Here is a 56,553-nt window from a genome sequence, read left to right on the forward strand (position 1 = left end):
TCCCCCCCCCCCCCGCCCCCGGGTTCACTCGGACTCGACCGCGTCCGTCTCGTCCTCGAAGGCCAGGCTCATGTCGAAGCGGCACAGCGCGAGTTGCGGGTCGGCCTGGTCGAAGGGCGCGTCCAGCCACTCCCCCGGCTCGGTCGGCTCGGCCGCGCACACCCACAGCGTGGAGTCGCCCTCCTCCAGGCCGAACTCCTTGTGCCGCTGGGCGATCTCGTCGGGTTCGTACTCGCCGAAGACCGCCGCGACGGCCGCGGTGACCGACTCGCCGGCCTCCGCGTCGCCGTCGGCGGTGCGGCGGGCCTGGGCGAGCAGCCGCTCCGGCTCGACCACGGTGTAGTCGCGGCGGATCAGCACGCTGATCGACTCGGGGTCCTCGGGGCCGGTGTACTCCGGTGCGCCGTCACCCGCGGGCACCTCGAACGGGGTCACCTCGTCGTACGCGTCGTACAGCAGCTCGTCGTACGACTCGGCGGCCGAGGCCAGAGCTTCGAACGCCGCGTAGACGGACGGGTCGTCGTCCCCGGCACGGTTCTCGATGGCGTCGAGGTGGCGGTCGAGCGCGGCTTTGAGCGCTTCCGCCGCGGCACGGACCTCGGCGACGGTGGGCTGTACGTCATCAGACATGGAGCAGACGCTATCCGCAGAGGGGCGTTGCCCGCACAATAGATTGCGATGCCGGAATACGAATTCAGAGAGATGTACGTGCCGCGGGGTACCTCGCGCAAGGAAGCGGCACGTCTGCTGACCGACGAGGCCGAGTACAGGCACTGGGAACTGGACCGGGTGCGGCTCTACCCGGACGGGAGCCGCCGGGTGCGGCTGCGGCGCCGGATCATCCGCCAGATGCGGGCCACCTGGTGATCCACCAGGGGATATCCGCGCTCTGCCGGGAGGGCGCGGCCGGGGCCGGGTGAAGTGCCGCCGGTCGTTGCGCGGGGTGGTCCGCCCGCGCGGCCGGGGCGCCCGGCGGGGCCGGGTATGACCAGGGCATGTGACCAAGACCACGTGGAGTGGAGCGGCTCATCGATACCCGCGGGCCGGATCGGTGGATCGCCGGGGCCCGCGGGTCCGCCTGCCGTCGGCGGTCAGCGCCGTGCGGCGCGCCCGCGGCGGTAGAGCAGGGCGCCGCCGAGCAGCAGCGCGCCCGCGGCACCCGCGATCATCCCCATGTCGTCCGCGCCGGTGTGGGCGAGGGTGGGGGTGGTGGCGCCGGTCGGGGTGATCGTCTGCGCGGCCGGTACGGCGTCGTCGGTGGTGGTGCCGGTGTGGCCGGAGCCGCCCGAGCCGTTGGTGGTGCCGGGGTTGCCGGGGGTGGTCGGCGTACCGGGAGTCGTCGGCGTGCCCGGGGTGCCGGGGGTGGTCGGCGTACCGGGGGTCGTCGGCGTGCCGGGGGTGCCCGGGGCGCCGGGGTTGCCGGGCGTGCCCGGGCTGCTGGGTGTGCCGGGCGTCGTCGTACCGCTGCTGCTGTTGCCGCAGCTGTTGCCGAACGCCGGGTTCAGCAGCGCGAGCACGTCGACGGTGTTGCCGCAGAGGTTCACCGGCACGTGGACCGGCACCTGGACGGTGTTGCCCGACACCACGCCGGGCGAGCCGGTTGCCGCGGCGCCCGCACCGGCGTCCGCGACGGCGAGCCCACCGGTCGCGGCGAGCACACCGCCCGTGGCGACCGCGGTGAGCAGGCCCTTCGTCATGACCTGACGCATGGGTTCGTTTCCCTACCTTCGATTCGACTCTTGACCGGAGCGGGCAGGGGGAACATCCATGCCCCGCACCTCCCCGAAAATGGCGAGCGGCCCCGGAGCGCCGCGAGGGCGTCCGGGGCCGGCCTCACCGCGCCCTCGGGCGCGGAAGGGTTCCCGAGCCGCGGCCTGAGGCGGCCGCGGAAGGTACCAGTGCTGGTGGCCAGGCGGTGCCTAGCTGTTGACGCAGGTGTTCCCGAAGGCGGGGTTGAGCAGCCCGACCACGTTGATCGTGTTGCCGCAGGCATTCACCGGCACGTGCACCGGGATCTGCACGACGTTGCCCGACAGCACGCCCGGGGACTGCACGGCGGCACCCTGGGCGCCGGCGTCCGCGAAAGCCAGGCCCGCGCCCGCGAGCACCAGACCGCCGGTGGCGGCCGCAGTGGCCACGACCTTCTTGATCATTACTTCCTCCTGAATGGGGCCGGTGTGGTCCCCTCAGCAGCGGACCACACCCGGCGTAACGACACGGAGGAAGCAGGGCAACGAAGAGAGTCGATCATTCACCCGTACCGGCGACCCGGGCCGCCGGTACGGGTACAGGAAAGCGAACGGCGTGCTCGGTGGACGCCGGCCGCGGTCAGCAGTTGTCGAGGAACCGGTCCAGCACCCGGACCCCGAACTTCAGGCCCTCGGTGGGCACCCGCTCGTCCACGCCGTGGAACATCCCGGCGAAGTCCAGCTCGGGCGGCAGTTGCAGCGGGGCGAAGCCGAAGCAGCGGATGCCCAGGTCGGAGAAGGACTTGGCGTCGGTGCCGCCGGAGAGCATGTAGGGCACGGTGCGGGAGATCGGGTCCTCGGCCTTGAGCGCGGTGCGCATCGCGTCGACCAGCGCGCCGTCGAAGTCGGTCTCCAGCGCCTTGTCGGAGTGCAGCGACTCGCGCTTCACCCGGGGGCCGAGCACCCGGTCGAGGTCGGCGAGGAACTCCTCCTCGTATCCGGGCAGGAAGCGCCCGTCGACATGGGCGGTGGCCTGGCCGGGGATGACGTTGACCTTGTAGCCGGCGCCGAGCATGGTCGGGGCGGCGGTGTTGCGCAGGGTGGTGCCGATCATGCGGGCGACGCCGCCGAGCCGGACGAGCGTCTCCTCCATGTCCTCCGGGTCCAGCTCGATCCCGAAGGCGTCGGACAGCTCGTCGAGGAAGCCGCGCACCGACTTCGTCAGCCGCACCGGGAACTGGTGCCGCCCGAGCCGGCCGACCGCCTCGCACAGCTCGGTGATCGCGTTGTCGTTGTTGGTCATCGAGCCGTGGCCGGCGGTGCCGTCCACGGTCAGCCGCATCCAGTGCATGCCCTTCTCGGCGGTCTCCACCAGGTACAGCCGCAGGTCCTCGTTGACGGTGAACGAGAAGCCGCCGACCTCGCCGATCGCCTCGTCGACGCCCTCGAACAGGCCCGGGTGGTTGTCGACCAGGTACCGGGCGCCGTAGGTGCCGCCGGCCTCCTCGTCGGCGAGGAAGGCCAGCACGACGTCCCGCGGCGGCTTGCGGCCGCTGCGCACCCGGTCGCGGATGACGGCGAGCGTCATCGCGTCCATGTCCTTCATGTCGACCGCGCCGCGGCCCCACACGCAGCCGTCGGCCACCTCGCCGGCGAAGGGGTGCCGGGTCCAGTCGTCGGCGTTCGCCGGGACCACGTCGGTGTGGCCGTGGATGAGCAGTCCGGGCCGGCTGCGGTCCTCGCCCTCGATCCGCACCACCGTGGACGCCCGGCCCGGGTGGGACTCGAAGATCTCCGGTTCCAGGCCCACTTCGGCGAGCTTCTCCGCCACGTACTCGGCGGCGGCGCGCTCCCCCGGGCCGGAGTGGTCGCCGTAGTTGCTCGTGTCGATCCGGATCAGCTCGGCGCACAGGTCGACGACCTCGTCCTCGCCCGCGACCCTCCCGTTCTCCGCCCTTGCGGGCCCCGACTCACTCACGCTGTCTCCTCGCTCGTTCCCCGCCGCCGCGACCGCGACCGGTGCCTGTTCCCATCCTCCCTCGCCGCCTGTCGTCTTCCCACCCCCGGCCCACCCCCCGGACCGGCCCCGCCGGGCCCCGCCCGGGCCGCTCCCCCGCTCCCGGCGCCCGGCGGCACCCGCCGGCGGAGGTGCTTTCACGGTCTGGATCTTTGCTATGGTTTACCTCGTCGCCCCGGCCACGTCGCCGCGGTGACACACCCGGTCCGGGTGGCGGAATGGCAGACGCGCTAGCTTGAGGTGCTAGTGCCCTTTATCGGGCGTGGGGGTTCAAGTCCCCCCTCGGACACTCACAGTCATCACGGCATCGTCCGGGTCGAAATCCTTCGGCCCGGACTTTTTGCTGTCCGCCCGCCCGCAGGCCACCGCCCGGGCCCCCGGCAGGGTCAACGAGCCCCGCGCACGGCGCCGTTGCGCGTCGGCATCCCCAAACCCCCCGGTGGGCCGCGCACTTGTTCCAGCCGCGGTGCGTCGAGTGGCATCGGCCACAGATTCGCTCGAATCATGTCCAATTCGCCCTAACTTAGGTTATAAATTCCGAAGTGGTCAGCTGCTGTCCGCAATTGATCATCAGCGTGCGAAGTGACGTGTTTCATATACTTCGCAGCGATCCCTGGTACTGCGTCGAAAGGTGTGTCCCGTGGCCGCTTACCTCTCTCCCCCGGCGGTGATCCATGGCGAGCACGCCGTGACGACCGGCCAGATCCTGGCGGAGGTCCGGGCGCGGCACCCGCAGGCGCCGTGGCTGTCGCGGATCGAGGGCATCGCGGGCTCCACCGGGATCGACACCCGCGGCTGGATGCTGCCGCTGGAGGCGGCCGTCGCGCCCGGCGCCGGCAGCGGCCTGCGCACCCCGGACCCCGACCTGGCCCGCGAGGCGCTGGCCCGCGACGGGTTCGGCGAGGAAGAGGTGAAGCGGGCGATCGCCGCCCTGGAGGCGGTGCCGGCGCCGCAGACCGTGCAGGAGCGCACCGCCCCCGCGTGGGAGGCCGTGCAGGCGTACGGCGAGCGCGCGGCCCGCGGCGCCCTCCAGATCGCCGGGCTGGACGCCTCCGACGTCGACTGCCTGATCACCAGCAACTCCACCACCCCCGCGCTGCCCGGCCTGGACGTCTCACTCGCCAACCAGCTGCCGCTGCGCCCCGACGCGCTGCTGCTGCCGGCCGCGCAGTGGGCGTGCATCGCCGGCACCCGCTCCCTCGCGCTGGCCGCCGACCTGGTGGCCGCCGACCCCGACCGGGTGGTGCTGGTCGTCATATCCGAGGCGCTGAGCACCACCTACCAGCCCGCCGACGACACCCTCGAATCCCTCATCGTGCGGCTGCTGTTCGCCGACACCGCGGTGGCCGCGGTGGTCACCGGGCGCCGCCGCCCGGAGTCGGTGCTGCGGCTGGACGCGTCCTGGCACCACACCCTGCCCGGCACCCAGGCCCTGCACCGGCTGGAGACCCGCACCGACGGCACGCACTTCGTGATGGACCGGCACGGCCCGCGCGCGGTGCAGAAGACCGTCGGCGCGATGTGGGAGTGGCTGCGCCGCCGCCACGCCGGCGACGACTCCCCCTGGCACCCCGACCTGCTGCTCGCGCACCCCGGCGGCACCCGCGTGCTGGAGTACATGGAGCAGACCATGCCCGAGGGCTGGCCGACCGACGTTCTCAGCCACAGCCGGGACAGCTACCGCACCGGCAACCGCGGCGGCGCCGCCGTCTTCGACATCCTGCGGCGCGCCCATGACGCCGGGCAGCGGCCCGGCAGCCGCACCGTGCTGTACGCGGCGGCGCCCGGGCTGACGGCCACCGCCGTGGAAGCCGAGTGGCTCTGACCGCCTGACCGGCCCGGCCTTGCCCGGCCGGGCCGCCCCGGCAACCGCCGCGGCTACCAGGCGAGTTCGGCCCACACCACCTTGCCGGTCTCCGTCCAGCGCACCCCCCAGTGCGTGGTGACCTTGTGGACGACGTACAGGCCGCGGCCGCTGTCGTCCAGCAGCCCGGTCCGGCCCTTCCGGGGCCGCCCGTTGCCGGTGTCGCCCACCTCGCACAGCAGCCCACTGACGTCCTTGATCAGCCGTACGGTGATGGGCCCGGTGGCGAAGCGGCCGGCGTTCGTCACCAGCTCGCTGATCAGCAGCAGCGCGTTGTCCCGCGTCTCGTCCCTGGCCTGCCACTGCCGCAGCCGGGTCGCCGCCAGGGCGCGGGCCTGCCCTGCGGCGTCGGCGCGGGCGGGCAGCCGCCAGGTGGCCACGTCGCGCTTGCGGCGGCCGGTCATCCGGGCCAGCAGCAGCGTCATGTCGTCGCGCAGGTGGCTGCGCGCGGTGAGGGTGGTCACCAGCCGCCGCGCGGCCTGCTGGAGGTCGTCCCAGGGGTGCACCCGGCCGACGAGTTCCGCGAGCCGGGCGATGCCCTCGTCTATCGGCACCGCCGGGTCCTCCACCAGGCCGTCGGTGTACAGGGCGAGCAGCGACCCGGGCGGCGCGGCGAAGGTGTGCGTGTCGAACGGCTCGCGCAGCGCGAACTCGGTGCCGAGCCCCGGGTGCGGGGGCGCCGACAGCACCTCGGCGGTGCCGTCGGGCAGCACCAGCACCGGCGGCAGGTGGCCCGCGCTGGACATCACCACCTGGTGGCCGACCGGGTCGTACACCGCGATGCAGCAGGTCGAGCCGAGGGCGCTGTATCCGGCGGCCAGCCCCGCCTCCGCGTCGTCCAGCAGCGTCACGGTCTCGTCCAGGTGCTCCAGCACCTCGTCGGGGGCCAGACCCGCCGACAGCAGCGCGCGGGCCTCCATGCTGAGCTGGCCCATGGCCGCGGCGGCCCCCAGGCCGTGGCCGACCACGTCGCCGACGACCAGCGCGGTGCGCCCGCCCGGCAGCGGGAAGCTGTTCACCCAGTCCCCGCCGACGCCGGCGCTGTCGGGGGTGGTCGGCTGGTAGACGCTGGCGACGTCGATGGTGTCACTGCCGGCCCGCGGCAGCAGCCGCCGTTGGAGCGCGAGCACCTGGGCGTGCTCGCGTTGGTGCTGGCGGGCCAGGTCCACGTGGTGGGCGGTGCGCGCGGTCAGTTCCTGGAGGTCGAGCAGCTCGCTGTCGCGGAAGGGGCGGTCCGGGCGGCGCCAGATCTCCGCCACGCCCAGCACGATCGGCGCGGCGCCGTCCCGCCCCTCGACGACCAGCGGTATGCACGCCAGGCTGACCGGCCGGTCGCCCGGCACCAGGGCCCGGATCAGCAGCGGGTCGCCGCCCAGGGCCCGCTCGATCGACGCCCGGTCGGGGATGACGATGGGGCGGGTGACGCCGTCGCGCTTGACGGCCTCGGCCAGCAGGCGGTTCGCCTCGCCGGGGAGGTTGTCGCCGGGCGTGAGGTAGCCCTCCGGCCAGGCCCGGTCCGGCACCAGGGCCGCGCGGCGCAGCCGGACCCGCCCGGCCGGCTGCTCGGTGACGGCCTCGCCGGTCCACACCGCGTAGTCCAGGTCGATCGCGGCGACGTCGGCCCAGGCCAGCAGGGACTGGGCCAGGGACTGCGCGGTGTCGCCGATGTCCAGGGAGGTGCCGATGGCGGTCTCGGCGGCGTACAGGTGCAGCCGCTTGGCCATCGCGATCAGGGAGACGGTCAGGCCCTCCTGGGGCGGCGCGGCGGGCAGGATGCTCATCGAGACGACCAGCTCGGTGCCGTCGTCCCGCAGCAGCCGCTGGACCCGGGCGACGTGCGGCTCCTTCGTCTCGGCGACCTGCCGCAGCCGGCGGGTGACGGTCGGGATGTCCCCGGGCGGCAGCAGGTCGGCGAAGGGCCGGCCCGCGGCGACGCTCAGCCCCGCGAACGCGGGCGCCTCCAGGTTGCGGCGGGTGATGTTCAGCTCGCGGTCGAGGTCGACGGAGCCGAGGATCTGCTCCTGGCTCTCGGGGTGGTGTCCGGTGCCGCCGCCCGGCACGGCGGCCTCCTGCGCCCGGGCAGCGCCGGCCGCCGGCCCGGTGCCGCCGTGCGGGCCGTAGTTTCCCAGCGCGCGACTGACCTGGTCGGACGGCAACGAAGACGAGGGGGATGGTGTCGAGTCCATACGCTCTCTCAGCTCGCTGGCCGGCCCCGGTGCGTGGCCGGAGGCATGCCCGGTTTCTGCGTGCGAAGAAGCCCCGAGATCCCCTACCGCACACCCATTGAATAACACTCGACGCCGCCGCGCTCGCACGGTCGGCCACGCCTCGAACACACCCGGGCACCCTGCGTTCCCCGGCCCCGTGAATCCCCCGCCACTGCGCTCTGCCGCGGGCCCGAATTCCCGCGGTGCCCTGACCCGGGCGGGCGGAACAGGGGCGGGACGAGGCACGCGCGGGGGTACGGCTGGGCGGCGGGTTGGGGGGGCACGCCGGTGGGGGCGGCGTCGACCCGGGCGGGGTCTACGTCTACAGTGCTGTAGTCATTCGGGTTTCACGCACGTGCGGCCCGGGGCGGCAACGGACCAAGGATGCGGGGCCGAGGCAGGATGTCCTCAGCGTTCACCACGCGCGCCTTCGCCCACCGACGGCTGCGGACGCTCGCGCCGCACGGCGGCGGGGCCCTCGCGGCGGCCGGGGCGTTCACGCTGTGCGCGGCGCTCTTCACGCTCCTGGTGTGGGCGCTCGGCGCGCGCGGCGGCGCACCGCTCGGGCCGGACCGCGCCGTGCACCAGTGGGCCGTCGCCCACCGCTCCGCGGACGTGGTCGCCGCCTCGCGCCTGCTGGACACGACAGGGGCCGGCCCGCTGCCCTACGTCGCGGCGGCGCTGGCCGGGTGGACCGGGTGCGCGCAGCGGACGGCGTCGCGGCGGGAGGTGTCGGCGGCGCTGTGCGGGGTGGCGATCCTGCTGACCGGGCAGGCGCTGCGGCTGGCGGTCGTCTTCGCCCTGGACCGGCCGCGCCCGCCGGTGGCGGACTGGGCGGTGCTCGGCACCGACTGGGCGTTCCCGTCCGGCCACGCCACCACGGCCGCGCTGACCGCGGGGCTGCTGGCCTGGGCGGCGCTGCGCAGTGACGCGCCGCGCGGCGCCGTACGGCTGGACGTGCTGAGCTGCGGCTGCTGGGTGGCGGCGATCAGCGCCACCCGGATCTACCTGGGGGTGCAGTGGCCCACCGACGAGCTGGGCGGCTGGCTGCTCGGTGCGGCGTGGCTGGCCCTGACTCTGCCACTGCTGTCGGCGCTCGCCGGCCGTCCGGCGGCGGCGCGGACCGCTCCGCCCCCGGGCGGGATGCGGCACTGACCGGAGGCGGCGGGAGGGCGGCGCCCCGGAGCCGCTTGCGGGACCTGCCGCGGCTCCGGGATGCCCGCGTGCTTCGGGGCCGTCAGCCCTTGGCGCCCTTGGGCACCGCGTTCATCACGTCGCTGCCGCTGCGCAGCACGTCCTTGCAGTAGGAGACGTAGCCGGTGTTGTCGACGTACTTCGCCGAGACCCAGTTGGAGTTGTCCCGCAGCAGGTACCAGATGTCGTTGCCCTCGATGTTCTGGGCGCGGACCTTGCAGCGCAGGCCGACCTGCTGGCGGTAGGCGAGCGAGCCCTTCACGGAGGAGTCCGTGCTGGGGAACTGGCGCTGGACGACGCCGTTGCCGGCGACGACCGTGCCGTAGGGCTGGGCCGGGGCGGCCGGGGCCGCCTGGGCGGCGGTGGCGCCCAGCAGGGTGGTGCCGAGCGCCGCGGCGGCGGCCAGCGCGCCCGCGGCGGTGACGATGCGGCCTCGGAGGGTAGGAAGAGCAGCGGATGTCGCCAAGGGACTTCTCCTGTTCCTGGGGTGCGGTGAGACGCATGGGGCACCGCAGAAGCTACGCCGCACGCTCCGGGGACAAGGTGGGGAAATCGCCGCGTTCAGCCGAACGTGCGAGCCGCGCTCACCCGTCTGCGGACCCGTCCCCGGCCACCCGGCCGACCGGTCCGGGGTCGGTGCCAGGTCCGGTGCCGCCGCCGGGGCCGCCGCCAGGTACGGGCCCGGCCAGCCAGGGATCGGCGTCGAGCACGTGGTGGAACAGCGCGCGGGCCTCGTCCGCGGACAGATCGTGGTTGCCGCGCACCGCCTCGTCGAGCCAGACCCGGAAGGCGGCGACCGCGCGCGCCACCAGCAGGCGGGTGTGCAGGCCGGGCTCCGCGGCGCCGCCGTGCCGGTTGCGCACCTGCCGGGCGAACCGCTGCTCCTGCTGCGGCAGATGCCAGAACGCGTCGAACCGCCGGTCGGCGGAGCTGGTGATGATCCGCCGGTACAGGCCGAGTTGCCGCCGGTGGGCCAGCGCGTAGTCCGCGAGGTCCAGCATCGCCGAGCGGACCGCCTCGCGTTCGCCGGACCCGGCGGGTGTGGCGGCGAGCGACTGGTCGAGCCGCGCCGTCATCTCCTGGAGCGGCACGTTCAGCAGCTCCTCCTTGGAGGCGAAGTAGCGGAAGAAGGTGCGCCGCCCGATGTCGGCGGCCTCGCAGATGGCGGCCACGGTCACGTCGTCGTATCCGTGCTCGCCGAAGAGCCGGAAGGCGACCTCGATCGTCGCCGCGCGGTTGTCCGCGCGCTTGCGTTCGCGCATCCCGTCGATGTGCGCCTCCTCGGTGTACGGCCGTACGTCAACGATCCGATTGAATCCTATGCACGTTCGTGGCACCGTATGCCACATGGCACCGTGTGCCACAAATTCCGCGCGGGCCGCCGGACGGCCGCGCAGGCCAGGGCACGTCCAGAGCGAGGAGCAACCGTGGTGAAGAACTCGGAGCACGCCCCCGAGGCGTCGGAGGCGGCCGCCGACGGCGACGGCCGGGCCGGCTCGCGGCCCGGCTGGCAACCGGCCGAGATCGCCGCGCTCGCGGTGGTCTCGCTCGCCGGGCTGCTCGCCTCGCTCACCCAGTCGCTGCTGATCCCGGTGCTGCCGAAGATCACCACCGACCTGCACAGCACCACCGGCGACGTGCAGTGGCTGCTGACGTCCACGCTGCTGGTCGCGTCCGTCGCGGTGCCGGTGGCCGGCCGGCTCGGCGACCTGTACGGCAAGAAGGTCACGCTGATCGCGGCGGCGGCCGCGCTCTGCGTGGGCTCGCTGGTCTCCGCGCTGAGCGACGGCCTGGTGCCGATGATCGTCGGCCGCGCGATCGTGGGCGTCTCGATGGCCGTGATCCCGCTGGGCATCAGCCTGTTGAGCTCGATCCTGCCGCGCGAGCGGGCGTCGGCGGGGATCGCCCTGGTCAGCGCGATGCTCGGGATCGGCGGCGCGCTCGGGGTGCCGATGGCCGCGTGGATCGGCGAGCACGCCGACTACCACCTGCTCTTCTGGATCTGCGCGGCCGGCGGCGCGCTGTCGGTGCTCGGCACCTGGCTGCTGCTCAGCGAGCCGCCCGGGCGCTCCACCGGCCGGCTCGACCTGCCGGGCACCGTGGTGCTCGCCGGCGGCCTGGTCTGCCTGCTGCTGCCGCTGAGCCAGGCGTCCAGTTGGGGCTGGTCGTCGCCGACCACGATCGGCCTGCTGGTCGCCGCGGCGGTGCTGCTGGCCGGGTTCGTGGTCTGGGAACGCCGCGCGGCCTCGCCGCTGGTCGACGTCCGGGTCAACGCCGCGCCCGCGCTGCTGCTGACGAACGTCGCGTCCGTCTGCGTCGGCTTCGCGCTGTTCGCCACACTCATCGGCACCGCCTCCTACGTGGAGGCGCCGCGGGTGACCGGCTACGGCTTCGGCTCGTCCGTGGTGGTGGGCGGCCTGTGCCTGCTGCCCAGCGGCGTGGCGATGCTCATCCTGTCGCCGGCCTCGGCGGCGATCACCAACGCGGTCGGGCCGAAGATCACCCTGGCCATCGGCGCGACCATCGTGGCGGCCGGCTTCGTGGTGCGGATCGCGCTCACCGGCCACCTGTGGGAGATCATCCTCGGCACCAGCATCGCCGGGGCCGGCACCGGTATCGCGTACGCGGCCATGCCCGCGCTGATCAACCTCGCCGCGCCGCGCTCGGCCCTCGCGGCCGCCAACGGCCTCAACTCGCTCTTCCGCTCCGTCGGCAGCTCGCTGGCCAGCGCGGTCGGCGGCACCCTGTTCGCCTCGCAGGTGATCGTGCTGGGCGGCCAGGCCATACCCTCCCTGCACGCCTACCGGCTGCTCTTCGGGATCTGCGCGGGCGCGGCCCTGCTCGGCGCCCTGATCGCGCTGACGGTGCCCACCTCGCCGCAGGAGGAGGAAGCCGCGCAGGCGGAACCGGTACCGGCCTGACGTTCCCCGCCTGATGCTCCCCCGGCCGGGTGGAACACCCCGGCCGGGAGCGCCGGGACGGGAAAAGGGGCGGCCCGGCGGCACCCGCGCGATCTATGCTGGCGGGTGCAGCTGGTTCGCCCCTGCCCGCCAGGCAGGCGCGTCGCAAGAGGGAACCCGGTGGGAATCCGGGACTGCCCCGCAGCGGTGAGTGGGAACGACCGCCGTCAGACGCACTGGGTCCGCCTCGGACCTGGGAAGCGACGGCCAGTAGGTGTCTGCCCCCGGCAGGCGTGCCCGCGAGTCCGAAGACCTGCCCGTTGCCCGTACGCGACCGTTCGCGTGCGGAAGTCCCGGTGACCTCGTGGGCGGGTCGGCGTACATGGGCAGGCAGGTGGACGAGCGCGCGCCGTCGTCGGTGCGCCGGGTCCGTACCGGTCCGGTGTGCCGCCTTCGCACCCTCGTCCCGTCGCCGGGATGCCAGGGAGACATCTCGCGAAGGAGAGTTCCGTGTCAGCGAAGTCCGCAGCCGCGGCAGCACGGGCCACCGTGTACGGCTACCCCCGCCAGGGACAGCACCGGGAACTGAAGAAGGCCGTCGAGGGCTACTGGAAGGGCCAAGTCGGCGCCGACGCCCTCCGGCAGACCGCCGCCGGCCTGCGCCGCGCCAACTGGCGGCAGCTCGCCGGGGCCGGCCTCCACGAACTGCCCACCGGCGACTTCTCGTACTACGACCACGTGCTCGACACCAGCGTCATGGTCGGCGCCGTGCCCGAGCGGCACCGCGCGGCCGTCGCCGCCGACCGGCTCGACGGCTACTTCGCGATGGCCCGCGGCACCCAGGACACGGCGCCGCTGGAGATGACGAAGTGGTTCGACACCAACTACCACTACCTGGTGCCCGAGTTGGGTCCGGACACCGTCTTCCGCGCGGACTCCTCCCAGCAGGTCGGCGAGCTGCGCGAGGCCCTCGCGCTCGGGTACGACGCGCGGCCGGTGCTCGTCGGCCCCGTGACCTACCTGCTGCTCGCCAAGGCCGCGCCCGGCGCGCCGGCCGGGTTCGAGCCGCTGTCCCTGCTGGACCGGCTGCTGCCGGTGTACGCGGAGGTGCTCGCCGACCTGCGGGCCGCCGGCGCGGCGTGGGCGCAACTCGACGAGCCCGCCCTCGTGCAGGACCGCACGCCGGCCGAACTGGCCGCGGCCGAGCGCGCGTACCGGTCGCTGGGCGGCGCCGCCGACCGGCCGAAGCTGCTCGTCGCGTCCTACTTCGACCGGCTCGGCGAGGCGCTGCCGGTGCTGGCCGCGGCCCCCGTCGAGGGCCTGGCGCTGGACTTCACCGGCCCGGCCGCCGCCAACCTCGACCACCTCGCCGCCGTCGGCGGGCTGCCCGGCAAGCGCCTGGTCGCCGGTGTCGTCGACGGCCGCAACATCTGGATCAACGACCTCCAGCGGTCGCTGTCCACGCTCGGCACCCTCCTCGGCCTCGCCGACCGCGTCGACGTCGCCGCCTCCTGCTCGCTGCTGCACGTGCCGCTGGACACCGCGCTCGAACGGGACATCGACCCGCAGGTGCGGCGCTGGCTGGCCTTCGCGCGGCAGAAGGCCACCGAGGTCGCCACGCTCGCCAGGGGCCTGGCCGAGGGCACCGGCAGCATCGCGGGCGAACTCGCCGCCTGCCGCGCCGCCCTCGCCTCCCGCGCGGCCTCCCCGATCACCCGCGACCCCGCCGTACGCGCCCGGGCCGCGGCGGTCACCGACGCCGACGCCCACCGCGCCCAGCCGTACCCGGAGCGGGCCGCCGCCCAGCGGGCCCGCCTCGGGCTGCCGCTGCTGCCGACCACCACCATCGGCTCCTTCCCGCAGACCGCCGAGCTGCGTACCGCCCGCGCCGACCTGCGCGCCGGGCGGATCGACCCGGCCGGCTACGAGGAGCGGATCAGGGCCGAGATCGGCGAGGTGATCTCCTTCCAGGAGCGGACGGGCCTGGACGTGCTGGTGCACGGCGAGCCCGAGCGCAACGACATGGTCCAGTACTTTGCCGAGCAGCTCACCGGCTACCTCGCCACGCGGCACGGCTGGGTCCAGTCCTACGGCACCCGGTACGTGCGCCCGCCGATCCTGGCCGGGGACATCTCCCGGCCCGGGCCGATGACCGTGCGCTGGACCTCCTACGCGCAGTCGCTGACCTCGCGGCCGGTCAAGGGCATGCTCACCGGCCCGGTCACCATGCTCGCCTGGTCCTTCGTCCGCGACGACCAGCCGCCCGGCGACACCGCCCGGCAGGTCGCCCTCGCCCTGCGCGACGAGGTGGCCGACCTGGAGGGGGCCGGGACGGCGGTGATCCAGGTCGACGAGCCGGCGCTGCGCGAGACGCTGCCGCTGCGCGCGGCCGACCGCCCCGCCTACCTGGCCTGGGCGACCACGGCCTTCCGGCTCACCACCGCGGCGGCCGGCCCGTCCACCCAGATCCACACCCACATGTGCTACGCCGAGTTCGGGGACATCGTGCAGGCCATCGAGGACCTCGACGCCGACGTCATCAGCCTGGAGGCCGCCCGCTCCCACATGCAGGTCGCCACCGAACTCGCCGGCCGCGGCTACCCGCGGGAGGCGGGTCCGGGCGTCTACGACATCCACTCGCCGCGCGTACCGGACGCGCAGGAGGCGGCGGCCCTGCTGCGCAAGGGACTTGAGGCCATCCCGGCCGAGCGGCTGTGGGTCAACCCGGACTGCGGCCTGAAGACCCGCGGCTGGCCCGAGACCCGGGCGTCCCTGGCCCACCTGGTGGCGGCCGCCCGCACGGTCCGGGCGGAGCTGGCCGCGAACTGACCTGGCCCGGCCGCGGGTCGGGGGGCGAGGGCCCGCCGGTCCGCGGCCGGGCGCCGGGTCACGGCCGGGTGCGGCGCAGCAGGTAGGTGTCCATGATCCAGCCGTGCCGGGCGCGGGCCTGCGCCCGGACCTCCCGGATGCGGTCGGCGACCTCGGCGAGCGGGCCGGCGACCAGGATCTCGTCCGGGGTGCCGAGGTAGGCGCCCCAGTAGATCCAGACGCCGTCGCCCTCGACCTGGGTGAAGGACTCGTGGGCGTCGAGCATCACGACCACGTCGCTGTCCACGCCGCCCTCCTGTCCGGGGAAGATCTCCGGGAGGCGGCGCGCGGGGGTGATGTGGACGGGCCGGCCGACCTGGTTCAGGCCGATCCGGTGCCGGGCGGCCAGCGCGGAGACGCTGCTGATGCCGGGCACCACCTCGACGTCGAAGGCGACGGTGCCGCGGGCGGCGATCTCGTCGAGCATGCTGAGCGTGCCGTCGTAGAGCGCCGGGTCGCCCCAGACGAGGAAGGCGCCCGCCTGGCCGGGCGCCAACTCGTCGCGGATCAGCTGCTCGCAGGCGTCGGCGCGCTTGGTCCGCCAGTCGTGTACGGCGGCGGTGTACGCGCCGCGCCCGGCGGCCGCCCGGTCGCGCGGCGGGTCTTCCGTCTCCACGATCCGGTGCGGCCGATCGGAGTGCTCCTCGATCACGGCCCGCCGGAAGTCCGTCAGGGACGCCTTGACCGGCCCCTTCCCGATCAGGAAGAAGACGTCGGCGCGGCGGATGGCGCGCACCGCGCCAAGCGTCAGGTGGTCGGGGTCGCCGGCTCCGATGCCGATGACGAGGAGGTGGCGCTGCTCCGTGCTCATCTGCGGGCTATCCAGGTGGTCGGTGGAGAAACCGCTGGTCCGCGGCAACCGCGCGCCCGCCGGGGGCGCGCTGCACGAAGCGTACGCTGCGCCGCGCCGCGCCCGTCAGCGGGCCGTGGCGTCCCAGGCCGTGCCGGACACATCCCGCCTGCCCGGCGGGGCCCGGCACGCACGCTCCCCCTGCCTCCGGCGGGAGGCGCCCCCAGCGTTGCCGGTCGTCGGCGCGGCCCGCCGCGCTCTGTTCCCCAGCGCTTCGCCTGGGCTATCCCTTTCCTCCGCCGTGCGATCGGGGGGCCTCACGCCGGAGGCCACGGGGGATGGTGCGTGCCGGGCCCCCGCCCGTGGGGCGGGACGAGACTACGGGTCAGGCACGGTCCGGCCGCCCGTCACCGCCCGGCCGGGGTCTTCTCGCCGGCCTCGATCGGCACCGGCAGGTGGTTCTCGGCCGGCGGCAGCGGGCAGGTGGCCAGGTCGGTGTAGGCGCAGGGGAGGTTGGCGGCCCGGTTGAAGTCGATCAGGACGGTGCCGTCGGCGTCGGGCGCGGCCAGCGACAGGGAGCGGTTGGCGGCGTAGGTGGTGACCCCGGAGGTGGCGTCGGTGAACAGCACCAGCAGGCTGCCGGGGGTGCGGCCGTTGAACGCGGTGAGCCGGTGGGTGGTGCCGTCGAGCTCGAACTCGACCTCGCCGGGGGCGTCGTAGACGTGCTGGAGGCCCTCGACGGCGGCGCCGACGGTCGTCGGGCGCGGGGCGTCGAACGGCAGGTAGCGGCCGGTGCGGGCCCAGCGCGGGTCGGGGGCGTAGGCGGGGGTGCCGGTGAAGTCGCGCAGCAGGGCGTTGTCGGGGTGGCGGGGGCGGAGGATGTCGTGGCCGCCGCGCTTGGCGATCTCGATGACGGCGTCCCCGGCGGTGGGGAAGAGCCCGTCGCGTTCGGCGATCACGCCGAACGCGTGGCGGCCGCGCAGGACCTGGCCGTCGAGGGTCAGCTCCTCGCCGTCGGCGAGGTCGACCACCACGCCGTCCTCGGTGGCCGACCAGGCGCCGGGCGCGTCGGGGAAGCGGGTGGGCGTGGCGTCGAGCCAGCGCAGGCTGGTGACGGCGAGGAAGCCGTGCGGGTCGGCGAGGACCCGTTCGTGCGCGGTGTGCCACTCCTCCCACTGGCGGGTGAAGGTCTCCTGCGCGGTCGCTTCGGCTTGTACGGTCATGGCGCTCCGTTCGGGGGTCGGGCGGGCCCGGGCGAGCCGGGCCGGGGTCGGTTCAGCGGTGGTCGGAGTTCTCGCGGTCGGCGGCCTGTTCGAGGCGGCGGAACCGGCTGGAGTGGAAGACGAGCGGCGTGACCGCGTGGTCGGCGTCCAGCGCGTGCACCCGCAGCAGCACGATGTCGTGGTCGCCGGCCCGGACCAGCTGCTCGACGGAGCAGTCGAACCAGGCGCTGCCGCGGTCCAGCAGCACCGCGCCGTCGGCGGTGGCGTGCCAGTCCAGCCCGGCGAACCGGTCGGCGCCGCGGGCGGCGAGCTGCGCGCAGTCGCGTTCCTGGTCGGCGCCGAGCACGGTGACGCCGAGCCGGGCGCGGCCGGCCAGCGCCGGCCACGTGGTGGAGGTGTGCGCCACGCACACCGACAGCAGCGGCGGGTCGAGGGAGACGGAGGTGAAGGAGTTGGCCGCCATGCCGGTGGGCACCCCGTCGACCAGCGCGGCTATCGCGGTCACGCCGGTGGGGAACGCGCCGAACACCCGGCGCAGTTCGGTGGCGGAGAGCGCCTCCTCCCCGGTGGGCAGCCGGCGCTGCGGCCGGTCGGGGTGCGGCGGCCGGGCGGCGGTGTCGTCGCGGTGCGCGGGGTCGTCGAGGTGGACGGGGTCGTCGCGGTGGACGGCGGCGGGCGGGCGGGCCGACTGGCAGGCGCCGCGCCCGTCGTGCCGCTCGTCCCTGCGCTGCGCCCTGGTCGTCGTCATCGTCGCGTCCACTCCTCGGCCAGCAGCTGGTACGAGCGGACCCGGTCCGCGTGATCGTGGGTGATGGTGGTGATCAGCAGTTCGTCGGCGCCGGTGGCGTCTCGCAGCGTCTCCAGCTGGTCGGCGACCTGCCGCGCCGTCCCGACGAACTGCGTCTCGACCCGGTCGGCGACCAGGTCCCGGTCCTCGTCGCTCCAGGCGAGGGCGCGGGCCTGCTCGGGGGTGGGGAAGCGGATGGCGCCCGCGCCGGTGCGGATGCTGCGCACCCACGGGCCGTAGCCGGTGGCCAGCTCCCGCGCGGTGCCCTCGTCCGCGGCCACCACGACGTCGGCGGACACGCTCACATACGGCCGGTCCAGCTCCGCCGACGGCACGAACGCCGCCCGGTAGCCCTCGGCGGCCTCCAGTACGGTGGCCGGGCTGACGTGGTAGTTCGCCGCGAACCGCAGCCCGTGGGCGCCGGCGGTCTGGGCGCTGATCCCGGCGCTGCTGCCGAGTATCCACACCTGGAGGTCGGCGCCCTCGCCGGGCACGACGTGGGCGGCGGTGCCGTCCTCGGTGGCGTAGTCGCCGCCGAGCAGCGCGAGGATGTCCGCGATCTGCTCGTCGTAGGGCTGCGGCTGGGCTCCGGGCAGGGTCATCAGGCGCTGGTGCAGGGCGAAGCGGGGCGAGGTGAGCAGCTTCTCGGGGGCGAACCGGGCCGGGATGCGCAGGCCGTTCGGGGTGCGGCCGTCGACGACGGGCGTGGTGGCGGTGAGCGCGGGCTGCCGGCCGGCCGCGGGCGGGACCGGCCCGCCGGAGCGGCCCAGGCCCAGGTCGAAGCGGCCGGGGTGCAGCGCGTCGAGCAGCCCGAACTCCTCGACGGTGGACAGCGCGGTGCGGTGTCCGAGCTGCACCGCGCCCGACCCGAGCCGGATGGTGGAGGTGGCGGCCGCGGTCAGGGCGAGCACCACCGCCGGGGAGGTGCCGGCGACCCCGGGGTTGAGGTGGTGCTCGGCGAACCAGTGGCGGGTGTAGCCGAGTTGTTCGGCCTGCCGGGCGAGGTCGATGCTGTTGCGCAGGGCCTGGCCGGCGCTGGAGCCGGTGGAGATCGGCACCAGGTCCAGGACGGCGAGCGGGGTGGGGGCCACGGATGCTCCTTGTCAGGCGGCCGCGGACGGGGCCGCGGCGGGGTCGGACGTCGGCGCGGAGGGGTCGGGCGCGGCCGGGGCGCCGACCGGGCCCCAGGGCCACGGCGGGTCGGGGATGTCCCGGCGCAGGGTCGGCGCGATGTCCGACTGGAACAGCGCGAGCGCGTCGCGGTGCTGGGTGTCGGTGAGGCCGTCCGCGTCGGCGTGCAGGTGGAGCACGCTGTGGCCGAACTGCTCGTGGTAGCGGTGGACCTTGTCGATGATCTGCTGCGGGCTGCCGATCAGCGCCGAGCTGCGCGCGACGAAGTCCTCCAGGGTCGGGAAGACCGGTTCCAGGCCGAGCCGCTTGGAGAACGCGAGCCGGCCCTCGAAGACGGGGCGGTAGGCGGCCAGGGCCTCCTGCGAGGTGCGCGCGGCGTAGTAGCCGGCGCTGCCCGCGCCCACGGTGGCGAGCGCCGGGTCGTGGCCGTAGTGCGCCCACCGCTCCCGGTAGTAGCGCACCAACTCGGCGTAGGGCTCGATGGGGTTGGTGACGTTGGCGGAGAACAGCGGGTCGCCGTAGCGGGCGGCGAGGTCGACCGACTCGCGGCTGGTGGCGCTGCCGTGCCAGACCCGGATCGGCTGCTGGAACGGCCGCGGCCACACCTCGGCCTCCTCCAGGGCGGGCCGGAACCGCGGGCGGGCGGTGGTGCGGTCCTGCCGCCACAGGGTGCGGAACAGCTCGTAGCTCTCGGCGTTGCGGTCCCACTGGTCGTCGGTGGTGACGTGGAACAGCTCGCGCTGGGCGGAGCCGTTGCCCTTGCCGACGATCAGCTCCAGCCGGCCGTCGGAGAGGTGGTCGAGGGTGGCGTAGTCCTCGTAGGCCCGTACCGGGTCGAGCAGGCTGAGCGTGGTGACCGCGGTGAACAGCCGGATGCGGGAGGTGAGGGCGGCGAGGTGGCTGAGCACCACCGGCGGCGCCGAGGAGATGAACGGCCGTTCGTGGCGCTCCCCGACACCGAAGCCGTCGAAACCCAGCTCCTCGGCGAGCAGGGCGTTGTCGACGACTTCCTGGAACCGGGCGCGGGTGGACTTGCGCTCACCGGTGACGGGGTGGGGCGCGTGGACGATCAGGGTGATGGCGAGGAACTTCACGACGCGGCCCTCACCTCACCGGCCGCGGCCGGTGCTCCGGCGCGGGCCGGGCCCGGGCGGTCGGGGTGGGCCAGGCCCAGGTGGTCGCGCAGGGTCTCGCCCTCGTACTCGGTGCGGAAGACGCCGCGCTCCTGGAGCAGCGGCACCACGGTGTCCGCGAACTCGTCGAGGCCGCCCGGGGTGAGGTGGGGCGCGAGGATGAAGCCGTCGCTGGCGTCGGCCTGGACGAACGCGTCGAGCTGAGCGGCGACGTGCTCGGCGGTGCCGACGAAGGACTGCCGCCCGGTCAGTTCGATCACCAGGTCCCGGATGGAGAGCTTGCGTTCCTCGGCGACGGCCCGCCAGCGGGCGGCGGTCTGCGCGCGGTCGTCGCGGTGGGCGTCGGCGCGGCCGCGGCCGATCGGCTCGGCGTCGGTCAGCGGCTCGACGTCCGGCAGCGGGCCCTCCGGGTCGTAGGCGCTCAGGTCGCGGTTCCACAGCCGCTCCAGGAAGGCGGTCGCGGTGGCCCCGCTGACCTGCTGGCGGCGGATCACCCGCGACTTCTCCTCGGCGTCGGCCGCGCTGTCGCCGAGGACGAAGCTCACGCCGGGCAGGATCAGCAGTTCCTCGGCGGTGCGGCCGTACTTCGGGAGGCGGCCCTTGACGTCGGCGTAGAACGCCTTGCCCGCCTCCAGGGTGCCGTGCCGGGTGAAGATCGCGTCGGCGGCGGAGGCGGCGAACTCCCGGCCCTGCTCGGAGTCGCCGGCCTGGAAGACCACCGGGTGGCCCTGCGGGCCGCGCGGCACGTTGAAGTGGCCGCGGATGTCGAACTGGGTGGTGCGGTGGTCGAACCGGCCGGGTCCCGGCGCCCGCAGGAAGGCGCCGCCCGCCCGGTCCGCTATGACCTCGCCGCCCGGCCAGGAGTCCAGCAACTCCCGTACGGCGGTGAGGAACTGGCGGGCCCGCTCGTAGCGGTCGGGCTGGGCGAGGTAGCCGCCGCGGCGGAAGTTCTCGCCGGTGAAGGCGTCCCAGGAGGTGACCACGTTCCAGGCGGCGCGGCCGCCCGAGAGGTGGTCGAGCGACGCGAACTGCCGGGCCACCTCGTAGGGTTCGTTGAAGGTGGAGTTGATGGTGCCGGCCAGGCCCAGCCGGTCGGTGACGGCGGCGAGCGCGGCGAGTACCGTGAAGGTGTCGGGGCGGCCGACGACGTCCAGGTCGTGGATGAGGCCGCCCTGTTCGCGCAGCCGCAGCCCCTCGGCCAGGAACAGGAAGTCGAACTTCGCCCGTTCCGCGGTGCGCGCCAGGTGGACGAAGGAGCTGAAGTCAATCTGGCTGCCGGCGGCCGGGTCGCTCCACACGGTGGTGTTGTTGACGCCGGGGAAGTGCGCGGCGAGGTGGATCTGCTTGCGCGGCTTGCCATTGCTGCCGGGTGTGCCGGTCCGGTCGGTGCTGCTCATGCGGGGTCTGCCTCCTGGGGCTTCGCGCGGGTCGCTCAGGCGGGGGCGTAGCGGTTGGCCGGGCGGGGCAGGCCGAGCAGCCCGCGCAGCGTGTCGGCCTGGTACGACTCGCGGAAGGCGCCGCGGCGCTGGAGTTCGGGCACCAGGTCGCGGCTGACGCGGGCCAGGTCGTAGGGCAGCGTCGCGGGGCGCAGCCGGAAGCCGGTCAGCCCGGTGGCGGCGAACTCCAGCAGCAGGTCAGCGAGTTCGGCGGCGGTGCCGGTGAAGACCAGGGCGTCACTGGCGTAGGGCGCGTCCAGTTCGGCGTCCAGCCGGGCGCGGCGCTCGGCGGCCCGGCCGGGCTCCTCGTCGAGGAAGACCACCAGGTCCGCGAAGACGTGCACGGTCTGGCCGCCCCGCCCGGCCTCCTCCTGCGCCTGGCGGATCTCGCCGACGACCGCGGCCGCCTGCCCGATGCCGTGCGGGGTGGTGAAGCCGAGGTCGGCGGAGGAGGCGACCAGGCGGAAGGGCTCGGTGCGGTGCGCGAGCGCTGCCACCAGCGGCTGGCCCTGCGGCGGGCGCGGGGTGATGGAGGGCCCCTTGACGCTGAAGTGCGGTCCCTCGAAGTCGATGTAGTGCAGCTTGTCGCGGTCGATGAAGCGGCCGGTGGCCACGTCGCGGATCTCCGCGTCGTCCTCCCAGCTGTCCCACAGCCGCCGCACCACCTCGACGTAGTCGGCGGCCTCGCCGAACAGTTCGGCCAGCAGCGCCCTGCCGTCCGGGGTGTCCAGCGCGTCGAGCGACAGCCCGGGCAGGGTGCGGCGGCCGAAGTGCGCGGCCTCGTCGGGCCGGGCGGACACCCGCACCTGGACCCCGGCGCGGCCGGTGCTGACGTAGTCGAGGGTGGCGATCGCCTTCGACAGGTGGAACGGCTCGGTGTGGGTGACCACCGCGACCGGCAGCAGGCCGATGTGCCGGGTCAGCGGTGCGATCCGGGCGGCGGTCAGCACCGCGTCCAGCCGGCCGCGCACCTGGTCGGTCCGCTCGTCGGGGCCGGTGGGCAGGGACGACTGGAGGCCGAGGGAGTCCTCGATGGTGAGCAGGTCCAGCAGGCCGCGTTCGGCCTCGGCGGCCAGGTCGGCCCAGTAGCGCGCGGTGAACAGCTCGGCCGGCCGCGCGTCGGGCTCGCGCCAGGCGGCGGGGTGCCAGCCGGCGCCGTCGAGGGCGACCGCGAGGTGGAGGGGGGTGGTGGATCGGGACATGGACGTACCGCTTCCTGCTCGGACGGGCCGCGGGCGAACGGCCGGGGCATGGAGGTCGGGGTGTGGACGGATCGGGGTGCGTACGGATCGGAGTGCGTACGGGATCGGGTGCCTACGGGGGGCGCCGGGCCGCAGGTCCCCTCCGCACGCGGCGGACCGGCGGCCGCGGGGCCGGCGGCGGGCAGGCCGGAGGGAACCGGACGGGCCCGCACCGGGAACGGCGTCGTCCCCGGGTGGGCCGGCGGAAGGACGGAGGATGCGCGCAGGGCGCCAGGGTGAAGCGGGGGGTGGAGCGGGCTCAGCCGGCGGTACGCGGCAGCCGGGCCGTCGGTGTGCCCGGACACAGGGCGCCGGCGACGCGCTGGAGGTCGATGTGGCGGCGCGAGTACGTGACGAGGCCGGGTACGCCGGGGGGCGTCGACTGCTCGCTGTCGCCGCGCACTTCGCACCTCCCGCCTCGATCGGCCCACGCCTGCCGAGCTCGCGCTTGCCGAGCCGCCGTCGGCTCCGCCGGGTCGTCACCTGGAGCACCCCACCGCGACGGAGGGTTGCCGGTCAGCCGGCCAGGGCCTTGGTTGCTGACGCTCATGACCTGCAAGCACGGTAACTCGGTGCCGTGTTCGAACACAATCCCCCCTCGCCGGACGCGATCCGCGCCACATCCGGCGGGCGCCGAGGGGGATTGCCCGGCCGCCGCCCTGCGGTTAACGTGCTGAGGGCACGGGCCCGGTGTCACGCGGCCCGCCACGACCGGTGTCCGCGGTCGTACCACCGGCCGTCAGGCCCGGCGCCCACAGCGCCGAAGACAGCGAGGGGACGGGCATGGACGCAGACCGACGCGGCCTGGCGCAGTGTCCCCGCGGCTTCGCCCGGACCCGGGTGGTCCGGCGCCATGTCGACCTGCTCCGCGTGTGCAGCGCCCTGTGTCCGGGGACGCCCGCGGCCCGCTGACGGCCCGCCGCCGTTCCTTCCGCACCTCCCGCACCTCCCGCTTTCCCACCGCCGCGCCATCGGTGCCGCGGCTCACTCCCCGGCGTGCGCGGCCGGCTGAACTCCCGCCCGCCCCTGCCCTCCTCCCCGGTGGCCCCGCCCGGCCGGCCGGCCCCGCGCGGGGCCGCCATGCCCGGATGCCGCCGCGCTCCCCGACGAGACGGGAACCCCGACGATGCCCCAGCACGACACCTCCGGGCCGGTCACCGCCGCCCCCGGCCACCCGCCGCCCCCGCCCGACCCGACCGCGCCCGGCAAACCCGCGGACGCGGGCCGGCCGGCGTCCGACCGGCCCACCACGTCCGACCGGCCCACCACGTCCGCGTCCGGTCAGCCCGCTGCGCCGAAGGCCGACCGGCCGCCGTCCCCGGAGGTCCGCGCGCTGGACGTCCGCCCGGCCGACGCCTCGCTGCTCGCCGCCCGGATCGTGCCGCTGCGGCGGCCGGGGCAGTGGCTCTCGGCGGCGGTGCTGCTGGTGCTCTTCGCGATGCTCGTCCACACCCTGGCCACCAACCCGCGCTTCCAATGGCACGTGGTCGGCCACTACTTCCTCAGCTCCTCGATCCTGCACGGCCTCGAGCTGACCCTCTGGCTGACCGGCGCGGTGATGGCCAGCGGCTACCTGCTGGGGGTCGGCGTCGCCGCGATGCGGCTGTCGCGCAACCCCGTGCTGCGCGCGCTGAGCTTCGGCTACGTCTGGCTGGTGCGCTCGGTCCCGCCGCTCGTCCAACTGCTCTTCTGGTACGAACTGGCCTCGCTGTACCCGCGGTTGTCGGTGGGGGTGCCGTTCGGGCCGCAGTTCGCGGGCGTCTCGACCGCGCACCTGTTCAGCGGGGTGCTGGCCGCCTACGTCGGGCTGACGCTGGACGTGGCCGCGTTCTCCTCGGAGATCGTCCGCGGCGGCATCCTGTCGGTCGACCGCGGGCAGCGCGAGGCGGCGCGGGCGCTGGGGCTGGGCGAGGGGCGGATCTTCCGCCGGATCGTGCTGCCGCAGGCCATGCCCGCGATCATCCCCGCCTCCGGCAACCTGCTGATCGGCATGCTGAAGGCGACCTCGATCGTCAGCGTCATCGCGGTCCAGGACCTGCTGTACTCCAGCCAGTTGATCTACAACCAGAACTTCCTGATCATGCCGCTGCTGCTGGTCGCCACCCTCTGGTACGTCATCCTGACCACGCTGCTGTCGGTCGGCCAGTACTACGTCGAGCGGCACTACGCGCGCGGCAGCGGGCGGCCCGGCGACCGTACCGCGCGCGGCTTCTGGCAGGTGGCCCGCGCGAACGTACCGCTGTTCGGGCCGGCCGGCGCCTCCACCGCGGCGGGGCTGTCATGAGCGCCGGCGGGCGGCCGCTGGTGCGGGTGCGCGGCCTGCGCAAGAGCTACGGCGCGCACACCGTGCTGGACGGTGTGGACCTCGACGTGCGCGAGGGCGAGGTCACGGTGCTGCTCGGGCCGTCCGGGTCCGGGAAGTCGACGCTGCTGCGCTGCGTGAACCACCTGGAGCGGCCGGACGGCGGGTTCGTGGAGATCGGCGGCGAACTGGTCGGCTACCGGCACGACGGCGGGCGGCTGCACGAGCTGCGGGCGCGCGCGGTCACCCGGCAGCGGGCGGACGTCGGCATGGTCTTCCAGCAGTTCAACCTCTTCCCGCACCTGACGGTGCTCGGCAACCTCGTCGAGGCACCGGTGGCGGTGCGCGGCGTCCCCCGCAAGCAGGCCGCCGCCCGGGCGCGCGAACTGCTCGAACGGGTGGGCCTGGCGGGCCGGGAGGACTCCTATCCCCGGCAGTTGTCCGGCGGCCAGCAGCAGCGGGTGGCGATCGCCCGCGCGCTGGCGATGGACCCGCGGCTGCTGCTCTTCGACGAGCCGACCAGCGCGCTCGACCCCGAACTCGTGGGCGAGGTGCTGGCGGTGATCCAGGACCTGGCGGTCAGCGGTATGACGATGATCGTCGTCACCCACGAGATCGGCTTCGCCCGCAAGGCCGCCGACACCGTGGTCTTCCTCGACGGCGGACGGATCATCGAATCCGGCGCCCCCGCCGACGTGTTGAGCGCGCCACGGCACGAACGCGCCCGCTCCTTCCTCGCCGCGGTCCTCTGACTCTTCCGCCCGCACCCCGCCCGCACCCTGCCTGCTCCCCCGCGGCCCCCTGCTGCCGCGCACCCGCCGGCGCTCTTCGCCGGTCTCCCCGAAAGGCACTCCCGTGACCACCGAACGCCGTTCCCACCGCCGCTCCGTGAGACTCGCCGCCACCGCCGCCGCCACCGCGGCCGCCCTCGCGCTGCTCGCCGCCTGCGGCGGCTCCTCCGGCGACTCCGCCGGCACCTCCTCCGACGCGGGCGCCAAACCCGCTGCCAGCGGCGGAAGTTCGACCGCGATCCCCACCCAGGACGTGGTCTCCGCCGTCACCGCCGACCCGAAGCTCACCGCCGAACTGCCCGCCAAGGTCCGCGCCAGCGGCACCCTGACGCTCGGCACCACCCTCCAGCCGGGCGTGCAGGGCCTGCCGCACGCCGGCCAGGACAACGGCAAGGACGTCGGCCTGGACGTGGACCTGCGCAACGCCGTCGCCAAGGTGCTCGGCGTCACCTGGAAGGTGCAGAACGGCACCTTCCCCACGATCATCCCCGGTGTGCAGAACGGCCGTTACGACGTCGGCCAGGACAACTTCGGCGCCACCAAGGAACGCGAGAAGGTGGTCGACTTCGCGACCTACCTCAACGACGGGCAGGCGTTCCTCGGTTCGCGCACCGTCTCCCTCACGTCGGTGAAGAAGCTCACCGACCTGTGCGGCCTGACCGTCGCCACCTCGCCCGGCTCGACCTTCCAGCAGATCCTCACCGACGGTGCCGGCGACTGCGCGAAGGCCGGCAAGAAGCCGTACAAGGTGCAGTACTTCGCCGATAGCGCGCCGATCTTCCTCGGCCTGGCCAACGGCAAGGTCGATGTGATGTTCGGCCCGACCCTCGGCCTGAAGTACGACGCGACCCGGATCGCGGGCACCAGGTTCCTCGGCCAGATCAGCACCACCGCCGTAGGCTTCGTCACCGCCCGCAACTCGCCGATCGCCCCGGCGCTGCGCGACGCGGTGAACAAGCTGATCGCCGACGGCACCTACGCGAAGATCTTCGCCAAGTGGGGGCTGCCCGGCACCGGCATCACCAAGTCCGAGCTGAACCCGGCCACGACCTTCTGACCCGGGGCCCGCTCAGCGGCTCACGCCGTCCCAGGCGGGCAGGGGCGCGCCCCGCGCACCCGGGCGCACCGCGAACAGGCCGCCGTCGGGCCCGCCCGCGCTGATCAGCAGCGTGTCGAGGCCGGGCCCGGCGAAGGCCGCGCTCGACGGGTGCGCCACGGGGACCCGTACGGTCGCCAGGTGCCGGGCGTCGGGCGCGTGGCAGCGCACCTCGCCGGCGCCCCACACCGCGAGCCACAGGTTGCCGTCGCGGTCGGTGCACAGCCCGTCCGGCAGCCCGCCGCGCACCGCGAGGAAGTCCCTGCGCGGCCCGGCCCGGCCGGTCACCGGGTCGTAGCCGCGGACCCGGACCAGTCCGGCGCCGGTGTCCACGCTGTACATGAGCGTGCCGTCGGGCGACCAGGCCAGGCCGTTGGAGCAGGTGAGGTCGGTGTCCAGGGGGCGGGGGCGGCCGTCGCCCGCGAGCCGGACCAGGATGTCCGCGCCGCGGCGGCCGTCGAGCGCGGTCGAGCCGACCAGGAAGCGCCCGGTCGGGTCGCAGCCGCCGTCGTTCAGCCGGGCCGGGGCGCCCTGCGGCAGCACCCGGGCGCCGGCCCGGCGGGTGCCGTCGGGCAGCAGCACCGTCAGGCCGTACCGGCCCGCGACCAGCAGGCGGCCGTCGGCGGCGCAGGCCACCGCGGCGGCCGGGCCCGGGAGGCGGTGCCTGCGCACCACCTCCGCCCGGCCGGGCCGCAGCCGCCCCTCGTGGACCAGTCCGGCGTCGATGTCCACCCACAGCAGCCGTTCGCGCGGGCCGTCCCAGACCGGACCCTCGGCGAGCCGGAAGCCGCCGGTGCGCACCGGCCGGGCGTCGAAGGTCAGCACCGCGCGGTCACCGGGCGGCCGCCGCGCCGGTCCGGGCCGCGTCGGGCGCGCTCAGGCATCGGCGCACACCGAGCGGTGCCGGCCGAGGCCGTCGATCTCCATCTCGACCACGTCGTCGGCGGACAGGTAGGGGAAGCGGCCGGAGAGCGCGACGCCCTCGGGGGTGCCGGTGTCGATCAGGTCGCCCGGCTCCAGGACCAGGTACTGGGACAGGTGCCGGACGATCTCGGCGACGCCGAAGATCATGTCGGCGGTCGAGGAGTCCTGCCGGGGCTCGCCGTTGACCCAGGAGCGCAGCCGCAGCGCCTGCGGGTCGGGCACCTCGTCGGCGGTCAGCAGCCAGGGGCCGAGCGGGTGGAAGGTCTCGCAGCTCTTGCCCTTGGCCCACTGGCCGCCGGGGGTGCCGAGCTGGAAGGCCCGCTCGGAGACGTCGTCGCCCAGCGCGTAGCCGGCGACGTACGCCAGCGGGTCGTCGTCCGCGGCGAGGTAGCGGGCGCGGCGGCCGATCACCACGGTCAGCTCCACCTCCCAGTCGGTCTGCCGCGAGCCGCGCGGGATGAGCACGGTGTCCTGCGGGCCGACCACGGTGTTGGGGCTCTTGTGGAAGAGGATCGGCTCGGTGGGCGGTTCGGCGCCCGACTCGCGGGCGTGGGCGGCGTAGTTCTGGCCGATGCACAGCACCGCGCCGGGCCGGGCGACGGGCGCGCCGACGCGCAGCCCGGCGAGGTCGGCGGCCGGGAGTTCGGGCAGCGCGCCCGCGGCCAGCGCGTCCCGGGCCCGCGCGGGGCCGTCGGCGGCGAAGAAGGCGGGGTCGATGTCGGGGGTCAGGCCGGACAGGTCATACGTCCGGCCGTCGGCGGTGCCGAGCACGGGGCGCTCGCCGCCGGCCGGTCCCAGGCGCATCAGGCGCATTGGTGTTCTCTCCTCGTGCGGGTGATGCGGGTGCGCATCGGGGTGCGGGCAGGGGTACGGGTGCGGGCGGGTGTACGGGGGCGCGGGGACGAACGGCGGGAGCGGGTGCCGGCCGGTGCGGGGCGTACGGCTACTCGACGCGTGCCAGCGCGTCGCGGTCCACCGCGTGCCGCAACTCCTCGCCCCGCAGGTGCCGTTCGACCTCGGCCACGGTGCTGTCGCCCAGCGCGTGCCGCCCCTCGACGGTCGCCGCGGCCTGATGGGGCGTCAGCAGCACGTTGGGCAGGGCGCGCAGCGGGTGGCCGGTGGGCAGCGGTTCGTCGTCGTAGACGTCGAGGGCCGCGTCGATCCGGCCGGTGCGCAGTTCGGCCAGCAGCGCGGCCTCGTCCACCAGCCAGGACCTGGCGGTGTTGACCAGCCCGGCGCCGTCGGGGAGCAGGGCCAGCTCCCTGCGGCCGAGCAGGTGCCGGGTCTCGGCGAGCGCGGGCGCGTGCACCGCGGTGATCCGGCTGCCGGCCAGCACCTGGTCCAGCCCGGCCACCCGCACCCCGAGCGCGTGCGCGTCCGCCGGGTCGAGATACGGGTCGGCCACTGTCACCTCGGCGCCGAGCGCCCGGACCAGGGCGATGTACGCGCGGCCGGTGCGGGAGGCGCCGATCACGCCCACCGGACAGCCGAGGATCTGGTGGCGCTCGGGCGCCGCCTCGGCCTGCTCCCAGGGCGCGCCGGAGCGCAGCGCGTGGTCGAAGCGGTGGACGCGGTGCAGCAGGGCGAGGGTGAAGGCGAGGGCGACCTCGGCTACCGGCCGGGCCATGGCGGCGCCGGCCTGGGTGACGCGCACCCCGCGGGCGAACACCTCCCGGGTGACATACGGGCTCACCGCTCCCCCGGTGTGCGCCACCAGCCCCAACCGGGGTGCGCCCGCGAGCAGTTCGGCGTCGAGCCGGGCGGTGCCCCAGCCGGTGACGAGCACGTCGGCCGCGCGCAGGGCGGCCGCCAGCTCCGCCCGGTCGCCGGGGTGTTCGAGGAGCACGACCTCGGCCAGTGCGGTCAGCCGCTCCCAGGACGCGCCGGTGAACAGCTGCCGCCGCAGCGCCTGCCCCACCGCGACGACGACCACCGCCCGCCCGCCCCGCGCCGGCTCCCCGCCGGCGAGGGGAGGTCGGGGGCCGCCGGGGTCAGGAGAGCCAGGCATCGCGGTGCTCCGCCACGAAGGCGTCGTCGGTCAGCCAGGGGTAGGCGGCGGCGACGCGGGCGATCTCCTCGGCCTGGCGCGGGGAGAGCCGTTCGGCGGGGTCGAGGCACCAGGTGCCGGCCAGCAGGCCCTGGCGGCGCAGGACTTCGTGGACGCCGGGGATGCAGCCGCGGAAGGCGTTGCGGACGTCGAAGACCGCCGCGTTGGCCTCGCTGAGCTGCGGGGCCCGGCGCAGCAGGTCGGTCATGAGGTCCTGGTCGCCGGCGCGGGCCGCGCGGACCTCGGCCAGCATCCGCACGGCGCCGCGGGTCCACACCGCCCACTGCCCGAGCAGCCCGCCGGCGAACCAGCGCAGTTCACCGCCGGAGGTGCGGTAGGGGGTGAGCAGGTCGTGGAGGATCGCGTCGTCGTTGCCGGTGTACAGGGCGACCTGCCCGGCGCGGTCGCTCGCGGCGACGGCGGCGATCACCTCGGCGGTGCGGTAGCGGTCGAAGGGCGCGGCCTTGATCGCCACCACGGAGGGGATCTCCGCGAACGCCCGCCAGAAGCCGGCCGACAGGTAGCGGCCCCCGACGGCCTCCTGGAGGTAGAAGCCGACCACGGGCAGCACCTGGCCGACGGCGCGGGCCCGCTCCAGCAGCCCGGCCTCGTCGGCGCCGGGCACCGCGGGGCTCAACAGCACCGCGTCGTAGCCGAGTTCGGCGGCGAGTTCGGCCTCGGCGACGGCCTGCGCGGTGTAGCCGCAGGCGCCCGCGATCTTCACCACGGGGCGGCCGGACTCCTTGTCGGCGGTCTCCGCGGCGAGTTCGAGCACCGGGCGGAGCAGGCCGACGGCGGCGTCCCTGATCTCGAACTGGGTGGTGTGCACGCCGACGGCGATGCCGCCGGCGCCCGAGGCCAGGTAGTAGCGGGTCAGGGCGCGCTGGCGCCGTTCGTCCAGCCGGCGTTCGGCGGTGAGGGCCAGCGGGTGGGCGGGTATGACGGTGCCGGCGGCGAGCAGGTCGAGCGGGCTCGCCCCGCCCGGTGCGCTGCCGGGAGCGTCGTCCGGGGTGCGGCCGGAAACGCTTGCGGGGGCGCCGTCGGTGCCGGTGGGGGCGGCGGTGCCGGGGGTGCGGGTGGACACGGTGGGTCAGAACCTTCCGTCGCGGACATGGAACTTGGTGGGCCGGCCCGACAGCGGCAGCCCGCGCCGAATCCACTCGGCCTGCCAGCCGACGAGGGTGCGCAGCGGCACCGGCGGATAGCCGAACAGGGCGTGGCAGCGGCTCGCGTCGGACAGCAGGGCCGTGCCGGATTCCTGACCCGTCGTCAAGGATGCCTGTTCCAGGGCGGTTTCGCTGCCCGGGCCGCCGCCAGTAGTGCCCGCCCGGCCGAACTCCTCGGCGAACAGGTGCGCCAGCCGCCGTACGGACGCGGTCTCCGGGCCGGTGAGGTTGAGGGTGAAGGCTTCGGCGTCGGCGTGCAGCAGCGCGCGCAGCGCGACCTCGTTGGCGTACCCCTGCCAGACCACGTTGGCGTGGCCGGTGGTGACGTCGACCGGCTCGCCCGCGTGCACGGTGGCGGCGATGTCGGCGAGCACCCCGTACCGCAGGTCGATCGCGTAGTTGAGCCGGAGCAGCGCGACGCGGGTGCCGTGTTCGGCGGCGTGGTGGCCGAAGACGCGTTCGCGGCCCAGGCAGGACATGGCGTACTCGCCGACCGGGCCAACGGGGTCGGTCTCGGCGGACCCGGCGGAGGCGGTGTCGACCAGCGGGTAGACGTTGCCGGTGGAGAAGGCGGCGATGCGCGCGTCCCGGTAGCGGCGGGCGATCCGGTCCGGCAGGGCGGCGTTGACCGCCCAGGCGTGCGCGGGGTTGCCCGCGGAGCCGAACTTGGCGCCGACCATGAAGACCGCGTTGCCCGCGTCGGGCAGTTCGGCCGGGTCGCCGTCGAGCAGGTCGAACGCGACCGGGCGGACGCCCTCGGCGGCGAGCGCGTCGGCCGCCTTCCGGTCCGACCAGCGGGACACGGCGTGCACCGCGAGGTCGCCGCGGCCCGCGGCGTCCAGCGCGCGGCGGGCCAGCCGGCACAGGCTGGGGCCCATCTTGCCGCCCGCGCCGAGGACGACCAGGTCGCCGTCGAGGCGGGCGAGGTCGGCCACCAGGGCGGGTGACGGCGTGGCGAGCAGGTCTTCGAGCTGCTGCTCGTCCTCCGGGAAGCCGGCGGGGGACGGGGAGGCGCTCGGGGAGGCGCTCGGAGAGGTGCTCGGGGAGGTGTGAGGCATGTGCGTGGTCATCCTTTGACGGCCGAACCGGTGACGCCCTCGGTGAAGTACCGCTGGCCGGCCAGGTAGGCGGCGAAGATGGGGACGAAGGCGATCACCGAACCGGCGAGCACCTGGCTGAGCGGCACCTGCTGCTGTTGCAGCGACGCGATGCCGACGGTGAGGGTGCGCATGTCGCTGCTCTGGCCCATGACCAGCGGCCACAGGAAGTCGTTCCAGTGCCACAGGAAGACGAACGTGCCGAGCGTGGCGAGGATCGGCTTGAGCAGCGGCAGCACGATGCTGACGAAGATCCGCAGTTCGCTGCACCCGTCCAGCCGGGCCGCCTCGAACATCTCGTCGGGCAGGTCCCTGATGAACTGCCGCATCAGGAAGACCGCCTGGGCGTTGGCGAGGGTGGGGACGATCAGGCCCCAGTAGGTGTCCACGCCGCCGAGCTTCGCCATCATGATGAAGGTCGGGATCATCGTGACGTGGTAGGGCACCATGACCATCGACAGGAACGACCAGAACATGGTCTCCCGGCCGCGGAACCGCTTCTTGGCGAAGGCGTACCCGGCCAGCGAGGACAGCACCAGCACCCCGACCACCGACACCACCGAGTAGACGACGGTGTTCAGCAGCCAGCGCGGCACGTCCTGGGCGTCGAGCACCGCGCTGTAGGAGGAGCCGGACAGGTGCCAGGGCAGCAGGCTGCCGGGCAGCGACACCGCGGCGCCGGGCTTCAGCGACAGCACCAGCATCGCGTAGAAGGGGAAGACCGTCGCCACGGAGGCGACCGCGAGCAGCACCCCGCGGACGATCCGCCCGGCGGCGGTGGGTTGCAGCGCGCGGGGCACGGTGTCGCGCTCGCGGGTGCGGGTGGCCCGGCGGGGCCGGTCGGCCCGGCGGAGCCGGGCGGCGCGCACGGTCGCGTTCGCCATGGTCACTTCTCCTTTCCGAGCACCAGCCGCTGCACGAGCGCCACGACCACGGTCATCACGAACAGCACGCAGCCGAGCGCGCTGGCGTAGCCGAGGTCGCTGTACTTGAAGCCGGCGTCGTAGAGCTGGTACACGAGGCTGTAGCTGGCGTTGGCCGGGCCGCCGCCGGTCATCACGTAGATGGCGTCGAAGATCTGGAAGCTGTTGGTGGTCTCGATCACCGCGAGGAAGAAGAACGCCGGCTTCAGCTGCGGGGCGACGATGTAGCGGAAGCGCTGGAACGGCCCGGCGCCGTCCATCAGCGCGGCTTCCTCCAACTCCCTCGGTACGTCCTGGAGTCGGGCGAGCAGGATGAGCATGCCGTAGCCGCAGCGGGACCAGATGCCGACCAGGGCGATCGCGGGCAGCACCAGCGCGGAGTCGGTCAGCCAGGACTGGTCGGGCAGCCCGAGCAGGCCCATCAGGTCCGACCAGGGGCCCTTGGTGGAGAAGATCCAGATGAAGACGGTGGAGGCCAGGATGAGGCTGGTGACCACCGGCAGGAAGAAGATCGACCGGAACAGCCGCGAGCCGCGGAAGGCCCGCCGGGTCAGCAGCGCGAGCCCGAGCGAGGCGAGGATGGTGAAGGGCACGGCGATCACGCTGTAGACGACGGTCACCCGCAGCGAGGACCAGAACAGCGGGTCGTGCACCATCCGCTGGAAGTTCTGGAGCCCGGTGAAGTGGGTGGTGTCGCCGATGGTGTAGTCGGTGAAGCCGAGCACCAGCCCGGCGACGCCCGGGCCGAACCGGAAGGCCAGGAAGAGCAGGAAGCAGGGCAGCACGAACAGCAGCCCGATCCGGGCCTCCCGGCGCGCGTGCGGTCCGCGTCGGTTCTTCTGCGGGCGGGTGGTACGTTCCGCGACTGCGGCCACGGGACCTCCTTCGGAAAGCGGCGGGTGCTGCCGGGCGGGCCGCCCACCGGGGGCGGGCGGCCCGCAGCCGTACGGGCGGTGGGCGGCGGGGGCGGTCAGCGCTTGCGGGCGATCAGCTGGTCGGCGGCCTGCGCCGCGTCGTCCAGCGCCTTCTGCGGGGTGGTCTTGCCGAGCAGCGCGGCCTGGATCTGCGGGGCGAGCAGGCCCATCACGTCACGCGCGGCCTTGTTGAGCGGCCCGACGTCGGTGCTGCCGAGCACCTTCTCGGTGGCCTGCTGGATGGCGTCGCCGGGGTAGAGCGCGGTGGCGTCGGTGCGCGGCGAGAAGTAGCCGCCCGGCGTCTGGAGCCCGGCGGAGTTCTTCGGCTGGGACACGTAGGAGATCCACTTGCCGGACAGCTCCTGGTTGGCGCCCTTGAAGACCGCGAGGGTGCCGACGGTGCCGTACGCCACGGACTTGGCGGCGGTCAGCGCCGGGCCGACCTCGATGTTCTCCTTGCCCCAGAACGGCTCGACCTCGGCAGCGGTGTTCTGCCAGGTACAGGCGACCTTGTTCTTGGCGAGGTCGGTCTGCTCGATCTGCGGGGTGGTGGTGACCAGGTCCTTGGGCGTCCAGCCGTTGTCCACGAAGGTCTTCAGCCAGGTGAGGGCCTTGACGCCGGCCGCGCTGTTGAAGGCGGCCTTCTTGCCGTCGGCGGAGAAGACGTCCCCGCCGGCCTGCCACAGCAGCGGGTAGAAGGTCATGTTGAGGGTGGCGGTGGTGTCGCCGCTGTAGCTGGTGGCGTAGAAGCCCTTGGCCTTCAGCTTCGGGGCGAGCGCGGCGAGCTGGTCCCAGGTGGTCGGCGCGGTCGTCTCGCCGACGGCGTCCAGGACCTTCTTGTCGCACAGCAGCGGGTAGCTGGACATCAGCACCGGCGCGGCGTACGCCTGCCCGTCGACGGTGACCGCCTTGAGCGCGGCCGGGCGGTAGGCGGCCTTGTCCGCGGCGGACATCCACTTGGCCGCCGGGATCAGGTTGCGCTGGTAGGCGGAGAGCTGGTCGGGGATCAGGTAGGCGACGTCGGGGCCCTTGCCGGCGGCGATCGCGGTGGCCAGCGCGGTGTCGCGGTTGGCCCACGGGTAGGTGGAGACCTTGACGGTCACCCCCGGGTTCTCCTTCTCGAAGCCCTTGACCAGGCCGTCCCAGTAGGCGGAGTTCGCCTTCGCGTCATTGATCACCGGGTAGACCCAGGTGTTGATCGTCTTCTTCGAGCTGGACCCGGAGCCGGTGCCGGAGCCGCAGCCGGCGACGGCGGTGGCGGTCAGGGCGGCGGCGACGGAGAGGGCGAAGGCTGCGGTGTTACGGCGTCTCACGGTGGTTCTCGCTTTCCGGGCGTGGAGCGGGCGTTGGCGGTCGTACGGGCGCGGGCGGGGCGGGCGGGGTCGGCTGGGCGGGGTCAGCCGGGCGGGGTCAGCGGAGCGGCACGGTCTCGACGGTGCCGCGATGCCGGGAGCGTTCCGCGGCGAAGGCGGCGAGGTGGCTGCCGAGGGACTCCAGCGGGCCGGAGCGGATGTGGGAGCGGTCGCCGGTGGCGAGCGCGGTGACGAAGGACTCGACCAGGACGGTGTCGCCGCCGCCGTGGCCGTCGGCGGCGTTGGAGCCGCTGGCGCCCACGTCGAGCACCTGGACGGTGTCGTCGCGGAAGTCGTGCACGGTGACCCGTTCGCCGTCGCCGCGCAGCCAGCCGTGGCTGCCGAAGATCCGGGTCTGGCGGTGGGTCTGCTCGGTGAAGGCGGTCATGGTGAACACCGCGGTGGCGCCGCCGGACAGCCGCATGGCGACCACCTGGTTGTCCACCACGTCGTTGTCCGCGCGGTACACGCAGCGCCCGTACGGTCCGGTGCGCAGCGCCTCGGTGAGGACCGGCTCGTCCTGCGGGCCGGTGGCGTGCTCGGTGACGTGGTCGATCGGCCAGGCGCCGCCGGTGGTGCGCAGCGCCGGGTAGTACAGCTTGGGCGCGGAGTACGGGCAGTCCGGTTCGGCCGGGCAGTCCAGGCAGGTGGCGGTCGCGCCGGCCGGGGCGTTCTCCGGGCGGAAGTGGGTCAGGGCGCCGAAGCTGGCCACGGTCTCGATCCGGCGGCCGGTGACGTAGGCGATCCAGTCCAGGTCGTGGCTGGACTTGGCGAGGATCATCGGCGAGGAGTCCGCCTCGCGGCGCCACGGGCCGCGGACGTAGGAGTGCGCGTAGTGCCACCAGCCGACCGGTTCCAGGTGGTCCAGGCCCGTGACGGTGCCCAGCACGCCGCTGTCCACGACGCTCTTCACCAGGTCGGTGTAGGGGGTGTAGCGCATGACGTGGCACACGGCGAAGGGCACGCCGGTCGCCTCGACGCCCTCGACGATGGCGCGGCACTCCTCCTCGGTGGGGGCGAGCGGCTTCTCGGTGAGTACCGCGTAGCCGGCCCGGGCCAGCGCGAGCACCGGTGCGGCGTGGTCGCGGTCCTGGGTGGCCACGATGACGCCGTCGGCCAGCGGGCCGCCGTTCGCCTCGGTCGCGGCGAGCAGTTCCCGCCAGTCGCCGTAGCCGGTCGCGGACGGCAGGGCGGCGCGCGCCTGGGGCCGGGGGTCGGCGACGGCGACGATCCGGGCCCGCTCGGGGTGTTCGCGTATCCACCCGGCGTAGGTCATCCCGCGGTTGCCCGCGCCCACGAGGGCGATCCGCACCGGGCGCCCCTGGATCGGGGTGCCGCCGGTGCTGCGCTGGTCGGTGGCCATGGTCTCTTCCTCACGGTGGACGTGGCGGTGCTGCGGGAACGGGTACGAGGGGGTGGTGGCCGGCCGGGCCCGGGAGGTGGAACGGGCCCGGCCGGCGGTCTCAGACCAGCAGGTTGCCGCTGGTGTGCCGGACCCGGTCGCCCTCGGCGGGCACCTTGGTGCGGGTGACGCCGTCCTCGGTGCAGCCGGTGTGCAGCAGGTAGCCGGCGCCGGTGAACGCGGCCGGGTCGAGTTCGATGCGGCCGCCGGTGAAGGACGAGCCGCCCGCGCGGTAGTGGTTGACGCCGTCGGTGATCAGCAGGTGCGCGGTCTTGCCGTCGGAGGCGCGGGAGTCGAGGCCGTCGAGCTGCCAGCTGACGGTGCGGTCGGCGCCGCTGCGGGCGAGGAAGGCGGCGGAGCTGTTGGTGCCGGTGAAGCGGGCGCCGCCGTCGATCCACAGCCGCTGGTCCTTGGCGGAGTCCAGCACCAGTCCGGTGTCGGCGAAGGTGCCGCCGTGCACCGCGGTGTCGGCGTGCGCGACGGTGCTCGGGGCGGCGCCGTCGCCCGCGCCGGTGAAGGTGCAGTGGTCCAGCACCAGGTCGCCGGTGCCGTTGAACTGCGCGCCGTCCAGGTTCTTCAGGGTGACCCGCAGCAGGTGCACGTCGGAGCTGACGGTGGCCGCGGTGACCTCGGACGCCTTGCCCTGGGTGAAGGCGGAGTCGGCGATCACCGTGGGCCGCTTGGAGCGCGCGGACGCCTGCGAGACCACCAGCGGCCCGGAGGCGACGCAGCCGCGCAGCTGGGCGCCGTCGGCGTTGACCCAGATCATGCCGGAGCCGGCCTGGGCGTTGCCGATGACGAGCATGTCCTCCAGCGTCAGGTCGGTGATGTTGGTGCGGGCCACGAACCAGGAGCAGGCGTGCCGGCGGACGGTGACCCGCTTGGCCGCGCCGCCCCAGGCGGCACCGGAGTTGGCGAAGGTCATCAGGCCGGAGTTGCCGGTGAAGGTCAGGTCGTGCTCGAACTGGCCGTGGGTGACGAAGGGGCCCTGGTCGTCGCCGTCGCCGTGGCAGTTGGTGACGTAGCCGTAGGCGGAGGCGGTCCAGTCGTTGAGGTGCCGGGCGTTGGCGACGTGGCAGTCCTCGACGTGGCCGTACAGGCAGTAGATCTGCTGGGTGAGGTAGCCGGCGCCGCCGTAGGTGACCGAGGCGGGGTTCTTCAGCTGGCACTCGGAGGTGCGGAAGTAGGTGCACCAGCGGCGGATGATCACCGGCCAGAAGGTGCCGGTGGCGTCGATGCCGGAGACGTCGCAGGAGACGGCGTACTCGTAGGCCAGCGGGTGCGAGCCGGTGACGGTGTCGTTGTCGGCGACGTCGGGGACGCCCTGGAAGACCATGTTGCGGACATGGGCGCGTTCGACCGGCTCGACCCGGGTCCAGGTGAAGGTGCGCCCGGCGGCCAGGTCCCAGCCGATCTTGTAGTTGACCCGGATGTGCGTGCCGTCCACGATCTCGGTGACCTGGACGAGTTTCTGCACCTCCTTCTCGTACAGCCCGGTGCCCGCGGCCGCGTCGATCTCGACGGTCCACCACTGGCCGACGGTGAAGGACGCGCTCCCCGGCACCTCGAAGATGTCGGCGAGGTCGGGCATGGCGGCGGACAGCTCGGACTTCACCGTGGTGTCGGTGACGGTGCCGCGGAAGTAGAGCACCGCGCCGAAGGGGTTGTTGTAGCTGTTCGGCTCGATCCCGTCGGTGGTGACGAGGTGGCCGCCGAAGTCCAGTTCGATCCGGGAGCGGGAGAAGGTGTGCCGCTTGGTGAAGTTGAGGTCGGTGTGCGCCTCGATCCGGTGGACGGCCGGGTCGTCCATCATGGCGTCCAGCGCGTCGTCGGCCGGGGTGGAGGCGTCGGCGATGCCGAACTGGCGGAAGTCCAGCAGGCCGTCGTGGACCATGAGCCAGCGGCCCTTGCCGGTGAGGCCGGCCGGGCGCAGCACGGTGCCGCCGTTGGGGGCGGTGGTGGCGCCGGCGTCCCAGCGGGCGGCCAGGCCGCCGCCGTCGCCGGGGGCGTGGTAGCCGGAGACGAACGCGACCGCGCCGTCGGCGAGCGACTTCGGGTTGAGCGCGAGCAGGTGGGCGACGGTGTCCACCGCGATCGGGGCGGGGGACTTGTCGGCGGCCGAGGCGGTGCCGGTGCCGGCGGCGACCGCGGTGGTGGTGGCCGCGAGCAGCAGCCCGCCGATGCCGCCGGCCCGCAGCAGCCTGCGGCGGGAGGTGTCCGGGTGGCTCGGTTCGGAGCTCGACTCGGGGCTCTGGTCGGTGGTGGAACCCGGCACGGGGCCAGGAGAAACGTTCACGGTGTGCCTCAGCCTTCGATGGGCCTTAGGTGAGGACGAGTCCCGTGACGCTTGCCGGAGGGGCGGATGGCGGTGACGGACCGGTGCGGGAAAAGCGCAGACCAGGGGCAGGGTGCTGACGCGGCACCGTCCGATGGGGCGAGACGTTATGCCCCGGCCGGTGAATCGGTCAAGACCCCGCGGTGGCCGCGGTGCGTCCCTCCGACGTCGCCCCGGCGCCGCCGTGCCCGAGGCTCTGACTGATCTGATCGGCGAAGTCCCGTACCTGGAGGCCGAGTTCGCGGAACCGCCAGCCGGGCAGGTCGAGCTTCAGCCCGGTGATGCTGATCGCGCCGACGCACCGGTCCCGGTGGTCGCGGACCACGCTGCCGATGCAGAAGATCCCGTCGGCATCCTCCTCGTCGTCCAGCGCGTAGCCGGTGGCGCGGATGTCGGCCAGGTGGGAGAAGAGCGTCGCCTCGTCGGTGATGGTGCGCGAGGTGCGGCGCGGCAGCCCGGTGCGGGCGATCAGCTCGCGTGCCTCGGCCTCGGGCATGGCTGCCAGCAGCGCCTTGCCGATGCCGGTGCAGTGCGGCAGTTCGCGGGCGCCCATCCGCAGGTCCAGCCGCAGTCCGCCGCCGGCGTCGACCTGGTCGACGATGACCGCCTGGCCGTCCTGGGGCACCGCGACGCGTGAGGCCATGCCGGTGGCGGCGGTCAGCTCGCGCAGCAGCGGGCGGGCCACGTCGCGCAGGGAGACCTGCGCCTGGGCGCGGTCGCCGAGCCGGGCCAGCGACATGCCCAGCCGGTAGCGGCGGTTCATGCCCTCGCCCTCGTCGGCCACCAGCCCGTAGTGCCGCAGGGTCTGGAGCAGCCCGAACGCGGCGCTCTTGGAGACGCCGCTGCGCTGGGCGACCTCGGTGACGCTCAGTCCCGCACCCGGTCCGCCGGCGGCGAGCACCTCCAGCAGTTCCGCGGCTCTGGCCACGGTCTTCACCAGGTACTTCGGCTCCGCTCCCGGTGCCTGTCCCTGCTCGTCCGCGGACCCTTGCGCACCACTGTTCTGCATAGCGAAACAGTTTACCACCGGTTCCCCCTTGACCGGGGCGCGAAACCGGATCTAAGATCCCCTCACTGTTCGGATATTCAGAACAGTGTTCTTGAAAATCGTTCCTTCAGTGCAGCGAACGATTCCTGCGACGACCTGCCGGGCGGATGGCCTCCCGCGGTCCCGACCGGGCAGGGCCGGGACCGTCACCCACAGCATCGACGCGAGGAGCACCACATGACGCTCGCCGAGCGGGCCCGCCAGGTGATACCGGGCGGGGTCAACAGCGGCCAGCGCAGCATTCCCGGTCTCACCGACCTGGTGATCACCCGCACCGCGGGTTCCCGGTTCTGGGACAGCGACGGACGGGAGTTCACCGACTACCACGCCGCCTTCGGGCCGCCGCTGCTCGGCCACAACGACCCGGACGTGGCCGCCGCGGTCGCCGACGCCTCCGGCCGGCTGGGGCTGACCGGCGTCGCCGTCACCGAGGACGAGGTGCTGCTCGCGGAGCAACTGGCCGAGCTGGTCCCCTCGATCGAGCAGGTGCTGCTCACCAGCACCGGCAGCGAGGCGACCTTCCACGCGCTGCGGCTGGCCCGCGCGGTCACCGGCCGCCGGCTGGTGGTGAAGTTCCAGGGCTGCTACCACGGCTGGCACGACGCGGTGAGCCTCAACGTCATCTCCGCGCCCGACCGGGTCGGCCGGCCCGACCCCACCTCCACCGGCATCCTGCCCGAAGTCCTCGACGCCACCTTGGTGCTGCGCTTCAACGACGCCGCCGCGCTGCGCGAGGTCTTCGCCGCGCACGGCCGCGACATCGCCGCGGTGATCGTGGAGCCCGTCCCGCACAACGTCGGCGCGCTGCTGCCGACCGCGGAGTTCCTGCGCGCGCTGCGCGAGGAGTGCACCGCCGCCGGCAGCGTGCTGGTCTTCGACGAGGTGATCACCGGCTTCCGGCACGCGCTCGGCGGCTACCAGGAGATCAGCGGGGTCACCCCGGACCTGACCACCCTCGGCAAGGCGATCGCCAACGGCGCCCCGATCGGCGCGCTCGGCGGCCGCGCCGACCTGATGCAGCACTTCAGCAGCCGGCCCGGCGGCCCGGTGTTCTTCGCCGGCACCTACAACGGCCACCCGCTGCCGGTCGCCGCCGCGCTGGCCACCCTGCGCAAGCTGCGCGAGGAGCCGGTGCACGAGCACGTCTTCCGGCTGGGCGAGCGGGTGCGCACCGAACTGGCCGCGCTCTACCGGCGGATCGGCGTGCCCGCGGTCGTCACCGGCTACGGCTCGGTCTTCGTCAGCTACTTCATGCCCGGCCCGGCCCCGCTCAGCTACGACGACCTGCTCGCCAACGACACCGCGCTGTTCGTCGGCTACCGCCGCCACCTGATCGAGCACGGCGTCTTCGAACTGCCGCTCAACCTCAAGCGCAGCCACCTGTCCTACGCGCACACCGACGCCGACGTGGACCGGCTGCTGGAGGCGACCGAGGCGGCCGTCACCCGCACCCTCGCCGAGGGCGGCCCGAGCGACCTGGCGCACACCTCGACCATGGGCGGCGCCGCCGCACCGAACGGAGCCCGCTGATGCTCACCGTCAACACCACCCGCCCGCCCGGCCCGGCCGGCCGGATCAGCAAGGTCGAGACCCTCCAACTCGGCACCGCCTGGCGCGACTTCGGCTATGTGCGCATCCACACCGACGAGGGCCTGACCGGCGTCGGCGAGATCACCCACCCCTACCGGGTGGACGAGACCTGCCGGCTCGCCGAGGCCATGGGCCACCGCCACCTGCTGGGCGCCGACCCGTTCGACGTCGAGGAACTCTGGCTGCGCATGTACCAGGGCGACTTCCTGCGCGGCGGCGACATCGGCGGCGTCGTCGTCTCCGGCGTCGACCAGGCGCTGTACGACCTGATGGGCAAGGCGCTGGGCGTGCCGGTCTACCGGCTCACCGGCGGCGCCACCCGCGACCGGGTCCGGGTCTACGCCAACGGCTGGTACACCGGCGAGCGGGAGCCGGCCGAGTTCGCCGCGAAGGCGAAGGAGACCGTCGCCAAGGGCTTCAGCGCGCTGAAGTTCGACCCGTTCGGCGCGGGCCTGCACGAGCTGGAACGCCCCGAGCTGCGCCGCTCGCTGGCCCTGGTCGCCGCGGTGCGCGAGGCGGTCGGCCCGGAGGTGGACCTCTTCGTCGAGGGGCACGCCCGGTTCGCGATGGCCACCGCCCGCCGGCTGGTGCACGAGCTGGCGCCGTACGACATCGGCTGGTTCGAGGAGCCGCTGCCCTGGACGCACATCGAGCGCTACGCCGAGCTGCGGCAGATCGCGGCCTTCCCGATCTCCGGCGGCGAGCACTTCCACAACCGCTACGAGTACAAGCAGCTCTTCGCCACCGACGCCGTCGACATCGTGCAGCCCGACCTGTCGATGGCCGGCGGCTTCACCGAGCTGCGCAAGATCGCCGCCCAGGCCGACGCGCACGGCATGCTCGTCGCCCCGCACAACTCCAACTCGCCGCTGTGCACCACCGCTTCGGTGCACGCCACGCTCGGCATCACCAATCTGAAGATCCTGGAGACCTTCGACGGGCTGCTGGAGCCGTACGTCTTCGACGCGGTGCGCGGCGCGCTGCCGATCACCGACGGGCACATCGAGCTGCCCACCGCGCCCGGCCTCGGCATCGAGCTGGTCGACGAGGTCTTCGCCGAGCACCCGCCCACCCACCGGTTCTGGAACATGTTCGCGGACGGCTGGGAAAAGAGGAACCGCACATGATCGTCGACGTGCACTCCCATCTCTTCCGGCACAGCCACGACTTCAACGACGTCTTCCGCGCCGAGTCCGCCCGGGCGCACGCCGGCGAGGTCGACCTCACCGTACGGTACGAGGAGTACGCGGCCAGCGCGCCCGAGGGCACCCGGACCGTGGTGGTCGGCGGCAAGGCGCGCCGCAGCGGCCTGTGGGTCGACGACGCGGCCGTGGCCGGCTACGTCGCGAAGCACCCGGACCGGCTGATCGGCTACCTCTCCATCGACCCGACCCAGCCCGGCTGGCAGGACGAACTGCGCCACGGCCACCAGGAGTTGGGGCTGCGCGGGATCAAACTGATGCCGATGTACGCCGGGTTCGACCCGGCCGACGAGGCGTACGAGCCGCTGTACGCCTACGCCGAGCGGCACGGGCTGCCGCTGCTGGTGCACACCGGCACCACGTTCGTCTCGCAGGCGCCGCTGGAGTACGCCATGCCGCGGCACCTGGACTGGGTGGCCATGCGCCACCCGGAGCTGCGGATGGTGCTGGCCCACCTCAGCCACCCCTTCGAGGGCGAGTGCATCGCGGTGATCCGCAAGCACCGGCACGTCTACGCCGACGTCAGCGCGCTGCACTACCGGCCGTTCCAGCTGTGGCACAGCCTGCGCCTGGTGCAGGACTACGGGGTGTGGGACAAGCTGCTCTTCGGCAGCGACTACCCCTTCACCACGGTGGACGACTCGGTGGAGGGGCTGCGCCGGATCGCCCGCATCCCGGGCATCCCCGGGCTGGACCCGCTCGACCAGGACGCGGTGGAGGCGCTGATCCACCGCCCGTCGCTGGAGCTGCTCGGCCTGGAGGGGCCGTGAGCGGCGCGGGTGCCTCCGGCGGGACGGGCAGGGCGCCCAGCGCGGCGGGCGCGGCGCGTGCCGGGGCGGGCGCGGGCCGCTTCGACCTGACCGGCCGCACCGCGCTGGTCACCGGCGCGGCCCGCGGCCTGGGCCGGGCGTTCGCGACCGCGCTGGCCGAGGCGGGCGCCGACCTGGTCCTCACCGACCTGCCCGGCGCCGAAGGGCTCGCCGAGACCGCCGCGCTCGTCCGGGACCTGGGGCGCGGCGCGCTCGTCGTCGAGCAGGACCTCTCCGACATCGGGGCGCTGCACGACTTCGCCGACGAGGTACGCGCCCAGGCCGGCCCGATCCGCATCCTCGTCAACAACGCGGGCACCGCGGCGCTGGAGCGGTTCAACGAGATCACCCCGGACAGCTGGTACCGCGTGATGCGGGTCAACCTCGACGCGGTGTTCTTCCTCACCCAGCGGGTCGCCGAGCACATGGTCGCCGACGGCGTGCCCGGCCGGATCGTCAACATCACCTCCAAGAACGCGCTGGTCGCCGAGGCGGGGCTGGCGCACTACAACGCCTCCAAGGCCGCGGTGGACCTGCTCACGCAGACCCTCGCGGTCGAGCTGGCGCCGCACGGCATCACCGTCAACAGCCTGGCCCCGGGCATGGTGGAGACCCCGATCGACGGCGAGTTCCCGTTCGACCGGGCGGCGTTCGAGGCCGCCTACCGCCACCGCATCCCGCTCGGCCGCTACGCGCGGCCCGAGGAGTGCACCGGCGCGCTGCTGCTGCTCGCCGGGGACGGCGGCGGCTACCTGACCGGCACCCGCATCGTGGTGGACGGCGGGGTGCTGGCCGACCAGATGCCGCGCACCGAGTTCATGCCCCCGTACCGCACGTCACTCGACCCCGGGCCGCAGGGCGGTCCCGGACGGAAGGACGGCACCGCATCGTGAACACCACCCGAAGGCACCTGCTGCGCTCCGGCGGGCTCGGCGCGGCGGCCGTCGCGGCCGGGGCGCTGGCCACGGTGCCCGCGCAGGCGGCCGAGCCCGCGGGCAGCACGAAGGACGACCAGGGCGGGGCCCCGGCCGCGGGGCGCCCGGCCGCGACATCGGCGGCCACCGTCGCCGACCTGCTGGCCGCCCCGTCGGCGTCGCTGCGGGCCGGCGCGGTGGCGGTCGTCGCCGGCTACCACGCGCCCGGCGACGGCGGCGGCATGACCGTACGCTGGGACGCCGCCAGCACCCTCGCGCCCGACGGCGGCCTCGTCCTGCGGCCGGACGACCGCCCCGCGCACGGCCGTTGGCGCCGCGTGCACGACGGGGTGCTGGACTTCCGCGGCTTCGGCCTGTTCGACGCGGGCACCCCGGCCGACGACGCGCTGGACGCCATGGTCGGCGACCCGTCCGTACACCGCGTCGAGGCCCACACCGACCTGCTCTTCCGGCGCCGCCACACCTACCACCGCTCCCGGATCACCCTGGACTTCGGCGGGCACACGGTGCACACCGGCGGCATCGAACGCAACACGCACGACAACCCGTTCGGCGCCGTCCTGTTCTTCCAGGGCACCGTCACCGGCGACACCGTCACCCACGTGCTGCCCGCCGGCGTCATCGAACTCACCGACGCCTTCCCGGTGCCCGACTCCGGCGCCTTCGAGGTCGGCCAGTGGTGGGCGGTGCAGAGCGACGAGGTGGCCGGCGGCGGCAGCGACGAGCGCGAGCTCCAGAAGATGGTCGAGGTCACCGAGATCATCGACGGCACCCACATCCGCGTCGACTACCTCAACGGCTGGCCGCTGGCGGCCGGCCGCACGCTCACCTGGCGCCGGGTGGAGCCGGTCGTCGGCGCCCGGGTGGAGCACCTCGTCTTCCTCGGCGCCGGCCAGGACACCGGCGCGGTCGACGACGAGTACACCGGCTCGCACCCCGTCGCCTACGAGTACGCCGTCGACTGCGACGTCTCCCGCATCCAGGCCACCGGCACCTTCTGGCCGGTCATCATGCGCCGCTGGTGCACCCGCTACCGCACCCTCCAGTGCGGCCTGAAGAACCCGCCCACCGTGATGTACGGCGGCGCCGGCTACCTCACCCAGCAGATCTACTGCCTGTACGGCCACGTCGCCGACTGCACCAGCAGCAACGTCCGCCACCTCAACGACCTGACGGCGTCGGCCTACTGCCAGGTCGTCAACTGCCACGGCGACGGCGACGACGAGGGCGGCAACCCCTTCACCACCCACGGGCAGTACGAGCACGACCTGCTCTTCGACGGCAACTCCGGGCTGATGGACATCGCCAACTCCGGTGCCCAGTGGGGCAACTCGGCGAAGCGGATCACCGTACGCAACCACGTCTGCTCCTGGTTCACCGCGAACACCCTGATCACCGACCTGACGCTGGAGAACGTCAAGGTGATCCCCCGGCCCACCTTCGACCCCGACGGCACCCTGGTGATCAACGCCGACGGCGCCCAACTGCGCGGCTGCACCGGTGCGTTCTTCGCCGTCGCCCAGCGCTCGGCCCGCTCCAGCCGGCCGACCACCGTCACCGACTGCGTCTTCGACCTGCCGAAGGCGTCCGTGCTCGTGCAGACCCCGGTCACCGCGCCCGTGCACTTCGTGCGGACCACGTTCACCGGGCTCGACGGCAACGTCCTGCGCGGCAGCGGACCGGTGCACTTCACCGACTGCCGCCTCACCGGCAGCGCGAAGGGCGCGCCGCTGTCGGTCGGCGCGGCCGAGGTCACCGTCGACGGCGGCCGCCTCACCGACACCGGCATCGCGCTCAGCGCCGTACGCGACCAGCGGATCAGCGTCGGCGGCGGCGTACGGCTGGCCGGGACCAACGCGGCCGGCGCGCTGCTGTCCCGTGACACCGGCACCGGGGCCACCGTGGTGTGGGAGCTGGCGGACCTGCGCAGCGAGGCGGCCGACGCGGACACCGCGCACGTACGGGTCACCGACGGCACCAACCGCTACAGCGCGGTCGGCGCCCGGTTCACCGGCGGCCGACTCGCCTTGGCCGCAGCGGCGTTCGGCGGTTCCTCCGCGCTGCTGCACACCGCCTGCACCGAGGACCGGGTGGCCCGCGAGGGGCTGCCCGCGGACGGGAAACGGGTCAGCGCCACCAGCGGCAACCTGATCCTCTGACCGACCGCCCACCCGCACCACCTCCGGAAGGGAGGCCGCCGCCATGCGCTACCGTACCGCGGCTCCGGCCGACGAGGGCGCCCTGCACGCCCTGTGGGCGGCGGTCTTCCCCGACGCGCCCACCGTCATCACGCTCTGGGACCGCGACCCGGGGCGCCACGGCCGCACGTTCGTCGCCGAGACCGGCGACGGGCGGCTCGTCTCCGTCCTGCACTACCTGCCCCGGCCCATCCGCTCGGCCGCCGGCACACCGCAGCGCGTCGGCTGCGTCGGCAGCGTCGCCACCCACCCCGACGCCCGCGGCCAGGGCCACATCCGCCACCTCCTCGCCGCCGCCGTCGCCGCGATGACCGCCGACGGCTGCGCCTGGTCCCTGCTGTTCACGGGTACCCCGCGCGTCTACGAAGGCGCCGGCTGGCGGTCCTTCGCCGCACCTGGCTGGTCCGGGCCCCTCACCACCGCCGCACCGCACCCCGCCGCCGCGGGTGTCCGCCCCGCCGCCCCCGCCGACCTGCCCACCCTGCGCGCCCTGCGCTCCTCCTTCGACGCCACCCGCCCCCTGACCACCGTCCGCACCCCCGCCGACTGGGCCCACCGCGTCCCCGTCTGGTACGCGCCCCCGACGCAGACCCTGCTGACGGACGCGGGCACGGGCTTCGTCGTCCTGCGCCGTCCCGCGGCCGACTCCGTCGAGGTCGCCGAGATCGCGCTCGCCCCGGGCCACGAGGCCGTCGCGGCCCCGGCGCTCCTCTCGGCCGCGGCCATCCACGCCCGCGAGGCCCACCTCACCACCGCCACCGTCCACCTCCCCGCGGACCCCGCGATCCGCGCCGCCCTCCCCCACCTCCTCGCCGCCCCCCGCTTCTCCCCCACCCACTACGGCATGTCCCGCCCCCTCCTCGCCTCCCCCTCCTCCGTCCACGCCACCACCACGTCCCCCACCGCCTTCCACTGGCCCGCCGACTCCTTCTGACCCCACCCGGGGGGCGCCCGGCACCGGCGCGGACGAGGTCGCGTCGGGTCAGAGTTCGCGGAAGTAGACCGTGAGGGGGTGCGGGGTGCAGCCGAGGGAGGTGTAGAGGGCGCGGGCCGGGGCGTGGAAGGCGTCGCCGCCGGTGCCGATCTCGACGACCGCGGCGCCAAGTGCCCGCATCCGCGCGAAGGCGTGTTCGCACAGGGCAGTGCCCAGGCGGTGGCGCCGGTGTCCGGCCGCGACGGCCAGGATGTCGATGTCGCCCTTCTTGCGGGCCGGATCGACGCGCCAGGCCACGTATCCGGCGATCTTGTCGTCGGCCTCGGCGACAGCGACGTACCGGTGTCGTTCGGGTGCGTGGAGTTCGGCGACCTGTTTGCGGTAGTCCTCGCGCCAGTTGCCGTGCTGGACGGCGAAGACCACCTCGCCCACCAGCGGGCGGAAGGACTCCTCGTAGAACGGCCCGAACGTGTCGATGGACAGTTCGGTGAGCGGTGCAAGGTCCTGCGGGGTGCATGCGCGGATGAGCACGGAGGTGCTGCCTCTCAGGCTGAGGGCTCGTTACCCGGGCGGAAAAGGGCATCGGTCAGCCCGCTCCCTGCCCCCGTTCAGCAGTGAGCCGGGCTCCCTCAGCGGCGCGTACGCCAACTGGCAAAGCACTCCATCCCCGCAATGTACGCCGCCGGCCCCGGCGCTGGGGGTCTTTAGCGGTGGTTCCCCGCGAGGTACCCCGCTAAAACACACCACCGCACCTCCCTCCTCGGCCCCGCGGGACGGGCAATCCGTCCCGTCGACCTACGGCTGATCAGGAGCTCGTCGCTCCCGACCCGCCTGCACCGTACCCAACCGACCACCCGTCTCCGGGCGGGGCTTCTCTCCGCGGTAGGGGACCCATCGATATCCAGGCCGAAAGGTGACGTAGTCGTCGCCGAGGCCGAGTTCGGCGTGCAGTGCTTCGGAGAGAACCAGACCGTGGATGCTGCCGTCGCTGAGCTCGTCCGGAGTCCAGTCGGACTTGAGATCGCTGAGCTCTAGGAAGCCTTCTGGGTTCCAGCCAACCTTGGCGGCAACGTAGCCGTCGAACCGTGCGAGCAGCGTGTAGAGCTGGTGCCCCAACTCCGTCAACTCGGCCGGCTCCGGGTCCGACCAGCGTGACAGAGGCACTCCGTCTCGGCAGCCGTCGGCAGGCCAGAGCCTTCACTTCGGCGGCCGGCAAGGGCGTGAACGGCGACGGACGGCCAGGTCGTTGGCGGTCCCGCAGTCCGGCAAGTCCCTGCTCGGCGAAGCAGTGCCGCCAGCGGCGCACCGTGTCCAGGTGCAGGCTCGTCTCCCGCGCGATGCGGGCGTTGGAGCGGCCGGGCGCGGCGTGCAGCACGATCTGCGCCCGCACCCGCTGCCGGTAATCGCTCGTGTGGCCCCAGGTCACCTTCTGCAAGCGCTTGCGGTCGGTGACGGTGAGAAGGATCGGACAGGCGGCGGCAACGGGCACGGTAGGCGGGCCAACTCCTGGTATGCGAGGCCGGCTGGCGGGCCAGTCAGTGGGGGCCGGAGAGCAGCGCGTTGAGATCTGCGAAGGGGATGCCTTGGGCGAGGGAGTCGTAGCCGCCGGTGCCGAAGAGGTCCTGTGCAGCGCAGCGGGCGGCAGCGTAGGCGGCCTGCGCCACGCCCGAGCCGAGACTGACGCGAGCCACTCCGAGGGCGCCGAGCTCGGCAACGGTCGGGGTGCCGGGGCCGGCCATGACGTTCAGCGGTACGGAAATGTCCCTGGCCAGTGCCGCGATGGTGGCGGTGTCGGTGACACCGGGGACGAAGATGCCGTCCGCGCCCGCGTCAACGTACAGATGCGCCCGGGCCAGGGTTTCCTTCAGCCGGGTGTCCGGGTCGCCGAGCCCGAACAGAAAGGTGTCGATACGCGCGTTGAGGAACAGATCCGCGCCTGCCCGGTCGGCACTCCGCCGAGCTGCTGCCAGCCGCGCCGCGAGCTCTGCCGGAGGCCGGGCGCCGTCCTCGATGTTGACGCCGACGGCACCCGCCGCGAGGACCCCGGACACGGTTTCGGCAACGCCGGCGGCATCCGTCCCGTACCCGCCCTCGATGTCAGCGGTGACCGGCACCGCGACGGCAGTGACGATCCGGGCGATCAGCTTCAGCGCCCGGTCGCAGGTAAGGACGTCGCCGTCTGGAGCCCCCAGCGACCAGGCGACACCGGCGCTGGTGGTCGCGATCGCGGGGGCGCCCGCGGCCTCGATGACGCGGGCGCTCGCAACATCCCAGGCGTTGGCGAGCGCGAGGGGTTCAGCTGGTGTGTGCAGAGAGCGGAAGAGGCGGGCATTGTCCGGCTGCGTGATGGTCATGGATGCAGCCAAACATCGACTACTGCCCATCTTCTGGCAAGAATCCGACACGAACATAGATCTCGAACCCGCCCCATGGTTCCGGCTCCGAAGCCGACCCCCGAAGGAATTCCGGAGCCGACCACTGAGCCGACAGCGCCGCGTGCGGCCGTCCGGTCACATCGCCACTCGCGGGCCGCGTGCAGGGTGATCGACGAGATCCGGCGCAGGCCCCCGTCGGAGTGCGGCCGGTCGTGCCGACGTCTGGGCCGCCCGGGATCACGCTGCTGTCCAGGCGTCGCGGATCATCGTGGCGAGGTCGGACCGCTCGGCTTTCCAGCCGAGTTCATTCGTGATCCTGGCGATGTCGGCCACCAGGCGCGGGGGCTCGGGTTGGGGAGGGCGGCGGACCACGGGGACGGGGCGGGCCGTGATGCGCTCGACCGTCGCCACGACCTCGCGCATGCTCGCCGGGGTGGCGCCGACGTTGTAGACGCGGTAGGGCACGTCGGTGGTGGACTCCAGCGCCAGCAGGTACGCGCGCGCCACGTCGTCCACGTGCACGAAGTCCCGGACCGCGGTGCCGTCCCCGTTCATCTCCAGGTGCGGGAACCGGCCGGCCGCGACGGCCAGCGCCTTCGGGATGATCCGGGTGCCGTCGGCGTCCCCCACCCCCTGCACGGCCCCGGCGATGTTGAAGCACCGCAGGCTCACCGCCCGCACCGCGCCGGTCTCCGCGCGAGCCCTCAGCACATCCTCCGCGGCCAGCTTCGACACGCCGTACGGATTGCCCGGGGCGGGTGCGGTGTCCTCACCTTGACCGGCATCGGCGAGCCTCCGCACCACGGCAGTGCCGACGAAACCGTAGGCACCGGTGACCAGTACACGCAACGGATGTTCCTCTCCGCCAAGGACGAGCCCGCGGGGTGCGAGAGGTTCGCCGTCCAGCAGCCCGCGCCCGTCCGCACGGTACACGGTGCCGCTCCTCCCATGGTCAGTAGGCGTTTGCCTAAAGGGTGTAGGCAGATGCATGATGGGTGGAGGCGGATGGGAGGAAGCCGATGGTTCGGGTGGGGCTGAGTGCGGAGCGGCTGGCGCGGGCGGGGGCCGAGCTGGCCGACGAGGTCGGGTTCGGGCAGGTGACCGCGTCGGCGCTGGCGCGGCGGTTCGACGTGAAGGTGGCGAGCCTGTACTCGCACGTGCGCAGCTCGCACGACCTGAAGGTGAGGATCGCGCTGCTGGCGCTGGAGGAGATGGCCGACCGGGCGGCCGCGGCGGTCGCGGGCCGGGCCGGGAAGGACGCGCTCGCGGCGTTCGCGGAGGCGTACCGGGACTACGCACGGGAGCACCCGGGCCGCTACGAGGCGGCGCGCCTGCGGCTGGACCCGCAGACGGCGGCACACAGCGCCGGGGTACGGCACGCCCAGATGACCCGGGCGATCCTGCGCGGGTATGACCTGGCGGAGCCGGACCAGACCCACGCCGTACGGATGCTCGGCGGCGCCTTCCACGGCTACGTGGACCTGGAGCTGAGCGGAGCGTTCAGCCACACCCCGGTCGCCGCCGAGGAATCATGGGCATGGCTGATCGACTCGCTCGACCTCCTCCTGCGCAACCGCGCGACCCCCGCCACCGGCACCGGCACGGACCCGGGCACCGACCCCTCGACCGACAGGCAGAAACCATGAGCACCGAGCAGCCCCTGACCACCACCCCCGTCACCCCCGAACTGCTGCGCGGCGCCGTGGACATCGAGCCCACCGCGCACGGACTGCTGCCGCACCGGCTGCCCGCCGCCGCCCGCCGGCAGATCCCCGAGAACGACCTGCTGGCCGTCGCGGAGGCCCAACCGTCCGGCGTGCGCCTGGTGTTCCGCACCCGGGCGACCGTGATCGAGCTGGACGCGCTGGCCACGAAGCGGGCGTACGTCGGTGCGCCGCTGCCCGCGGACGGCGTGTACGACCTGGTGGTGGACGGGAAGCCCGCCGGCCAGGCCACCGCGCCCGGCGGCCGGGTGCGCACCACGGACATGGCGACCGGGGCCGTGGAGGTGACGGAGGGGCCCGCGGGCACCGCCCGCTTCACCGGCCTGCCCGGACACGCCAAGGACGTCGAGATCTGGCTGCCGCACAACGAAGGCAGCGAGCTGATCGCGCTGCGCACCGACGCTCCGGTGGAGCCGCTCGCCGCCGGCCGCCGCAAGGTGTGGCTGCACCACGGCAGTTCGATCAGCCACGGCTCCAACGCCACGCATCCGACGGGCACCTGGCCCGCGCTGGCCGCCGCCCGCGCCGGCGTCGACCTGGTCAACCTCGGCTTCAGCGGCAGCGCACTGCTCGACCCGTTCACCGCCCGCGCGATGCGCGACACCCCGGCGGACCTGATCAGCGTCAAGCTCGGCATCAACATCGTCAACGCCGACCTGATGCGGCTGCGCGCGTTCGGCCCGGCGGTCCACGGCTTCCTCGACACCGTCCGCGAGGGGCACCCGACCGCACCCCTGCTGGTGGTGTCGGCGATCCTGTGCCCGGTGCAGGAGGACACCCCCGGCCCGCTGGCGCCGGACTTCGGCGACGGGGTGATCCGCTTCAAGGCGACCGGCGACCCCTCCGACGTCGCGGCGGGCCGCCTGACGCTGAGCGTCATCCGCGCCGAACTCGCCCGGATCGTCAAGCAGCGCGCAGCGGACGACCCGCACCTGCACTACCTGGACGGCCGCGAGCTGTACGGCGCCGCGGACTACGCCGAACTGCCGCTGCCCGACGAGGTGCACCCCTCCCAGGAAGCGCACCTGCGGATCGGAGACAACTTCGCGCGGCTGGCCTTCGGCCCGGGCGGCGCCTTCGCCGGCGCGTAGCCCGCAACCGCGGAACGTCTCGTACGGTCGGATCGAACACGTTGTAGACACATCGCCCGAACGGGCGGATCATTCAGGCCCCGGGCGCGGCAGCCGCCCGGGGCCTGTTCCGCGTACCCCTCCAGGCGCCCACCCGGGCACCCTGCCTGGTACCTACCGGCGTGCGACGGTCCCCCGCGCGCCGGGGGTGCACTCCCGCACTCCGGCGCGCGTTGCGCGCCAACGGCACACTCCTGCGCGCACTCCCCCAGGTGCTCCACCTGCGAGGTTTACACCACCGGGGGCGCGAAGGCGCCCCCCTTCCGCTATACCGCCGCACACCCCCGGCTGCTTGGCTGGACCCTGCACGCAACCACCGGCGGGCTCCGCCGCCCCGACCGTCGGCGTACGCCAACACCGTTGCCCACCAAGCCCGTTCACCTGTCACCAGGTCCTCTCACGCTGCCTGTCCAGCTCGTCTTACGGGAGAAAACGTGCCCGAACCGGGACACCCCACCGGCGCCACCACCGACGACCCCGCCGCCGACCAGGCGAGCGGCGCACAGCTCACCAGTCTCACCACCCAGGCGGCGCGCCAGCTGGCGACCACCACCAAGTCCGAACCGCAGATGCAGGGGATCAGCTCCCGGTGGCTGATCCGCATGCTGCCGTGGCTGGACATCAAGGGCGGCACCTACCGCGTCAACCGGCGGCTGCAACTGACCGTCGGGCGCGGCCGGGTGGCGTTCGAGCAGAACGGCGCCGACGACATCCGGGTCATCCCCGAAAGCCTCACCGAACTCCCGCCGCTGCGCGGCTACGCCGACACCGGCGTCCTCACCGACCTGGCCGCCCACTTCCAGCCCCGGGACGTCCGCCCGGGCGAGGTGCTCTTCGAGGCCGGCCAGCCGATCACCGACACCTTCCTGGTCGTGCACGGCCGGCTCACCCGCTACGCCGAGGGCATGTACGGCGAGGAGGGCGTCGTCGGCGTCCTCACCGACGGCGACCAGGTCGGCGACGAGGCGATCGGCCAGGCCGAACCGCGCTGGAAGACCACCGTGCGGGCCGACACCGCCGGCGTCGTGCTGGCGCTGCCCTGGCAGACCGTCCAGGAACTCTCCGCCCGCGAACCGTCGTTGGCCGCGCACCTGGCGGCGTACGCCGAGCAGCAGCGGCGGCCCACCAACCGCCGCGGCGAGGCGGACATCCCGCTCCAGGCCGGCCACTTCGGCGAACCCGTGCTCAACAGCGGCTTCGTCGACTACGAGCTGCGCCCGCGCGAGTACGAACTCTCGCTCACCCAGACGGTGTTGAAGGTGCACAGCCGGGTCGCCGACCTCTACAACGACCCGATGAACCAGACCCAGCAGCAACTGCGGCTGACCATCGAGGAGATCCGCGAGCGCCAGGAATGGGAGATGGTCAACAACCGCGAGTTCGGGCTGCTGCACAACACCGACTACGGCCAGCGGATCAGCACCCACTCGGGCCCGCCGACCCCGGACGACCTCGACGACCTGCTCTCGATGCGCCGCAAGACCAAGCTCTTCCTCGCCCACCCGAAGGCCATCGCCGCCTTCTTCCGGCAGTGCAACAAGCGCGGACTGGTGCCCGGCAGCGCCGATGTCGGCGGCCACCAGGTGCCCGCCTGGCGCGGGGTGCCGATCTTCCCCTGCGGCAAGATCCCGGTCAGCGAACGGCACACCAGCAGCATCATCGCGCTGCGCACCGGCGAGGAGGACCAGGGCGTCGTCGGCCTGCACGCGACCGGCATCCCCGAGGAGTACCAACCCGGCCTGAACGTCCGCTTCATGGGCATCAACGAGGCCGCGGTCATCAGCTACCTCGTCACGGCCTACTACTCGGTGGCGATCCTGGTGCCCGACGCGGTCGGCATCCTGGAGAACGCCCAGCTCGGCCGGGTCGAGTGACCGCGTCCGAGGGCCGGGCGGAGAACCCGGCGACCGCGTCCCCCCAACCGGCCCGCCCGGCCCGCCTGTCGCTACCCGGACCGCCGAGCTTCCCGCGCCCGGCCGCACGCCGCACCGGGGTCATCCCGGGGCTGAGGTACCAGCCGGCTGTGCCCGCCGACCCGGAGAAGGTCAAGGAGGTCGACCGCCGGCTGGAGGAGTGGGCCCGCGAACTCGACCTCTTCCCCACCGCGTGGACCGGGGACTTCTCCGGCTTCCAGTTCGGCCGGGCCGTGGTGCTCCAGCACCCCCACGCGGCGGACCTGGACCGGCTCACCGTCGCCGGCCAGCTCCTGCTCGCGGAGAACCTCGTGGACGACTGCTACTGCGAGGAAGCGGAGGACCGCGGCGGCTCGCACCGGGGGCTGGGCGGACCGCTGCTGTTCGCCCAGGCGGCGATCGACCCCTACCACGGCACACCGGAGGCCGAAGCGGGCTGGCAGCAGGGCATGCAGGCGGACGGACCGCTGCGCTCGTACTACTGGGCGATGAAGGGGTACGCCGCCTTCGCCACGCCCAGCCAGACCACCCGCTTCGTCCACGACATGGCCCGCCTGCACATGGGCTACCTCGCCGAAGCCGCCTGGGCCGAGACGAAGTACGTGCCCACCGTCTGGGAGTACCTGGTCATGCGGCAGTTCAACAACTTCCGCCCCTGCCTGTCGATCGTCGACGCGCTGGACGGCTACGAACTGCCCGAACCGCTCTACTCCCGGCCGGAGGTCCAGCGGATCACCGCGCTCGCGTGCAACGCGACCACCCTGGTCAACGACCTCTACTCCTTCACCAAGGAGCTGGAGACCGACCCGGAGCACCTCAACCTCCCCCAGGTGGTGGCCGCGAACGAGGGTTGCGGGCTCAAGGCCGCCTACCTGCGGGGCGTGGAGATCCACAACCAGATCATGGCGTCCTTCGAGGAGGAGGCCGCCGCGCTGGCGGTGACCTCACCGCTGGTCGGCCGCTACGCCAAGGGGCTGTCGGACTGGGTGGCCGGCAACCACGAGTGGCACGCGACCAACACCCACCGATACCACCTGCCGAACTACTGGTAGGCGCACCACCGCACCACCGCCAGACGCGCCACCGGTACACCGCACCACCAGAAACACCGCACCACCAGCACCATGCACCCGTACAGAAGGAGTCAGCGTTGACCACGTCCCACCACGGCACCGCCACCGCACCGGTGCCGGCCCAATCCACGTACCAGACCCGCATCGCGGACTACTGGAACGCTGAGGAGAACCCGGTCAACCTCGAACTCGGCAAGATCGACGACCTCTACCACCACCACTACGGCGTCGGCGACGCCGACCGGTCGGTGCTCGACGAGCCGGACCCGAACCTGCGGCGCGACCGGATCACCGCCGAACTGCACCGCCTGGAGCACGCGCAGGCCGAGCTGCTCGCCTCCCACCTCGGGCCGCTCACCCCCGACGACCGGGTCTTCGACGCCGGTTGCGGGCGCGGCGGCGGCAGCGTGGTGGCCCACCTGCGCTACGGCTGCCACGCCGACGGGGTGACGCTCTCCACCAAGCAGGCGGACTTCGCCAACGCGCAGGCCCGCGCCCGCGGCATCGACGGCAAGGTCCGCTACCACCACCGCAACATGCTCGACACCGGCTTCCAGACCGGCGCCTACGCCGCCTCCTGGAACAACGAGTCGACGATGTACGTTGAGTTGGAGCTGCTCTTCGCCGAGCACGCCCGGCTGCTGCGGCGTGGTGGCCGCTACGTCACGATCACCGGCTGCTACAACGACACGTACGGCCGGGCCTCCCGCGAGGTGTCGCTGATCAACGCGCACTACATCTGCGACATCCACCCGCGCTCGGGGTACTTCCGGGCGATGGCGGCCAACCGGCTG

Annotated in this window: 49 protein-coding genes, 1 tRNA gene, 1 pseudogene and 2 riboswitches (1 of these 53 only partly in view); of the genes and pseudogenes, 20 read left to right on the forward strand and 31 right to left on the reverse strand. The window is 73.7% G+C overall.

The annotated features are described in order from the left end of the window. Positions 1-24: 24 nt before the first annotated feature. On the reverse strand, positions 25-630 hold the full coding sequence (locus tag AC3EVP_RS33460; protein ID WP_335979597.1) for a hypothetical protein: 606 nt from the start codon (positions 628-630) through the stop codon (positions 25-27). 48 nt (positions 631-678) lie between these two features. Here AC3EVP_RS33460 and AC3EVP_RS33465 point away from each other — a divergent pair, with 48 nt between their 5' ends. Then, positions 679-867: a DUF5703 family protein gene (locus AC3EVP_RS33465; protein WP_335979596.1), complete on the forward strand. Its 189-nt coding sequence runs from the start codon at positions 679-681 to the stop codon at positions 865-867. Between the two features lie 224 nt (positions 868-1,091). Here the strand turns inward: AC3EVP_RS33465 and AC3EVP_RS33470 are convergent, their stop codons facing one another. From AC3EVP_RS33470 to AC3EVP_RS33480, 3 genes are all read right to left on the reverse strand, one after another. Then, positions 1,092-1,709 carry a chaplin gene (locus AC3EVP_RS33470; RefSeq protein WP_435136611.1) on the reverse strand — a complete coding sequence of 206 codons (618 nt, stop codon included), beginning with the start codon at positions 1,707-1,709 and terminating at the stop codon, positions 1,092-1,094. A gap of 210 nt (positions 1,710-1,919) precedes the next feature. After that, positions 1,920-2,153: a chaplin gene (locus tag AC3EVP_RS33475; RefSeq protein ID WP_335979593.1), complete on the reverse strand. Its 234-nt coding sequence runs from the start codon at positions 2,151-2,153 to the stop codon at positions 1,920-1,922. 175 nt (positions 2,154-2,328) lie between these two features. Continuing rightward, complete coding sequence (locus AC3EVP_RS33480; protein ID WP_435136614.1) at positions 2,329-3,666, reverse strand: M20/M25/M40 family metallo-hydrolase; 1,338 nt, start codon at positions 3,664-3,666, stop codon at positions 2,329-2,331. Positions 3,667-3,909: 243 nt separating this feature from the next. Between AC3EVP_RS33480 and AC3EVP_RS33485 the strand changes: the two genes are divergently transcribed. Both AC3EVP_RS33485 and AC3EVP_RS33490 read left to right on the forward strand, forming a co-directional pair. After that, positions 3,910-3,994 (forward strand) — tRNA-Leu (locus AC3EVP_RS33485). A gap of 351 nt (positions 3,995-4,345) precedes the next feature. Continuing rightward, on the forward strand, positions 4,346-5,530 hold the full coding sequence (locus tag AC3EVP_RS33490) for a beta-ketoacyl-[acyl-carrier-protein] synthase family protein (RefSeq protein WP_335979589.1): 1,185 nt from the start codon (positions 4,346-4,348) through the stop codon (positions 5,528-5,530). Between the two features lie 53 nt (positions 5,531-5,583). Here the strand turns inward: AC3EVP_RS33490 and AC3EVP_RS33495 are convergent, their stop codons facing one another. Next, a complete protein-coding gene (locus tag AC3EVP_RS33495; protein WP_335979587.1) occupies positions 5,584-7,755 on the reverse strand; it encodes a SpoIIE family protein phosphatase in 2,172 nt (723 codons plus the stop codon). Positions 7,756-8,178: 423 nt separating this feature from the next. Here AC3EVP_RS33495 and AC3EVP_RS33500 point away from each other — a divergent pair, with 423 nt between their 5' ends. Beyond that, positions 8,179-8,931, forward strand: a complete 753-nt coding sequence (locus AC3EVP_RS33500; protein ID WP_435136619.1) for a phosphatase PAP2 family protein — start codon at positions 8,179-8,181, stop codon at positions 8,929-8,931. An 82-nt stretch (positions 8,932-9,013) separates the two neighbouring features. Here AC3EVP_RS33500 and AC3EVP_RS33505 read toward each other — a convergent pair whose 3' ends face one another. Then, complete coding sequence (locus AC3EVP_RS33505) at positions 9,014-9,436, reverse strand: SH3 domain-containing protein (protein WP_435136622.1); 423 nt, start codon at positions 9,434-9,436, stop codon at positions 9,014-9,016. Between the two features lie 118 nt (positions 9,437-9,554). Then, entirely contained in the window at positions 9,555-10,232 is a 678-nt protein-coding gene (locus AC3EVP_RS33510) for a TetR family transcriptional regulator (protein WP_435136625.1), read from the reverse strand. A gap of 165 nt (positions 10,233-10,397) precedes the next feature. Between AC3EVP_RS33510 and AC3EVP_RS33515 the strand changes: the two genes are divergently transcribed. Together AC3EVP_RS33515 and metE are read left to right on the forward strand one after the other, a co-directional pair. Then, positions 10,398-11,891, forward strand: coding sequence for an MFS transporter (locus AC3EVP_RS33515; protein WP_435136628.1), 1,494 nt, complete (start codon positions 10,398-10,400; stop codon positions 11,889-11,891). Positions 11,892-11,986: 95 nt separating this feature from the next. Beyond that, positions 11,987-12,205: riboswitch (cobalamin riboswitch) on the forward strand. Between the two features lie 175 nt (positions 12,206-12,380). Next, positions 12,381-14,699, forward strand: a complete 2,319-nt coding sequence (metE, locus tag AC3EVP_RS33520) for a 5-methyltetrahydropteroyltriglutamate--homocysteine S-methyltransferase (protein ID WP_435136631.1) — start codon at positions 12,381-12,383, stop codon at positions 14,697-14,699. Between the two features lie 58 nt (positions 14,700-14,757). Here the strand turns inward: metE and cobF are convergent, their stop codons facing one another. The 8 genes from cobF to AC3EVP_RS33560 form a co-directional block, all read right to left on the reverse strand. Continuing rightward, a complete protein-coding gene (gene cobF, locus AC3EVP_RS33525) occupies positions 14,758-15,549 on the reverse strand; it encodes a precorrin-6A synthase (deacetylating) (RefSeq protein WP_435136634.1) in 792 nt (263 codons plus the stop codon). A 386-nt stretch (positions 15,550-15,935) separates the two neighbouring features. Then, positions 15,936-16,751: a DUF1684 domain-containing protein gene (locus AC3EVP_RS33530; protein WP_335979574.1), complete on the reverse strand. Its 816-nt coding sequence runs from the start codon at positions 16,749-16,751 to the stop codon at positions 15,936-15,938. 52 nt (positions 16,752-16,803) lie between these two features. Beyond that, complete coding sequence (locus AC3EVP_RS33535) at positions 16,804-17,499, reverse strand: flavin reductase family protein (protein WP_435136637.1); 696 nt, start codon at positions 17,497-17,499, stop codon at positions 16,804-16,806. Continuing rightward, a complete protein-coding gene (locus AC3EVP_RS33540; protein ID WP_435136640.1) occupies positions 17,496-18,629 on the reverse strand; it encodes an LLM class flavin-dependent oxidoreductase in 1,134 nt (377 codons plus the stop codon). The genes AC3EVP_RS33535 and AC3EVP_RS33540 overlap by 4 nt, the downstream gene beginning before the upstream one ends. 12 nt (positions 18,630-18,641) lie before the next feature. Continuing rightward, positions 18,642-19,763: an LLM class flavin-dependent oxidoreductase gene (locus AC3EVP_RS33545; RefSeq protein ID WP_335979568.1), complete on the reverse strand. Its 1,122-nt coding sequence runs from the start codon at positions 19,761-19,763 to the stop codon at positions 18,642-18,644. Continuing rightward, positions 19,760-21,199, reverse strand: coding sequence for an NtaA/DmoA family FMN-dependent monooxygenase (locus AC3EVP_RS33550; protein WP_435136644.1), 1,440 nt, complete (start codon positions 21,197-21,199; stop codon positions 19,760-19,762). The genes AC3EVP_RS33545 and AC3EVP_RS33550 overlap by 4 nt, the downstream gene beginning before the upstream one ends. 35 nt (positions 21,200-21,234) lie before the next feature. After that, positions 21,235-22,440: an LLM class flavin-dependent oxidoreductase gene (locus AC3EVP_RS33555; protein WP_435136647.1), complete on the reverse strand. Its 1,206-nt coding sequence runs from the start codon at positions 22,438-22,440 to the stop codon at positions 21,235-21,237. 298 nt (positions 22,441-22,738) lie between these two features. After that, entirely contained in the window at positions 22,739-22,882 is a 144-nt protein-coding gene (locus AC3EVP_RS33560) for a putative leader peptide (protein WP_335979562.1), read from the reverse strand. Positions 22,883-22,918: 36 nt separating this feature from the next. Beyond that, a riboswitch (SAM riboswitch) is annotated at positions 22,919-23,033 on the reverse strand. 572 nt (positions 23,034-23,605) lie between these two features. Here AC3EVP_RS33560 and AC3EVP_RS33565 point away from each other — a divergent pair. The 3 genes from AC3EVP_RS33565 (at position 23,606) to AC3EVP_RS33575 (ending at position 26,629) form a co-directional block, all read left to right on the forward strand. Beyond that, entirely contained in the window at positions 23,606-24,763 is a 1,158-nt protein-coding gene (locus AC3EVP_RS33565; RefSeq protein ID WP_435136650.1) for an amino acid ABC transporter permease, read from the forward strand. Continuing rightward, positions 24,760-25,533, forward strand: a complete 774-nt coding sequence (locus AC3EVP_RS33570) for an amino acid ABC transporter ATP-binding protein (protein WP_435136653.1) — start codon at positions 24,760-24,762, stop codon at positions 25,531-25,533. The genes AC3EVP_RS33565 and AC3EVP_RS33570 overlap by 4 nt, the downstream gene beginning before the upstream one ends. A gap of 103 nt (positions 25,534-25,636) precedes the next feature. Then, positions 25,637-26,629, forward strand: coding sequence for an ABC transporter substrate-binding protein (locus tag AC3EVP_RS33575; protein WP_435136656.1), 993 nt, complete (start codon positions 25,637-25,639; stop codon positions 26,627-26,629). A gap of 12 nt (positions 26,630-26,641) precedes the next feature. Here AC3EVP_RS33575 and AC3EVP_RS33580 read toward each other — a convergent pair whose 3' ends face one another. From AC3EVP_RS33580 to AC3EVP_RS33630, 11 genes are all read right to left on the reverse strand, one after another. Further along, positions 26,642-27,493, reverse strand: coding sequence for an SMP-30/gluconolactonase/LRE family protein (locus AC3EVP_RS33580; protein ID WP_435136659.1), 852 nt, complete (start codon positions 27,491-27,493; stop codon positions 26,642-26,644). Between the two features lie 51 nt (positions 27,494-27,544). Next, positions 27,545-28,405, reverse strand: coding sequence for a fumarylacetoacetate hydrolase family protein (locus AC3EVP_RS33585; protein ID WP_435136662.1), 861 nt, complete (start codon positions 28,403-28,405; stop codon positions 27,545-27,547). Between the two features lie 130 nt (positions 28,406-28,535). Further along, positions 28,536-29,600, reverse strand: coding sequence for a hydroxyacid dehydrogenase (locus AC3EVP_RS33590; RefSeq protein WP_435136665.1), 1,065 nt, complete (start codon positions 29,598-29,600; stop codon positions 28,536-28,538). Then, on the reverse strand, positions 29,584-30,579 hold the full coding sequence (locus tag AC3EVP_RS33595) for a dihydrodipicolinate synthase family protein (protein WP_435136722.1): 996 nt from the start codon (positions 30,577-30,579) through the stop codon (positions 29,584-29,586). Before AC3EVP_RS33595 ends, AC3EVP_RS33590 begins: the two co-directional genes overlap by 17 nt. 150 nt (positions 30,580-30,729) lie before the next feature. Next, entirely contained in the window at positions 30,730-31,863 is a 1,134-nt protein-coding gene (locus AC3EVP_RS33600) for an NAD-dependent epimerase/dehydratase family protein (RefSeq protein ID WP_435136668.1), read from the reverse strand. An 8-nt stretch (positions 31,864-31,871) separates the two neighbouring features. Continuing rightward, positions 31,872-32,786: a carbohydrate ABC transporter permease gene (locus tag AC3EVP_RS33605; protein ID WP_335979546.1), complete on the reverse strand. Its 915-nt coding sequence runs from the start codon at positions 32,784-32,786 to the stop codon at positions 31,872-31,874. A gap of 2 nt (positions 32,787-32,788) precedes the next feature. After that, positions 32,789-33,700 (reverse strand): carbohydrate ABC transporter permease, encoded by a 912-nt coding sequence (locus AC3EVP_RS33610; protein WP_335979544.1) that lies wholly within the window; start codon positions 33,698-33,700, stop codon positions 32,789-32,791. Positions 33,701-33,795: 95 nt separating this feature from the next. Further along, complete coding sequence (locus AC3EVP_RS33615) at positions 33,796-35,052, reverse strand: extracellular solute-binding protein (protein ID WP_435136672.1); 1,257 nt, start codon at positions 35,050-35,052, stop codon at positions 33,796-33,798. A gap of 97 nt (positions 35,053-35,149) precedes the next feature. After that, positions 35,150-36,454, reverse strand: a complete 1,305-nt coding sequence (locus tag AC3EVP_RS33620) for a Gfo/Idh/MocA family protein (protein WP_435136675.1) — start codon at positions 36,452-36,454, stop codon at positions 35,150-35,152. A 100-nt stretch (positions 36,455-36,554) separates the two neighbouring features. Beyond that, on the reverse strand, positions 36,555-38,768 hold the full coding sequence (locus tag AC3EVP_RS33625; protein WP_488179843.1) for a peptidase C14: 2,214 nt from the start codon (positions 38,766-38,768) through the stop codon (positions 36,555-36,557). A 190-nt stretch (positions 38,769-38,958) separates the two neighbouring features. Continuing rightward, on the reverse strand, positions 38,959-39,837 hold the full coding sequence (locus AC3EVP_RS33630; protein ID WP_335979536.1) for an IclR family transcriptional regulator: 879 nt from the start codon (positions 39,835-39,837) through the stop codon (positions 38,959-38,961). Between the two features lie 216 nt (positions 39,838-40,053). On the opposite strand from AC3EVP_RS33630, the gene AC3EVP_RS33635 reads away from it, so the two are divergent. The 6 genes from AC3EVP_RS33635 (at position 40,054) to AC3EVP_RS33660 (ending at position 47,544) form a co-directional block, all read left to right on the forward strand. Then, positions 40,054-41,406 carry an aspartate aminotransferase family protein gene (locus tag AC3EVP_RS33635; protein WP_435136678.1) on the forward strand — a complete coding sequence of 451 codons (1,353 nt, stop codon included), beginning with the start codon at positions 40,054-40,056 and terminating at the stop codon, positions 41,404-41,406. Further along, positions 41,406-42,593 carry a mandelate racemase/muconate lactonizing enzyme family protein gene (locus AC3EVP_RS33640; RefSeq protein WP_435136681.1) on the forward strand — a complete coding sequence of 396 codons (1,188 nt, stop codon included), beginning with the start codon at positions 41,406-41,408 and terminating at the stop codon, positions 42,591-42,593. The genes AC3EVP_RS33635 and AC3EVP_RS33640 overlap by 1 nt, the downstream gene beginning before the upstream one ends. Further along, a complete protein-coding gene (locus tag AC3EVP_RS33645) occupies positions 42,590-43,438 on the forward strand; it encodes an amidohydrolase family protein (protein ID WP_435136684.1) in 849 nt (282 codons plus the stop codon). The genes AC3EVP_RS33640 and AC3EVP_RS33645 overlap by 4 nt, the downstream gene beginning before the upstream one ends. 86 nt (positions 43,439-43,524) lie before the next feature. Further along, a complete protein-coding gene (locus AC3EVP_RS33650; RefSeq protein ID WP_435136728.1) occupies positions 43,525-44,370 on the forward strand; it encodes an SDR family NAD(P)-dependent oxidoreductase in 846 nt (281 codons plus the stop codon). Beyond that, the gene (locus AC3EVP_RS33655) at positions 44,367-46,571 is read left to right on the forward strand and encodes a peptidase C14 (RefSeq protein ID WP_488179844.1); all 2,205 of its coding nucleotides are present in this window, start codon (positions 44,367-44,369) and stop codon (positions 46,569-46,571) included. Before AC3EVP_RS33650 ends, AC3EVP_RS33655 begins: the two co-directional genes overlap by 4 nt. 43 nt (positions 46,572-46,614) lie before the next feature. Beyond that, a complete protein-coding gene (locus AC3EVP_RS33660) occupies positions 46,615-47,544 on the forward strand; it encodes a GNAT family N-acetyltransferase (RefSeq protein ID WP_435136687.1) in 930 nt (309 codons plus the stop codon). 48 nt (positions 47,545-47,592) lie between these two features. Here the strand turns inward: AC3EVP_RS33660 and AC3EVP_RS33665 are convergent, their stop codons facing one another. The 5 genes and pseudogenes from AC3EVP_RS33665 to AC3EVP_RS33685 form a co-directional block, all read right to left on the reverse strand. After that, positions 47,593-48,075 (reverse strand): GNAT family N-acetyltransferase, encoded by a 483-nt coding sequence (locus AC3EVP_RS33665; protein ID WP_435136690.1) that lies wholly within the window; start codon positions 48,073-48,075, stop codon positions 47,593-47,595. Positions 48,076-48,339: 264 nt separating this feature from the next. Next, positions 48,340-48,669: a hypothetical protein gene (locus tag AC3EVP_RS33670; RefSeq protein ID WP_435136737.1), complete on the reverse strand. Its 330-nt coding sequence runs from the start codon at positions 48,667-48,669 to the stop codon at positions 48,340-48,342. 49 nt (positions 48,670-48,718) lie between these two features. Then, positions 48,719-49,033 (reverse strand): annotated as a pseudogene (locus AC3EVP_RS33675) (helix-turn-helix domain-containing protein); the annotation flags it as partial. 46 nt (positions 49,034-49,079) lie between these two features. Beyond that, the gene (locus AC3EVP_RS33680; RefSeq protein ID WP_435136693.1) at positions 49,080-49,898 is read right to left on the reverse strand and encodes an isocitrate lyase/PEP mutase family protein; all 819 of its coding nucleotides are present in this window, start codon (positions 49,896-49,898) and stop codon (positions 49,080-49,082) included. A 258-nt stretch (positions 49,899-50,156) separates the two neighbouring features. Continuing rightward, a complete protein-coding gene (locus AC3EVP_RS33685) occupies positions 50,157-50,768 on the reverse strand; it encodes an NAD-dependent epimerase/dehydratase family protein (RefSeq protein ID WP_435136696.1) in 612 nt (203 codons plus the stop codon). Positions 50,769-50,938: 170 nt separating this feature from the next. Here AC3EVP_RS33685 and AC3EVP_RS33690 point away from each other — a divergent pair, with 170 nt between their 5' ends. From AC3EVP_RS33690 to AC3EVP_RS33710, 5 genes are all read left to right on the forward strand, one after another. Further along, a complete protein-coding gene (locus AC3EVP_RS33690; protein WP_435136699.1) occupies positions 50,939-51,565 on the forward strand; it encodes a TetR/AcrR family transcriptional regulator in 627 nt (208 codons plus the stop codon). Beyond that, positions 51,562-52,734 carry a GDSL-type esterase/lipase family protein gene (locus AC3EVP_RS33695; protein WP_435136702.1) on the forward strand — a complete coding sequence of 391 codons (1,173 nt, stop codon included), beginning with the start codon at positions 51,562-51,564 and terminating at the stop codon, positions 52,732-52,734. The genes AC3EVP_RS33690 and AC3EVP_RS33695 overlap by 4 nt, the downstream gene beginning before the upstream one ends. A gap of 473 nt (positions 52,735-53,207) precedes the next feature. Continuing rightward, positions 53,208-54,647, forward strand: coding sequence for a family 2B encapsulin nanocompartment shell protein (locus AC3EVP_RS33700; RefSeq protein ID WP_435136705.1), 1,440 nt, complete (start codon positions 53,208-53,210; stop codon positions 54,645-54,647). Between the two features lie 65 nt (positions 54,648-54,712). Continuing rightward, positions 54,713-55,738, forward strand: coding sequence for a family 2 encapsulin nanocompartment cargo protein terpene cyclase (locus AC3EVP_RS33705; protein WP_435136734.1), 1,026 nt, complete (start codon positions 54,713-54,715; stop codon positions 55,736-55,738). A 98-nt stretch (positions 55,739-55,836) separates the two neighbouring features. After that, positions 55,837-56,553 carry the 5' portion of a geranyl diphosphate 2-C-methyltransferase gene (locus AC3EVP_RS33710; protein ID WP_335979518.1) on the forward strand. It continues 159 nt past the right edge of the window, so only the first 717 of its 876 coding nucleotides appear in the window; the start codon lies at positions 55,837-55,839; its stop codon lies off the right edge, out of view.

It is taken from the genome of Actinacidiphila sp. bgisy144, assembly GCF_057708105.1.

Excerpts from the sequence above, each read along its gene's own strand:
- AC3EVP_RS33460 (WP_335979597.1), bottom strand. The coding sequence starts at position 630 with ATGTCTGATGACGTACAGCCCACCGTCGCCGAGGTCCGTGCCGCGGCG.
- AC3EVP_RS33465 (WP_335979596.1), top strand. The coding sequence starts at position 679 with ATGCCGGAATACGAATTCAGAGAGATGTACGTGCCGCGGGGTACCTCG.
- AC3EVP_RS33470 (WP_435136611.1), bottom strand. The coding sequence starts at position 1,709 with ATGCGTCAGGTCATGACGAAGGGCCTGCTCACCGCGGTCGCCACGGGC.
- AC3EVP_RS33475 (WP_335979593.1), bottom strand. The coding sequence starts at position 2,153 with ATGATCAAGAAGGTCGTGGCCACTGCGGCCGCCACCGGCGGTCTGGTG.
- AC3EVP_RS33495 (WP_335979587.1), bottom strand. The coding sequence starts at position 7,755 with ATGGACTCGACACCATCCCCCTCGTCTTCGTTGCCGTCCGACCAGGTC.
- AC3EVP_RS33500 (WP_435136619.1), top strand. The coding sequence starts at position 8,179 with ATGTCCTCAGCGTTCACCACGCGCGCCTTCGCCCACCGACGGCTGCGG.
- AC3EVP_RS33510 (WP_435136625.1), bottom strand. The coding sequence starts at position 10,232 with ATGCGCGAACGCAAGCGCGCGGACAACCGCGCGGCGACGATCGAGGTC.
- cobF (WP_435136634.1), bottom strand. The coding sequence starts at position 15,549 with ATGAGCACGGAGCAGCGCCACCTCCTCGTCATCGGCATCGGAGCCGGC.
- AC3EVP_RS33530 (WP_335979574.1), bottom strand. The coding sequence starts at position 16,751 with ATGACCGTACAAGCCGAAGCGACCGCGCAGGAGACCTTCACCCGCCAG.
- AC3EVP_RS33535 (WP_435136637.1), bottom strand. The coding sequence starts at position 17,499 with ATGACGACGACCAGGGCGCAGCGCAGGGACGAGCGGCACGACGGGCGC.
- AC3EVP_RS33550 (WP_435136644.1), bottom strand. The coding sequence starts at position 21,199 with ATGAGCAGCACCGACCGGACCGGCACACCCGGCAGCAATGGCAAGCCG.
- AC3EVP_RS33555 (WP_435136647.1), bottom strand. The coding sequence starts at position 22,440 with ATGTCCCGATCCACCACCCCCCTCCACCTCGCGGTCGCCCTCGACGGC.
- AC3EVP_RS33565 (WP_435136650.1), top strand. The coding sequence starts at position 23,606 with ATGCCCCAGCACGACACCTCCGGGCCGGTCACCGCCGCCCCCGGCCAC.
- AC3EVP_RS33570 (WP_435136653.1), top strand. The coding sequence starts at position 24,760 with ATGAGCGCCGGCGGGCGGCCGCTGGTGCGGGTGCGCGGCCTGCGCAAG.
- AC3EVP_RS33585 (WP_435136662.1), bottom strand. The coding sequence starts at position 28,405 with ATGCGCCTGATGCGCCTGGGACCGGCCGGCGGCGAGCGCCCCGTGCTC.
- AC3EVP_RS33590 (WP_435136665.1), bottom strand. The coding sequence starts at position 29,600 with ATGCCTGGCTCTCCTGACCCCGGCGGCCCCCGACCTCCCCTCGCCGGC.
- AC3EVP_RS33600 (WP_435136668.1), bottom strand. The coding sequence starts at position 31,863 with ATGCCTCACACCTCCCCGAGCACCTCTCCGAGCGCCTCCCCGAGCGCC.
- AC3EVP_RS33605 (WP_335979546.1), bottom strand. The coding sequence starts at position 32,786 with ATGGCGAACGCGACCGTGCGCGCCGCCCGGCTCCGCCGGGCCGACCGG.
- AC3EVP_RS33620 (WP_435136675.1), bottom strand. The coding sequence starts at position 36,454 with ATGGCCACCGACCAGCGCAGCACCGGCGGCACCCCGATCCAGGGGCGC.
- AC3EVP_RS33630 (WP_335979536.1), bottom strand. The coding sequence starts at position 39,837 with ATGCAGAACAGTGGTGCGCAAGGGTCCGCGGACGAGCAGGGACAGGCA.
- AC3EVP_RS33635 (WP_435136678.1), top strand. The coding sequence starts at position 40,054 with ATGACGCTCGCCGAGCGGGCCCGCCAGGTGATACCGGGCGGGGTCAAC.
- AC3EVP_RS33640 (WP_435136681.1), top strand. The coding sequence starts at position 41,406 with ATGCTCACCGTCAACACCACCCGCCCGCCCGGCCCGGCCGGCCGGATC.
- AC3EVP_RS33645 (WP_435136684.1), top strand. The coding sequence starts at position 42,590 with ATGATCGTCGACGTGCACTCCCATCTCTTCCGGCACAGCCACGACTTC.
- AC3EVP_RS33660 (WP_435136687.1), top strand. The coding sequence starts at position 46,615 with ATGCGCTACCGTACCGCGGCTCCGGCCGACGAGGGCGCCCTGCACGCC.
- AC3EVP_RS33680 (WP_435136693.1), bottom strand. The coding sequence starts at position 49,898 with ATGACCATCACGCAGCCGGACAATGCCCGCCTCTTCCGCTCTCTGCAC.
- AC3EVP_RS33690 (WP_435136699.1), top strand. The coding sequence starts at position 50,939 with ATGGTTCGGGTGGGGCTGAGTGCGGAGCGGCTGGCGCGGGCGGGGGCC.
- AC3EVP_RS33695 (WP_435136702.1), top strand. The coding sequence starts at position 51,562 with ATGAGCACCGAGCAGCCCCTGACCACCACCCCCGTCACCCCCGAACTG.